This is a genomic window from Flavobacterium sp. 22659 (assembly GCF_052044235.1).
Taxonomy (GTDB): Bacteria; Bacteroidota; Bacteroidia; order Flavobacteriales; family Flavobacteriaceae; genus Flavobacterium; species Flavobacterium johnsoniae.
Map to the genome: position 1 here is coordinate 1 of NZ_JBQEMU010000009.1, position 57,671 is coordinate 57,671.

Consider the following 57,671-nt stretch of genomic DNA (forward strand, 5'->3'; position numbering starts at 1 on the left):
TAGACTGCACCCAAAAGTTTAGACAAATTAATAATTAAGTTTTATAATAATGAGCTCGATATTGTATCGGGCTCATTCCTTTTAGATTAAGTTTAATCCTGTCATTATTATAATAATTTATATACTCGATAATCTCTTGTTTCAATTGATTAATGGAAGTGTATTTTTTTAGATAAAACAACTCTGATTTTAATATTCCAAAGAAGTTTTCAATTATCGCATTATCAAGACAATTGCCTTTTCTGGACATGCTTTGCATAATTCCTTTTTTCTTTAATAAATGCTGATATTGTATCATTTGATACTGCCATCCTTGGTCAGAATGCAGAGTCAGATTAGTATTATCGGGTATTTTTTTAAATGCTTTTTCAAGCATATTTAAAACTTGATTAAACACTGGTCTTTGCGATAATTCATAGCTAATTATCTCTCCATTAAACAGATCGATTATCGGCGATAAGTACAATTTATTGCCAGAAACATTAAATTCAGTCACATCGGTTGCCCATTTTTGATTAGGTATATCAGCCTTAAAATTGCGCTGCAGTAGATTAGGGGCTATTTTTCCCTGCTCTCCTTTATACGATCTGTACTTCTTGATTCTGATTAGACTTTTTAATCCTAAAAATTTCATTAATCGAAGCACTGTTTTGTGATTAATTAAAATCCCCTCTTTTTTGAGTAATAGAGTAATACGTCTATATCCTAACCTGCCCTTATGATAATTGTAAATCTGTTTAATTAAATCTTTTATCTCTTGATATTTATCGATTACCTGACCTTTCTTTTCATAGTAATAATACGTACTTCTAACCATGTTCATACAATTTAGCAAAAGATCTAAATCATACTTATGCCTTAATTCCATTATGGTTTGAGCTTTTTGTTTTGATTGGCTTGCTCGGCTTGAACTAAGGCGTTGAACTTTTTTAGAATTTCGTTCTCAGCGCGCAGGTACTCTAACTCCTTTAAGAGTTCCTCTTCCCTGGTTAAAGGTTTGTCTGTTTTTCGTTGCTTTCTCTTAAAATTCATAACTGCTGGTCTGCCACGTGATTTAAGTTCTAAGCCTGCCAAATCATCTTTTGCATATTTTCTTTGCCAGCTAATTATGGTTGACTGCGCTGGAATTTTGAAAATCAAGCAGGCTTCATCCAAAGATAAAGACTTATTTTCAATGGTTTGTATTACTTTTAATTTAAAGTCTGCAGTATAAACTTTATTTTTCTGCCTTGGTAAAAGACCTTCAATTCCAAATTCATTATAGCGGCTAATCCAGCATGTAAGGTTGCTTTCAGCTATCTTGTTTGCTCTAGCTGTGCCTTTAACCGAGTTATGCCTTTTCATAACTTCTTCTACACAACGAAGTTTAAATTCACAATTGTACTTGACTTTTCTTTCCATAAAAATGCCCCCAAATAGTGTCTAACTTTTTGGGGGCAGTTCAAAAATTACTCATCCCTTTTTTTATATTTAGCTCAAGACAAAACTTTGTCACTTTGTCTCTCTGAACCTTTGTTCCTTATTTAGTCATTCATAGAAATCAAAAACTCTTCGTTATTCTTTGTTTTCTTGAAACGGTCGTTTACAAAATCCATAGATTCTACCGGGTTCATATCTGATAGATATTTACGCATGATCCACATTCTTTGTAATGTTTTCTCGTCAAGTAATAAATCGTCGCGGCGTGTGCTTGAAGAAGTAAGATCGATTGCAGGGAAAATACGTTTGTTAGCAATTTTACGATCTAACTGAAGTTCCATGTTACCAGTTCCTTTAAATTCTTCAAAGATCACCTCATCCATTTTAGAACCAGTTTCGGTTAATGCAGTTGCAATGATACTTAATGAACCACCGTTTTCTACATTTCTTGCTGCTCCAAAGAAACGTTTTGGTTTTTGTAATGCATTAGCATCAACACCACCGCTTAACACTTTTCCAGATGCCGGCTGAACTGTATTGTAAGCTCTTGCTAAACGTGTAATAGAATCTAATAAAATTACAACATCATGTCCGCATTCAACTAAACGTTTTGATTTCTCCAAAACAATATTAGCAATTTTAACGTGTTCCTGCGGTTCTCTGTCAAAAGTTGACGCGATAACTTCGCCGCGAACACTTCTCTGCATATCGGTAACCTCCTCAGGACGCTCATCAATCAAAAGAACGATTAAATAAACTTCCGGGTGATTAGCAGCAATTGCGTTGGCAATGTCTTTTAAAAGCATTGTTTTACCCGTTTTTGGCTGTGCAACGATCATTCCACGCTGTCCTTTTCCAATAGGAGAAAACAAATCGATAATACGAGTTGATATAGAGCTGCCTTTTTCGGCTAATTTAAATTTTTCAGAAGGGAAAACCGGTGTCAGGTGCTCAAAAGAAACTCGGTCGCGGACAACCTGCGGATCATGTCCGTTAATTTTTAAAACGCGAACAAGAGGGAAAAACTTCTCTCCTTCTTTTGGAGGACGAACCACACCTTTTACGGTATCTCCAGTTTTTAAACCAAATAATCTGATTTGTGAAGTTGATAAATAAATATCATCCGGAGAAGCTAAATAATTATAATCAGAAGAACGTAAAAATCCGTAACCGTCCGGCATCATTTCAAGAACACCTTCGCTTTCGATAATTCCATCGAATTCAAAATCAGAATCTCTGAAATTGTTGTTGTTCTTTTTGTTTTTGTGGTTTTGGTTTTGATTCCCATTGTTACCATTTCCGTTCCCGTTTTGATTTGGGTTTTGGTTTTGATTTTGATTCGGATTTTGATTCTGGTTGGGATTTTGGTTTTTATTCTGATTAGGATTAATCTTTTTAACCGGGGCAGTATTTTCAGTTTTTTCAGCAACTGGTGCTGTTGTGGTATTTTCTGCTGTTTCTTCTGTCGAAATCACTTCTTTTACAGCTTCTTTTTCCTTTTGCTGTGCGACCTTTTTTTCATAAGCCGACTTATTGAATTTGACAACTTTTGGACCTTTTTTCTCTGCTGTTTTATCTTCAGATACTTCTTCGGCTTCTGCCGGCTGTTTTTCATCTACAGCTGCAGGAGTTACAATTTCCTTTGGAGCTTCCTCTACAGCATCAAATTCTAGAACCGGAGCACTTTTACTAACTGTTTTTTTAGCAGGAGCAATTCGGGCTCTTTTTGGTTTTTCAGTGTTTGCTTCCTTTTCTGCAATAGTTTCTGCCGGCGGTGCTGCGGCCGCTTCCTGATGCGCCAATATCTGAGTAATCAGAGTATCTTTTTTTACGCCGTTAATCTTTATTGTTTTAGCTAGCTTAGCTATTTCTTGAAGCTCAGAAAGCTTCATTTCTTTTAATGCAGAAATATCAAACATGAATGTTCTATGAATTTAATTATTTTAAAGGAAATACTGTAAAAAGAATAGGTAGATAATTTATTTCAATTGACCGCAGTATGAAGTGCTTACGGTATTTTGATGCAATAATACGAATAAAATTTAATCATACAATAGTATTTTAAAAAAAGAAAATATATTTTTGTAAAACAATTTCAAGTTATGTTACAACGAATTCAAACCGTATATTTAATTCTAACCTTTGTAGTTACTGGGGTTTTAATGTTTTTTATGCCGCTTTGGACATTAAATACAGGTAAAGCTTTTTATTTCATGCAAAGCCAGCTTTACACTGTAATTTTAGGTTTAAGCACAATGCTTACTATCATTAGCATTATTTCATACAAAAAAAGACAAAATCAGTTTGTCATGGGCAGACTGAACATAATATTAAATTTAATTTTATTAGGATTGTTTGTATATCGTTCTCTAAATTTATCTGGAGAAACAGCAGAAGCTGTTTCTGAGAAAGGTATTGGGATGTTTCTTCCTATTGCTGCTATCGTGTTATTAGTTTTAGCTAATAAGGCCATCAAGAAGGACGAAGATCTTGTAAAATCTGTAGACCGTTTGAGATAAACCTATAAACTTAATTTTTTGTGCGAAGAGAACCCGAATTTATATTCGGGTTTTTTTGTGCCTTATTTTTCTCTTAAACAGAATATCCCAAATCATTTCCAAATATCATTTTTGTAAGATATTTTATTCATAAATTTGCATTTTGCGCAAAGAAGCATTTTATGAGTAAAATAAAAATACATCTTGCCGATGATCATCAGGTACTGATCGACGGACTGACCAATTTATTACAAACGGTTTCAAACTTTGAAATTGTGGGCAGTTCATTGAATGGCGTAACTGTATATGATGATGTAATTCAAGACGAAGCTGATATTCTTGTTTTAGATATTAGTATGCCTCAAAAAGACGGGATTGAAGTTTTAAAAGAATTCAATCAAAAAGGTCTGCCTTGCAAAGTCATTATTTTATCGAGTTATGACGACCTGAAAATCATTAAAGAAGTAATGAAACTGGGTGCTAAAGGTTATTTGACAAAAAAATGTGCCGGAGAAAATATGATTGAAGCTATAGAAGCTGTTTATGAAGGGCAGGAATATTTTTCGGATGCAGTGAGAGAAAAAATATTCAGCATGTTTTCTCAAAACAACCCAAAACTGAATAAGAATGTTTATATCGAAAATCCTATTTTAAGTCCGAGAGAAATTGAAATCGTAACCTTAATTTGTCTGGAATACAGTGGAAAAGAAATAAGCGAAAAGCTATTCATTAGTGTAAACACTGTCGAAACACACCGAAAAAACATTATGAAAAAGCTCAACATAAAAAATACTATCGGACTTGTAAAATATGCTTTAAAAAACAATTTAATTAACGAGTAATTCAATTGAGAAACATTCAAAATCAAATAAAATCTATGTCTTTTATTAGAGTTTTCATATTAGTATTTTTCTTTGTTCCAATTGAAAATAAAGCTTTTAGCCAGGATACTATTTCTTCTGAAAAGTCAAAAACGACAATTTCTGAAAGTTCAAATAAAACCAACGTTTTCAAACAAATCAAACTGGAACAATTACGAAATAAAAAAGTCGTAAGCTTATCTATTGTTCTTATTATTATATTGTTTTTTCTTTTCTATTTTGTGTATCAAAACAACCGATTAAAACAAAAGATAAAGCGAAAAGACACCAAGCAGAAAATCCTCTTAAATGTAATAAATGCCGGAATTGACAGTCAGGAAACTGAACAAAAAAAAATTGCTTCTTTTTTACATGATAATATAAATTCGCTTTTATCTTCGGCCGGACTGCATTTAAATGTTTTTACAACAAAAACCAATATTCAGTCTGAAGAAATTCAAAAAGCAAAAGCCATTCTGGCACAAGCTCATGATCTTTTACGCGACATTTCACATGACCTCGTTCCTACCCTATTGGTTCGCTTTGGACTGATTTATGCTTTAGAAGATTTATGCGAAAGAAATTCTAATTCAAGTATTGAGTTTGCATTTTCAAGCTCAGTTGCGTCAGAAACCAGATATTCTGAAAAATTCGAAACGAAGCTTTATTTTATTGTTTCAGAATTGGTAAGCAATATAATTAATCACAGTGAAGCGAAGAAAGCTCAAATTTCACTGCATGAAAATAAGAATCAGTTAATTATTATTATTCACGACAACGGAAAAGGTTTTGATTCTGAAAAACTCAACGAAATTGAAGGTTTTGGTTTAAACCGAATCAGGGTTAGAATAAAAAAATTAAAAGGATCATTTTCTATTATATCGCGGGCAAATGAAAACACAGGAACTTCTATAAAAATAAAAGTTCCCATTTCGTAATTTTTATTTCTTACCGATTTCGATAATTTCCAGATCTTTTATTTTATCATCGTCTATTACAAAACGAAGCATAGTACGCATTTGATGGAATCCGCTTTTTCCTGCTGCGCCGGGATTCATGTGCAATAGATTATTTTTTTTATCAAACATCACTTTTAAAATATGCGAATGTCCGCAAATAAATAATTTAGGCGGATTTGAAGCCATTTCATCTCTAATGGCTGGATTGTATTTTCCGGGATAACCCCCAATGTGCGTAATCCAAACCGAGACATTTTCACACATAAACCTATTATGCAATGGGAACTCTAATCTCGCTTTTGCATCATCAATATTTCCATATACACAACGAAGCGGTTTCAGCTTTTTGATAGTATCTGTAACGTGCAAATCTCCAATATCACCCGCATGCCAGACTTCATCGGCCTGAGCGACATATTTTAAAATGGTATCATCAATATGAGAGTGTGTATCTGAAAGGAGAAGGATTTTTTTCAATTTTTTATTAAGGTGCAAAGGTTCATAGATGCAAAGGTACAAAGGTTTTTTCTGTATAAAAACATTAATAACTATGTGTAAATTCTGTTTTTATTTACTTATTAGACATTATGTGCCTGCTTTGAATCTCTACAAATGAGACGTTTTTACAACATCCCTAAAAATAAAACTTTGAACCTCTGTCCCTTTGAACCTTTGAACCTCAAAAAGAAAAAATCTTTGTACCTTTGCACCTCAAAACCTCTGTACCTCACAATGAGATATTTTATTCATTTTGCTTATAACGGAACTCATTATCATGGCTGGCAGTTTCAGCCAAATGCTTCTTCAGTTCAGGAAACTTTAAATAAAGCGCTTTCGGTTTTATTAAATTCAACCATAAATGTTATGGGTGCCGGAAGAACAGATACTGGGGTGCATGCCGAGGAAATGTACGGACATTTTGATTTAGAAAAATCAGTTGATATTCTGGTTTTGGTTCATAAGCTCAATTCGTATTTACCAAAAGATATTGCAGTTTACAACCTGATTCCGGTTCACGATGATGCGCACTGTAGATTTGACGCAACAAAAAGAACATACGAATATCATATCAATACAGTTAAAAATCCGTTTTTAGAAGAACTGAGCTGGTACGTGACTCAAAAGCTCGACGTTAATTTAATGAATGAGGCTGCAAAGATATTATTGAAGCATACCGATTTTCAATGTTTCTCAAAAGTAAATACTGATGTTAATACTTTTGACTGCACGATTTTTGAGGCATATTGGAAACAGGAAAATAATAAACTGGTTTTTACAATTTCGGCAAACCGTTTTTTACGAAACATGGTTCGGGCAATTGTGGGAACTTTAATTAATATCGGATTACACAAAATCACGCTGGCAGATTTTGAAAATATTATTGCCAGCAAAAACAGAGAAAAAGCCGGATTTTCGGTTCCGGCGCATGGTTTGTATTTAACCAAAATTTATTACGATTATTTATAAGCTTTAAGCTTTAGATAATAGGCTTCAGGCTTATTTCTTACTGCTTACTGCTAATAGCTTACAGCCTAAAGCCTAAAGCTTAAAGCATCAGAAAAATGAAAGCAAAAGCATTTGATACCGGTTTATTTAAACGGATTTTAAAATATACGAAACCTTATAAATGGCGTTACTACGGCGTTATTGTTTTTGCGGTTTCGCTCTCTATTTTCGCAGCACTAAGACCCTATTTATTAAAACAAACGGTCGACGGCTATATCAAAACGCACGACAAGACTGGCTTACTGTTATACATTATTTTAATGGGAGCGGTTTTGCTGATGGAGGTTTTCTCCCAGTTCTATTTTGTGTATTGGGCAAACTGGCTCGGACAGGATATTGTAAAAGATATTCGTAACAAACTTTTCAAACACATTTTAAGTTTTAGAATGAAATATTTTGATTTGGTTCCGGTTGGGCAGCTGGTTACCAGATCTGTTTCGGATATTGAATCTATAGCCCGTATTTTCAGTCAGGGATTGTTTATGATTATAAGTGATTTGATGAAAATGCTGGTGGTTTTGATTTTTATGTTTTATATGAACTGGAAACTTACCTGGATTGTAGTGGTTGCCATGCCAATTCTGGTTTACATTACCCGAATTTTCCAGCGTAAAATGCAGGTGGCTTTTGAGGAAGTACGTACGCAGATTGCCAACATGAATTCGTTTGTTCAGGAACGTGTTACGGGAATGAAAATCGTACAGCTTTTTAACCGCGAAAAAATCGAAGCCGAAAATTTCAGAGTCATTAACGACAAACACAGAGTTGCGTGGATTAAAACCATTTTATACAACTCGATCTTCTTCCCTATTGCCGATATTATTTCGTCGATTACTTTAGGTTTAGTTGTAGTTTTTGGAGGATTCAAAATTTTGAACGGTGATAATTTTACAACATTTGGAGATTTGTTTTCTTATACGATGTTTATCGGGATGCTTTTTAATCCGTTAAGACAGATTGCTGATAAATTTAACGAGATGCAGTTAGGAATGATTGCAGCCAATCGTGTTTTTGACATTATCGATACTCAGGATCATATTCAGGATACAGGAACAATTGAAGCTCCGGTTTTTAACGGAAGTATCGATTTTAAACAAGTTCGTTTTAGTTATATTCCCGAAGAAGAAGTTATAAAGGGCATCGATTTATCTGTAAATGCCGGACAAACCGTTGCTATTGTAGGTTCAACCGGAGCAGGAAAATCGACTATTATCAATCTGCTGAATCGTTTTTATGAAATCAACAGCGGTACGATTTGTATTGATGGAGAAAATATTGAGAATTACACTTTGGCTTCGCTTCGAAAACAAATCGCTGTGGTTTTACAAGATGTATTTTTGTTTGCCGATACGATTTACAATAATATTACGCTTCATAATCCTGAAATTACACGCGAAAAGGTTTTAGATGCTGCAAAGAAAATTGGTGTTCACGACTTTATTATGAGTCTCCCAGATAATTATGATTTTGATGTTAAGGAACGCGGCGTTATGCTTTCGTCTGGTCAAAGACAATTGATTGCTTTTTTACGTTCGTATGTGAGCAACCCAAGTATTTTGATTTTGGATGAGGCTACTTCGTCTATTGATACCTATTCTGAAGAATTGATTCAGCGTGCTACGGAAACAATTACAAAAGGAAGAACTTCAATTATTATTGCACACCGTTTGGCAACAATTGTAAATGCTGATAAAATTGTAGTAATGGATAAAGGTTTGATTGTGGAACAAGGAACTCATCAGGAATTATTAATGAAAACTGATGGATATTATAAAAACTTATACGATTCTCAATTCTCGGTTGCGAATTAAATTACTGATACTTCTTTGAAATTTAGATTAAAAAAAATAACATCCCGACGTGCATTTTTAATTTACATAGCCGTCTCTATTCTTATTACGGTTTCTTCTGTATATATATTGAGTAATTTGATTACTGATCTTACCGAAAAAGCAAATGAAGAGTCAGCACAGCGTAACTTTATTAAAAAGCAGGAATTTTTGTCGCAGGAATTCTCAAAATTTCTGGAACAGGAAAACAGAATAAAGCACGTTTTAAAAATAAGTAAACCAGAAGAACTGGCTTCTAACTTACATGTTTTGTCTTCGGTTCAAAACACCAATTTATTGGTGGCCGATAATTGGTTTCAAATAAATGATAATAAAATTCAGTTTGGAACTGATTCAATTTCGGATGATCTAAAAAAAGATGCAGAAAATTTTATCAAAAAAAATAAAGATCAGGATCACATAAGTGTTATTATTCCGCAGGGAGAAGAATGGGTTTGGAGAATTTATTTTAAACTTACTTCAAAAAACACAGTTGTTCGTTATGGCTACGATATCAACTTAAAAAAACTTGTTGATTATTTTTCCAGTATAGACATTAAATCGACTAACAATTATGCTTTTATTTTTGATAAGTCAGGAAGATGTATTTATCATCCTGAATTGAATTTTATAGGAAAAAATATTTATGAGGTTTCTTCTACCCGTGCCATTGACACTATATTTCCTAAAAAGCAGGATTATGTAAAAAGAGTTACCATGTCTGAATATTTAGGACTGGATGTTATTCGATTTACAAAAAAATTAGACCTTAGAAACACACATTGGTTTATATGTGTCAATTTTCCAAAAAATGTCAGCGACGAAAATGTAGCGTTGATTAATAAATATTCGACCTGGATATATTCGATTACAACAGTAATGCTTCTGCTGATTTTCTATTTATTCTCGTATGCCAACAGACGTGCTTATAAAGAGAAAGGAATTGCGATTAAAGAAAAAAACAGACTTTTGGTTGAGAATGAAAAAATCATCAAAGAAAAAGCACTTATTCAGCTGCAGCATTTAAAGGAACAGATTAATCCGCACTTTTTATTTAATTCGCTCAACTCACTCTATATGTTAGTAGGAAGCGATGTAAAAACGGCACAAAAATTTACACTGAACTTATCCCGCATTTACCGTTATTTAATTGATCCGCCTGTAAAAAATATTGTACCGCTTAAGGATGAATTATTATTTATAGAAAAATATATCTTTTTACAGCAGACTCGTTTTAAGGAAGAATTATTCTTTTCTATTAAAATTGAAAACGAAGAAGCGCTCGAAAAGTTCATTCCTTATCTGGGATTTCAGGTAGTGGTTGAGAATGCTATTAAGCATAATATGGCAACACAGGAAAATCCGTTAACGACTGAAATTCTAATTCAAAAAGATCAGGTCATAATCACTAATAATCTTCAAAAAAAGACTCACAGCGAGCCTGGCACAAATTTTGGCTTAAAATACTTGTTAAGTATCTATAACTTCTACTCCAGAACCAATTTAATAACTTCAGAAAATGACGGCAAATTCGTATGTATTCTGCCATTAATATCCATTCACTCCTAAAAAAAAGCCATTCACTCCGTTTTGTTTTTTTTCTGAGCTAAAATCGAATAGTTTCGACGAAAATTAACTTAAACTTAACATCAAAATGAAGGAAAAGGCATTCCTGCATAATGTAAAATTATTCTGCTTACTAATTTTATTATTATTCATTCCTGTTACAGTTCTTGCCCAAAAGAAAAAGAAAAAAGAAACTGAGAGTGAAATTGTAAAAAAAGATTCTACTGACGCCAAAAAAGGCAAAAAATATAGCGACCTTATAAAAAAGGGAACTGTTAAAAAAGGACTATTCAATATCATTCAGGTTAAAACCGATGTATATTTTGAAATTCAGGATAGTTTGTTTAAAAGAGAATTTCTAATTGTAAACAAATTATCTCAGGTTCCTTATGATCTTAACGAAGCCGGATTAAATAAAGGAATGAATTATGAAAATAAAGTTATTTCCTTTTATAAAGATACTATTGCAAAGAAAGTCTGGGTAAAAACCTATCAGCCTAAAGTTTCTTCTCCTAAAGATGATGCCATCACAGCATCTGTAATTAATAATTTTGCCGAATCTATTATTGAAGTTTTTGATATTGAAACCAAAAACAACGATTCGAGCGCTGTTGTAATTAAAGTAAACAAGATTTTTGATGGAAAACAAAAAAGCTTCAATGATGTTATGGGCAACATTGGCTTAAACGGTTCTGTAAAATCTGATTTATCCTATATAGAAGGATTAAAATCTTTTCCTAAAAACATTGTTGTAAAATCACAAATGACAACTTCACTAAGCGATGGAGGTGCAACAGTACCCATTACGCTTGGTGTGACAACTAATATTATTTTATTGGATAAAACTCCAATGAAACCTCGTTTTTCTGACAAACGAATTGGTTTTTTTACTGAAAAGCATTGGTACTTTGCCGATGCACAGCAGGCAATGCTTGAAAAAGAATTGATTACCCGCTGGCGTTTAGAACCAAAGAAAGAAGATGAAGAACGTTATATGAAAGGTGAATTAGTAGAGCCGAAAAAACCAATCGTTTATTACATCGATCCATCGACTCCAAAACAATGGAGAAAAAACATCATTGATGGGGTACACGATTGGCAGGCAGCTTTTGAAAAAGCCGGATTTAAAAATGCCGTTATTGCAAAAGAACCTACTGAAGAAGATTTAGATTTTGACATTGATGATGTGCGTTATTCTGTTATTACGTATGCTGCATCGCCAAAATCAAACGCAATGGGACCATCTGTGGTTGATCCAAGAAGCGGTGAAATTATTGAGGCCGATATTATCTGGTGGCATAATGTAATGACTTCGCTTCAAAGCTGGATGCGTATTCAGACTGGACCAATTGACCCGAAAGCAAGAGGAAACAAATTCAGTGATGAACATATGGGAGAAGCAATTCGTTTTGTTTCGTCTCATGAAGTAGGACACACATTTGGTTTAAAACATAATATGGGCGCTTCTTTCGCTTATGATGTAGAATCTTTAAGATCTAAAGAATTTACAGCAAAAATGGGAGGCACTGCTCCTTCTATCATGGATTATGCCCGATACAATTATGTGGCACAGCCGGAAGACAATGTTACAGTTATTACTCCAAAAATTGGAGAATATGATAAATATGCAATAGAATGGGGTTACAGATGGTATTCGCCTAACGAAAACGAAACAGCAAAACTAAACGCCTTACTTACAAAACATCAAAATGACCCCATTTATTTTTACGGTGAGCAGCAATCAGGCGTTCCGATTGATCCTCGTTCACAGTCTGAAGATTTAGGAAACGATGCTGTAAAAGCAAGTGAATATGGTTTAAAAAACTTAAAGCGTGTTGTAGACAATATTATAAACTGGACGTATGATAAAGATCAGTCTTACTACGAAACTGGTAAACTATATGTTGGAACTATCGGACAATGGCAAACATACAATGATCATGTATTAACCAATATTGGCGGTGTTTACTTAAACACGACAGTACACGGCGACAACAAACAAAGTTACGTTCCGGTTCCTGCAGCAATGCAGAAAAGAGCAGCCGATTATTTAATTAAAAATGTAATTACGATTCCACAGTGGTTGTTTTTCAATGACATTTTAGACAAAACAAATCCGCTGAAAGATTCTCCTCTTGGACCTTATGAGTACACACCATACACAATGGCAAGAGCATTACAGTACGAGGTTATGTATAGTTTATTATTTGATGAACGTTTGCTTCGAATGACAGAAAATGAATTATATCAGCGAAATAAAACCAATGAGAAGGTTTTTACCGTAAATGATTTGTTTAAAAAATTACACCAAAGTGTATTTGCAGGAACTATCCAAAACAAATCACTTACTATTCTGGAGCGTATGACGCAAAAGAATTATGTAGATGTTTTAATTATTTCGACAAATAAATTATTTGAAAAAACAGATGCTAAAAAAACAATTCAACTTAAAGAAACATTACAAATGCCTCATTTATGTTCTGTAGATGATGAACATACGGCAAGAAACATTAATAACTATTTTTTGAAAAGAGTTACAGAAGTAACCTCAGATAAAAAAGGAGAATTATCAAAAGTGCTTCAGTTATTAAAACTAAAAAAGAGCACCGGAGATCAATCGACCCAAAACCATTACCGCGATTTAATACAACGAATCGAGAAAGCCCTGAATAATACAACCTTTTAATAATTACAAACCCAAAACATGAAAAAAATTCTACATGCCTTACTGCTGTTCCTGGCCATCGCAGGATACTCGCAGGAAACCCGAACTATTACGGGGATCATTCAAGATGAAGCAGACTTGTCGCCAATTCCTGGTGCGTCTATCTTTGTTGAGAATAATTCCATTTCAAACAAAACTGCTATGGCAGGTATTATTCAAAGTGAAGCTATTGGAACTACTACAGATTTCGATGGTAAATTCACCTTGAAAATTGCAAAAAATGTTACTTCTTTGAGAGTTGTTTTCATGGGATATAAATCGTATACTCTTGAATTAGACGGTCAAAAAAACTATACAGTTAACTTAAAATCTGAAACTGCAAAACTTCAGGAGGTTGTAGTAACTGGTTACCAAAAAATCGAGAAAAGAAAACTTACTGCTGCGGTTACAAAAATCGACATGGCTGCAATCCAGCAGACTGGGGTTTCGAGCATTGACCAATTATTAGTTGGACAAATTGCCGGAGTTGCTGTAAGTACACCTTCTGGAGCACCTGGAGCACCTGCTAAAATCAGAATCAGGGGTACAGCTTCTTTAAATGGTACACAAGATCCTTTATGGGTATTAGATGGTTTACCATTAGAAGGAAATGACGTTCCAAAAAACTTCGATAAAGACAACATCGACGTATTAAACAACTACTCTATTGCTGGTTTAAATCCAGATGACATTAAAGATATTACAATCTTAAAAGATGCTGCTGCAACAGCTATTTACGGTGCTCGTGCTGCAAATGGTGTAATCGTAGTAACTACTAAAAAAGGACGCGCTGGTAAAATGGTTGTAAGTTTTAACACTAATACCTTTATTACACAAAGACCTGAGTTTTCTAAATTAAACTTAATGAACTCAAACGAAAAAGTTGATTTCGAACTTGGTCTTGCTTCCCGCGAGGATTTAACTTACAGAGATACATCTGGTGATATTGCCCGTATCTTAAACGGAGCAAATGAATTAAATGCATACAGAGCCGGAGGATTCTCTGCTTTAAGCGGTGCAACACAAGAATCAATCAATGCTTTAAGAAACAACAATACAAACTGGGGTAACTTATTGTACCAAACTGCTATCAATACACAGCACGGTTTAAGTTTATCTGGAGGTGGTGAAAAATCAGATTACTATTTCTCTTTAGGATACTATGATGAAAAAGGAACAACTGTAGGAACAGGTTTCAAACGCTACAACGTAACCTTAAAAAACAACTACGAAATTACAGATAAATTCAAAGTTGGTGTTAGTCTTTTTGGTTCAGAGAACAAAACTTCATCTTACTTAACAGATACTAATGCATATACAAATCCTGCAAATTATTCTAGAAACGTAAACCCATATTTAACTCCTTTTAATGAAGATGGAAGTTATAAATATGATAAAGATGTTGTAGGACTTGTTGGCGGTGATTATATTCCATTTAACTTTTTAGAAGAAAGAGAAAATACTTCTTACGATTTAAAAACAAGATCTATAAAAGCATTATTAGATGCTGAATATAAAGTTACTAAAGATTTAAGAGTAACTTCTCAGTTAGGTTTACAGTTAGATAATACATCTACTGAAAAATATGCTGGTGAAAACAGCTACTACACAAGAGTACAAAGAGAAAGATCAAGCTACTTTAGCGGTGGAAAAAAATATTTCCTTCCAGTTGGAGGTATTATCCAAAATTCTAATGCTGACTTTTTTCAGTACAACCTAAAAACAATGGTGAACTACTCTAAAACTTTAGGAGAGAAACACGAAATTGAAGCAATGGTTGGTAATGAGTTAAGACGTAATGACGCAACATCAATTTCTACTAAAGGTTTTGGTTATAATGCTCAGAATTTAACAACGCAGCCAATCTTATTCCCAAATGCATCTTTCGCAACAGGAGCAACTTGGAGAACGTATGCTAAAACTAAAAATGAAAATGCATTTGCATCATTCTTTGCAACAGCATCATATACTTATGATAGAAAATATAGTGTATTTGGAAGTGTTAGATACGACGGTTCTGATTTATTTGGTGTAGATCCAAAATACAAATACCTGCCGCTTTATTCAACTTCTGCTTCATGGGCAGTGTCTGAAGAAAATTTCTTAAAAGATAATTTAACACTTTCTAATTTAAGACTTCGTGCTTCTTACGGTTTACAAGGTAATATTGACAAAGGTACTTCTCCTTATGTAGTAGGTGCAAACAGTACAGGTACAATACTTCCTGGTAATACAGAACAAACTGTTGTTGTTATAAGCCCGCCTAATGAAAAATTACGTTGGGAAAAAACTACAAACACGAATATTGGAGCAGACATTGGTTTATTCAACAACCGTATCAGCATTGTAACTGATATTTATGGAAGAAAAAGTACTGACTTAATTGGTCTTAGATCACTTCCATTAGAAAATGGTTTTGAATTTACAAATATGAACTGGGCACAAGTAAGTAACAAAGGTTATGAGATTACTTTGTCTACAAAAAACATCGACCGTCCTAACTTTAAGTGGAATACAAGTATTAACTTTTCTCACAATAAAAGTAACGTAGACCGTTTACAAATTAGAGATAACAGTTACTTACCAAATCAGGAAGGTTACGCTGTAAATGCAGTATTTGGATTTAAAACTAATGGTGTTGACGAAAATGGATATCCATTATTTGTAAACAAAAATGGAGAAACTGTAAACGCTCAAACATTCTTTAAACTGGTAGATGGTTTCCCAGATTTTCCAGGAATTATCTCTGACTCAGGATTAACTCCAGCAGAATTTAGAGATTTATTTGTTTACTTAGGAGATAGAGATCCAAAGTTCACAGGAGGTATCACTAATACATTCAAGGTAAGTAATTTTGATCTTACAGTTGCAGCTTCTTTCAACATTAAGCAGACTGTTACAAGAACTCCTCCTTATAACGGAACATTAGTAGACAGAGGACAAAACTACAGTAGAGATATATTAAATGCTTGGTCTCCAACAAATACATCTTCTACTTTACCTGGAATTACAAGTGAAACAGGCGGAACTGGAGATTCTTGGATGGCAAATCAATTTTTTGCAGGAAGAAATCAAGTAGAAACATTAAATTACTTAGACATTTATGCAAGTGAAATGAGCTACATGAGATTAAGCAGTGTGCGTTTAGGCTATACATTCCCTAAAACGTTTACAGATCACATCAATATAGCAAGTATCAGATTAAATGTTGAGGCAAGAAACTTATTCGTAGTAAGCTCTGATTACAAAGGTTACTTTGATCCTGAAACTTTTGGAAACATTTATGCACAACCAGTTCCTAAGTCATTCACTTTAGGATGTAATGTAACTTTCTAATAAAATTAAAGATGAAAAAAATCTCAAAATATATTTTACTTTTTGTTGCTGCAATTGCTGTAACAAGCTGCGATGACTATTTAGACATCCAACCTCTCGGAAAAGTAATTCCTGAAACATTACAAGATTATCGTGGTGTCCTTACAACAGGGTATGTAGCTTATCCTGATCACAAATCGATAACAGCAGTTCGTACTGATGAATTAATACTAGATGGTGACGGCGATAGCGAAATTCCATTATACCAGGATATCTACGCTTGGAAAGATGCTGGTACAGATCGTCGAACAATGACTTTTCCATACCAAAATTTATATACGGTAATTTTTTATACGAATGTACTAATTAATGATGCTCAAGGAAAATTATCAAATTCTCCTGAAAAAGATCAACTAATTGGAGAAGCTTATGCTTTAAGAGCAATGGCTTATTTTGATTTGATTAACTTATTTAGTAAACCTTTCAATCCTGCAACGTCAGGATCTGACAAAGGTGTTCCATTAGCATTAAAAGTAGATTTAGAGCAGACTTATCCTTCTCAAACTGTTGAAGCAATTTACAATCAAATTATTTCTGACACTCAAGAAGCAGAAAGTTTACTTAATTTAAACACGCAGCCAAAAGGATTTAACTATCGTTTTTCTAAAGCCGCTTTGTATAGTTTAGAAAGCCGTATTTATCTATACATGCAGCAATGGCAGAAATCTCAGGATGCAGCTAATAAAGCCTTAGCTATAAACAATGCTTTAGTTGATTTAAAAGCAACTCCGGTATTAGCAACCAAATTTGATTCAAAAGAATCTATTTTAGCGCTTGAAGAAAATTATGATAATGGTCTTAAATTATTATCATATGCATCAGATGATTTACTTGCTGCTTATAACAGAACTACAGATTTACGTTTTCCAATTTACTTTGCAGCAAACGGAAGTAATTTCAGAATTCAAAAAGGAGCTAATGATGATCAAAAATGCTCTTTCAGAACATCTGAATTGTATTTAATTAAAGCTGAGACTTCATTAAAATTGAATAATCTGGCTGATGCTAAAACAACAGTTTTAACTTTCATCAAAAACAGATATACAGCATCTGGATTTACAAAGCTTGAAAGTGAAATCGCAGCAATGAATGCAGCTGATTTAACAACTTTTATTTTAGCAGAAAGACAACGTGAATTTGCTGTAGAAGGACAGCGTTGGTATGATTTAAGAAGAACAACTCAAAAACAAATTGTTCACACTTTCTTAAGTCAAACCTATACTTTGACACAAAACGATCCGCGATATACTATTCCAGTACCAGCAAACGCGAGATTAAACAATCCCAATCTATAAGTTACCTATTGTTTTTTTTGAAAAAGGTCCAGTTGCAAAACTGGGCCTTTTTTGCTTTTTAGCCAGAAAATAAATTTTAATCACAACAAAAAACAAAAACAACATTAAAAACATATTGTAAAAAATCCAGAGACAATTATATTTGCACAACCATTAAGAACTTCATTTTATTGAATGAAACTTTTTAACATCAGCCAAGAATAATGAGAATTGCCATTGTTGAAGACGAATATCTTGCTTCCAGTTATCTAAAATCGATTTTAGAGCAGCAGGAAATTTTACAGATTGCAGAAATTACAGTTTTAAAATCTGTAAAAGAAGCCGTCGACTTTTTTAAACATAACAATGTCGATCTCGCTTTTATGGACATTCACCTTGGTGATGGAAAAAGTCTTGAGATTTTTGAAAAAACCACAATCTCCTGCCCTGTTATTTTTGTTACGGCTTATGATTCTTACGCTATTTCGGTTTTCAAACACTTTACCATAGATTATCTTTTAAAACCTTTTGAAGAACAGGAATTATTAGAAGCCTTATTCAAATTCAAAAAAATAAAAGAAAGTTTTAATACCGATGCTGCAGTGCGGTCATTAGTCGCATTAGAAAATCCCGAAACAAACAAAATACAGCGTCATTTTTTAGTAAACCACGGCTATAAGCTAATTTCGGTAAACGAGTCTGAAATCAACTATTTTGCAGCATCCGGAAAGCATTTGTTTATCTATGTAAAATCTGGTAACAGTTACTTATACAACAATACACTTACAGACATCATAAACAGCCTCGATCCGTTTATTTTTTTTAAAGTAAACAGAAAATATATCGTAAGCCGAAATATTATAAAAGAAGTCGTAAAACATTCAAATCAAAAAATCGAATTAATTCTTACGGTTCCACCAGTCGAAGATGACCCTATTATGATTAGCAAAAAAGAAATAAATAATTTCAAAAACTGGCTTGATCAATAATTTTCAGCTTCAATTTCTCTTAAATTTTGGCTTTTGCCCAAAATCAAAAAACTGAATTATTCATAATTTAGGAATCAAAATCTGCCTAAAAACTGTCAAAACCATTTTAAAACGTTAAAATAGCGTTATAAGAATCATAAAATTGATAGTTCATTACCAGCACAATAGCATTCTTCATTTCGGAATTCTTTATCTTTGAGAGACAAAATTTAAATGAAAAAGAAAAATGCCACATAATAGATTTTACCCTAACGAAGTATTCAAAGAAATAGAAATAAACGCCTCATTACAACTTAAATATGCCATTTCAAACAGAGGAAGACTAATAAGCTTTACTGATGAAATTGAAAACGGCCGCATCCTTAAAGGCGGTTTGAGTGACGGATATCCAACTTTTAGATTTAAAGTCAAAAAAGACGACAAAATCATTAACAAATACTTATTTCTTTACAAATTAGTAGCCCAATATTTTATTCCAAAAGATTCTGAAGATCAAACTTATGTTCTGCATCTGGATTATAACCGAAGCAACGATGATGTAAGCAATTTACGCTGGGCAACAAAACAAGAAATGATGGCGCACAGCCGCAAGAGTCCGCGTGTAATTCAGGCCAAGAAAAACCTGATAGAACACAATTTAAAAGCCGACGGAAGAAAACTGACTACAACAAAAGTCATGTTAATTAAAAAAATACTGGCAAGACCAGAACAAAAAACCCGTTTAAAAATGATCGCCAAACAATTTGGTGTAAGCGAAATGCAGATCCGCAGAATTGCCAGCGGTGAAAACTGGGGACACGTTAAAGTTTAAAACTAAAAAAATACATTTTATCACTCAACACTAAGGAGCTTTCATTACTGAAAGCTCTTTTTTTTTAAACAAATTCCTACAAAGAATAACTAAAGCTATAAATTTTAACTTATGAATTAATTTTCTTTCAAAATATTAAAAAAATAAAAATAAAAAAGGCAGAATATTATGATAAAACAATTTTATTAATTGTAAACTTGCATACCAAATCCAAAGATAATTTTATGAAGAGAAAATTACTTATTTTACTATGCCTGTTTAGTTTATCTGCTTTCGCACAAAACACTTTAATTCCTGACCAAAATTTCGAACAAAAACTAATTTCCTTAGGATTAGATACGGTCATTGATGGAAAAGTACCAACTTCGAATATTTCATCTATAACCTCCTTAGATGTCAGCTCTAGTTCGATTAAAGATCTTACTGGAATTCAGGATTTCGTTAACCTTCAAACCTTAAAATGTGCGTACAATCAATTAACTGCATTAGATGTTAGACAAAATACGAAACTGACTCTTTTATCTTGTTACGCCAATCAAATAAAAAATCTTGATGTTAGACAAAATGAACTCCTCCAGACATTAGATTGTTACACCAATCAATTAAGCTCATTAGATGTTACTCAAAACACTGCTTTAACAGATTTATATTGTTTTGAAAATCAACTAACTTCTTTAAACACCTCAAAAAACACAAAACTTAATAGACTTTATTGTTCTGACAACTTAATTGGTTCATTAAACCTAACCAACAACCCATTACTTTTTTTTCTTAATTGCACTAACAATAAGATAAAAAATCTTGATATCACTAAGAATAATGGTTTAATGCATTTATTTTGCTCAAATAACCAAATCTCTTTAATTGATGCTTCAAAAGTAACAGAACTTCGAAATATTGATGTATCCTCTAACAAACTTGTGAGCTTAAATCTAAAAAGCGGAAAAAATACATTAATAAATCTTGGTCAAAACCTCTTTGCAAACAATCCAAACCTGGCTTGTATACAGGTAGATGATGTAAGTTATTCTAATTCAAAATGGGCTGGTGCTAAAGATGCAACGGCAATTTATTCTCTTGATTGTCCTCGTTACACTGCTATCCCGGACATTAATTTTGAAAACAAGCTTATTTCTTTAGGAATTGATTCTGGAGCCCCAGACGGAGTAGTATTGACTTCAAAAATTTCTAAAGTTACAACATTAGACTTGGGAACCAATACAACAATTACGGATCTAACCGGAATACAAGACTTTACAGCTCTGCAAAGATTGTACTGCCAAGGAAATACTGGGCGTGCAGGTGACGGCGGAAACGGAAAACTAACAACTCTTGATGTGTCTAAAAATGTTAATTTGACAGTACTGCATTGTGGATATAACCAAATTACAAGTTTAGATGTCAGCAATAATCCACTACTGATTTCTTTAAACTGTAATGTCAATAAATTAACAGCTATTGATGTTTCTAAAAACACTAAACTCGATAATTTAGACATAAGCAGTAATTATATTACTGAGCTCAACGTTTCTAAAATTCCAACTTTACGTTATTTAAGTGCTTATTCTACAAAAATTACATCACTGGATATTTCAGCCAATCCGATACTGGTTGGACTATTTTGTAACAATTCGGCTTTGACCAGTTTAAACTTAAAAAACGGTCACAATGATTTAATTGCTCCTCAAAGTATAAGCTTCAAGGCAAATCCGGAGTTAACTTGTATTCAGGTTGATAATGCGGTAAATTCAAACACAAATTGGGCAAATGCAAAAGATGCATCTGCAAGTTATTTAACAAATTGCCAGCCATACACTTTAATTCCTGATATTAATTTCGAAAACAAACTTATTGCCTTAGGAATTGATTCTGGAACTCCAGACGGAAAAGTTTTAACCGCAGATATTTCTACAGTAACAACATTGGATTTAGGAACCGATACAATGATTACCGACCTAACCGGAATACAGAATTTTACAGCTCTGGAAAGATTATACTGTCAAGGAAATAGCGGGCGTGCAGGCGATGGCGGAAACGGAAAACTAACGACTCTTGATGTTTCTAAAAATGCTAATTTAACTGTACTGCATTGCGGTTTCAATCAAATTACAAGCTTAGATGTCAGCAATAATCCATTATTGATTTCTTTCAATTGTAATGTCAATAAATTAACGGCCATTGATGTTTCTAAAAACACTAAACTCGATAATTTAAACATAAGCAGTAATAATATTACTGAACTTAATGTTTCTAAAATTCCAACTTTGCGTTACTTAAGCACTGATTATACAAAACTTACAACGCTCGATATTTCTGCAAATCCGTTAATGGTTGGATTATTCTGCAATAATTCGGCTTTGACCAGTTTAAACTTAAAAAACGGCCACAACGATTTAATTGTTCCTCAAAGTATAAGCTTCAAGGCAAATCCGGGGTTAACTTGTATTCAGGTTGACAATGCAGTAAATTCAAACACAAACTGGGCAAATGCAAAAGATGCCTCTGCGAGTTATTCAACAAATTGCCAGCCATACACTTTAATTCCTGATATTAATTTCGAAAACAAACTCATTGCTTTAGGAATTGATTCTGGAACTCCAGACGGAAAAGTTTTGACCGTAAATGTTTCGACAGTAACAACATTGGATTTAGGAACCAATACAACTATCACTGACCTAACCGGAATTCAGGATTTTACAGCTCTGCAAAAATTATTCTGTCATGGGAATTCAGGACATATTGAAACAGGAGGAAATGGAAAACTGACTACTATTGATGTTTCTAAAAACACAAAACTTACTGTTCTTGACGTTTCATACAATCAAATTGCAAATTTAGATGTCAGCAATAATCCATTATTAATTTCTTTAAATTGTAACGTTAATAGATTGACTTCAATAGATGTTTCTAAAAACATTAAACTGGACAATTTAAATGTAAGCACCAATAAAATTACAGAAATAAATGTATCTACAATTCCAACCTTGCGTTATCTTTTCTGCGATTACACTACACTAAGGAGTTTAGATATCTCAAATAATCCTGCTATAGTTGGTTTAACTTGTAACAATAGTTCTTTAACAAATTTAAATTTAAAAAATGGTTACAATCAATTAATTGCTGCTCAAAGTATAAACTTTAAAGCAAATCCGGCTTTAACTTGTATTCAGGTTGATAATGAAACAAACTCTACTGCAAACTGGTCTGCTGCAAAAGACGCATCAGCAAGTTATTCAAATGATTGTCAGTACGGTTTATATACACTTATCCCTGACAGTAATTTCGAAAAGAAACTAATTACATTAGGAATCGATACAGGAACGCCAGACGGGAAAGTTTTAACCTCAAACGTTAATAATGTTACCTCTTTAGACGTTTCATACAGTAATATTACAAATCTAAGCGGTCTTGAAGCTTTTACGTCTTTAACATCTCTAAAATGTTATGGAAACTATACTTTAACGGCTTTAGATGTTAGAAAAAATACCAAATTAACAACATTGGATTGTAATAATAATTATCTGGTAACAACCTTAGATGTATCACAAAATACTGCTTTGACTTACTTAAATTGTTACAGCAATAAACTCACTACTTTAGATGTAAGCAATAATAAAAACTTAACAACTTTACAATGTGCATCAAACAAATTAACAAGTTTAAATGTAGCAAACAATAAAGCCTTAACGAAATTAGATCTTGGCTATAATTTAATTTCAAGTTTAGATGTATCGCAAAATAAAGAATTAACATCATTAACCTGTACCTCAAATCAAATTTCGAATTTAGACATCAGTTTAAATACAAAATTAATTGAATTATGGGCTGGAAATAACCTGTATACTACTTTAGATGTTTCAAACAACACTGCTTTGACATCATTAATATGCAATACAAATCAATTAACAACATTAGACGTTTCCAGAAATACTGCATTAACTAGATTGTTGATTTATAAAAACAAAATAACAAACATAGACGTTTCAAGTAATACTTTATTGAGTTCTTTTGATTGTAATTCAAACTTAATTACCAATCTTAATGTTTCAAAAAATATAAATCTGGATTATCTATATTGTGATAATAATAAATTAACAGCCTTAGATGTTTCTAATAACACTAAACTAGGCACTTTAAATTGCGGCAACAACAAACTTACAAGTCTGGACATATCTAACAATAAAAATTTAAGTTGGTTAGAATGTGAATCTAACCAATTGGTAAATCTGAACTTAAAAAATGGAAAAAATACGCTATTTGACAGTTTTCCAAACCCAGACCCAAATTATACTATTTATCAAATCGATTTCAGAAATAATCCTGATTTAACTTGTATTCAAGTTGATAATGCAGAATATTCAAACGAAAAATGGTCAACCAGAAAAGATGCATCTGCAGAATTCAGCAACGATTGTAACAATACCACATTGATAACCGATTCTAATTTTGAAGATTTCCTAATTAGCGCCGGTATAGATACTGACGGAAAAAACGGCCGAGTTTCTACTTCCAGCATTAGTAATATTAAGTTTTTAGATATTTCAAATTCAAACATATCAGATTTAACCGGACTTGAAAACTTTACCGCTTTAGAGAAATTTATCTGCGCAGGAAATTCTATTACAACAATTAATATGTCTGCTAATACTCAGTTAACTTATCTTGATATTTCAAATAATCCCCTAACGAGCGTTAATGTTTCTAATAACAAATTATTGAAAGAGTTTTATTGTAACGGAATGCAGATTATTATTAGAAAATCTTCTTCAAGCCCAAGTAAATTAACAACTCTGGATTTATCAAACAATACTTTGCTTACAAATCTTGATTGCTCAAATAATCAGTTAACAAGCCTTGATTTATCCAAGAATACAAATCTAATCGAAATAAACTGTTCTAATAATGATTTAAACGATTTGAATTTACAAAACGGAAATAACAGCATTTTGGTTAATTTAAATCTAAAAAACAATGCAAAATTGTCTTGTATAAAAGTTGACAATCCTTCTTTTTCAACTGGTAATTGGACTGATTCAAAAGATCAAACAGCAGAATACTCGTCTACCTGTAAAACTTTAGGGACAAATGATCAAATTTTTAATAAAATAAATATTTATCCAAACCCGTCTAATGGAGATTTATATATAACAAATGCTGTATTAACTAAAGCAGCTGTATATGACAGCTTAGGAAAACTTGTAAAAACTGTAACTATAAATTCTGACAGTCTTGAAAATTATATTGATTTAAAAGGAATAGCATCAGGAGTTTATTATATATTCATAGAAAACACTGAAGCACAAATAGTTAAAAAAGTTATAATTAAATAAGCTTTCCTATTTTACAATAAAAAAAGACACATTTAAAAAGTAAAAATGTGTCTTTTTTTTATTTGAAAATTAAACATAGATCTTCCTTGCTTTTTTACTAAAAAAAGAATCAATACAACTTATATTTTATTCTTTTGTATAACTTTTACCTCAATCTCTGTGAAAAGACCAAAATCTCACTCGGTAAAAACAAATTTAAAGGCGTTCATTTAAAATAAATCCTTAAATTCGCAAGCACAAATAACAAAGAATCATCGAAAAATGAGTTTCGGAAAATTATAAACTTCATTTTCGATAGTTAATATTAAAAACCAAAAAAATGAAATACGACGTTATTGTTTTAGGAAGTGGTCCTGGTGGATATGTAACAGCGATTAGAGCTTCACAATTAGGCTTTAAAGTAGCTGTAGTTGAAAAAGAAAATCTTGGTGGTGTATGTTTAAACTGGGGATGTATCCCAACAAAAGCATTACTAAAATCTGCTCAGGTTTTTGATTACTTAAAACACGCTTCTGATTACGGATTAAAAGTTTCTGAATTCGATAAAGATTTCCCAGCAGTTATTCAGCGCAGCCGTGGTGTTGCAGAAGGAATGAGCAAAGGAGTTCAATTCTTAATGAAAAAAAACAAAATTGACGTTATCGAAGGTTTTGGAAAATTAAAACCAGGAAAAAAACTTGACGTTACAGATAAAGACAATAAAGTTACAGAATACAGCGCTGATCACATTATCATCGCAACTGGAGCTCGTTCTCGTGAGCTTCCAAACTTACCTCAAGACGGTGTAAAAGTAATTGGTTACCGTCAGGCAATGACATTACCAACTCAGCCAAAATCTATGATTATCGTAGGTTCTGGAGCAATTGGAGTAGAATTTGCTCATTTCTACAACTCAATGGGAACAGACGTTACTATTGTAGAATTTATGCCAAACATCGTTCCTGTAGAAGACGAAGACGTTTCTAAACAAATGGAGCGTTCTATGAAAAAAGCAGGTGTAAAAATCATGACAAACTCTTCTGTAGAAAAAATTGACACTACAGGAAACGGAGTTAGAGCAACTGTAAAAACTGCAAAAGGAGAAGAAATTCTTGAAGCAGACATCGTACTTTCGGCAGTTGGAATCAAAACAAACATCGAAAATATTGGTTTAGAAGAAGTTGGAATCGCTGTTGACAGAGATAAAATCTTAGTAAACGCTTACAACGAAACTAACATTCCTGGATACTACGCAATTGGAGACGTTACTCCTGGCCAGGCTTTAGCTCACGTAGCTTCTGCAGAAGGAATTAACTGTGTAGAAAAAATCAAAGGTTTACACGTAGACCCAATCGATTACGGAAATATTCCGGGTTGTACTTATGCAACTCCAGAAATCGCTTCTGTAGGTTTAACAGAAAAACAAGCAAGAGATAAAGGTTACGAATTAAAAATTGGTAAATTCCCATTCTCAGCTTCTGGAAAAGCAAAAGCTGCAGGAGCTGCAGACGGATTCGTAAAAGTAATCTTCGATGCAAAATACGGAGAGTGGTTAGGATGCCACATGATTGGTGCTGGTGTTACAGATATGATTGCTGAGGCAGTTGTAGCTCGTAAACTAGAAACTACAGGTCACGAAGTCCTTAAATCTATCCACCCTCACCCAACAATGAGCGAGGCTGTTATGGAAGCTGTAGCAGATGCTTACGGCGAAGTAATTCACTTGTAAAAATATACCGTTTTACGGTTATATATAATTCTCAATTAATTAAATCCGATTTGTGAAAACAGATCGGATTTTTTTGTTTGTCATTTCGACCGAAGAGAGAAATCGCACAAGAAATTCCACAAAGAAACTCTACAAAGTAAATCCCCCAATCTTGTCATTTCGACGAAGGAGAAATCTTCGCGAGAAACTCCGTATAGAATATCCTCAATCTTTGTCGAGTTACTTGCGAAGATTTCTCCTTCGTCGAAATGACAATACTTTGTCTTAAAATCAGATTTGTCATATTTTAAGTTGATAACATTCTCAACTATTCGTTAGACATTTGGTCATTACAAAACTTTGTCTTAAAACAACAACAATGAACAACGAGAGAAAACTTAAAATTCATTCTAAATATCAGAAAAGAACTTACAAAAACATTACCGTTCCATCAATTAAACTAGAAGGCAAATGGCTTGAAAAGCTTGGATTCAAAAAAGGAGACGTTGTAATTGTCGAGCAAAAGAAAAACAGACTTATTATTACCACCCAAAAATAATGAACCATCTTTTATCCAAACACAAATTCAAAACCGCAATACAAGTCTTAAAATTTAACAAACAAAAAGTTGTTAAAAACTTGATATAAAAAAACATTACAGATGTCTTATAATTCTTATTTTTAGCTCTTCTAAATAAGAATTCATGAAACTACCTTTTATAGAAATAATCGAAGCCGCAACGAGTGATCCTAATTTACTGATGTGGAAATTTTATGATGAAGATAAAGAAATCAAAAACGGAGCAAAACTAACCGTTCGTGAAAGTCAGCACGTTATGCTTTTAAATGAAGGCCAGCTTGCAGATGTTTTTTCTCCGGGACTTCATACTTTATCTACAGAAAACATTCCTATTTTAAGTAAATTAAAAGGCTGGAAATACGGTTTCGAAAGTCCGTTTAAAGTCGACGTTTACTTTTTTAACACACACCAATTCATCAATAATAAATGGGGAACTCCTGCTCCTATTTTGATGAACGACCCGCAGTTTGGGCAAATCAGAATCCGCGCTTTCGGTAGTTTTGATATTAAAATTGCCGATCCTGCTAAATTCTTCCGTCAATATGCCGGAACTTACAAACAGCTTACCATTTTCGAATTGCAAAATCAGTTACGAGATTTTGTGGCACCAAAATTTGGAGAAGTTTTGGCAAACGAAAATATTACCGTTACTGATGTTGCTGGAAATATTACACAATTAGGAAAAAAAATCGAGCCTTATCTTAAACCCTATTTTGAGCAGTTAGGTATCGAGTTAACCCAATTTGTAATTACAAGCGTAACCTTGCCGGAAGAAGTTACAGCACATTACGATAAAATCACCAATATGAATATGGTAACCGATATGGATAAATTTACCAAATTCAATACCGCAACGGCAATTGGCGACAAAGGAACCGCGCTTCACGATGCAACACAAAATGCCGTGACCATGGGAATTCTTTTAAACCAGTTACAGCAGAATAAAGAAACACCAAAGCAGGAAACAGCAGACGATTTAACGTCTAAACTTCAAAAACTGAAATCTTTATTTGACGCTGGTTTAATTGACGAAGATGAATTCAAAAACAAGAAAACTGAACTATTAAGCCAATTGTAATGGAAGAAAAAAAAGTCAATTCGTTTTTGAGCAGACTCAAAGAAAATGCACAGAAACAAACCAATTATGGAGGTGAAATGGAAATTACCGAAGCCAAAATGAATGCAAAAGACTGCCCAAACTGCGGTGCAGGAAGAGCAAAACAAGACGGTTTAACCCATTGCGCCTATTGCGGATTTGAGTTTTTAAACGTAAAACTTACAGACGGGGTTTATATTAAAAAAGAAGATAATTCAATTTAAAAATTAGATAACGTGTTCGGACTATTTAACAAATCAAAAAACAAAGAAAACCAAGCAAACCAAACAAATCAAGTAAGCAGAGAATCATACCCGGAATGGTATGCAGAACTTCAGGAATCACAACAAAGATGGTTCGCTTTCTTAGAAAAACTCGAAGCAAAAATGGAAGAACTGGCTGTAGCCGCAATTCCGGAGTTAAAACAGCTTTTGCAGGATGATGAAGATATGTACAAGAGGACTTTTCAAAGAGTTTATTCAGGCATAAACGGTCAGTTAAACAATATTAGGGAAAAAGCCAGAGATACACACGAAGAAAAAATCGACAGTATTTATTACGACCTCGATTCAAGAGTTTCTGTTTTAGACAAAAATCATGATTTATTATCTGATTTTAGAAGTGCGTGTTCAGATCGTTACAATGATTTTGACGATAAATACGACTATTGGAGAAAACAAATCGAAAAAACTCAGGAACGCGATCTGGAAATCGAGTACAAAAAAATTCTGGACGAATACGAAACCATCAAAAGCAAATTTAACTGCACGCAGTGCGGCGGCAATATAGAAATCGAGAAAATATTTTTAATCGAAACCTATATCACATGCCCATACTGCCAGACACAAAATACATTTGCTCCAAGTACACTGGGAAGAAACCTTCAGAATATTGCCAAAGAACTTGCAGAACAGCGAACAGCTCATTTGTATGACGCTTATGAAAGTGAAAAAGACAAAGAGCGTGATTTGTACCATAAACGTCATGAATTAAGCCTGAGCACCATTCACGAATCTGATAAAAAAGTTTTGGCAGAAATTCAGGCAAAAATGGACGATCTTGAAGAACAAAGACAAGTTGCTATTAAAAATGCTCCAAAATTGTATCAGGTTTATTTAAGAGCCATGTATGACGAGTGGAATAAAATTACGCCCGATTTAAAAGAGCACAACGAAAAAATGTATCAAAATCAATTACAATACCTATAAATTATTAACCCTAAAATTTGAAAAATGTTTAAAAAACTTTTTGGAGCTCTAACTGGAGACAATAAGCAGGAAAACCAAAACTATGAAGCGCAGACTTCAAATGATAATTATGAAAATGATTATGAAGATGAATATCAGGAAGTAGAATACGATCCGGAAACTTTACACGGAACACATTATACTGTAGAAGATTTTGATGCAGAAGTAGCTGAAAGAGCCGAAGCATGGATTGCAGACGAACGTGCAAGCGGAGAAAACCTTGAAGATAAAGATATTAAAAACATCTATTTTAATTATAGAAGAACAGTTTATACAGAATGGAACAACTGCGATTCAGACCAAATGATTCGTTTTGAACACGCTAATTCTTTAAAATACAGCGGAGTTCAAACTTCGGGTTTTGTAAAAGTAGACGATAATAATCCGTTTTTAGAACCAGTTCACGGTGTAGATTTAAGAACTTACACGGCAATGTGTCTTAAAATAAGTGCAGGAGTAGATTATCTAGAAGTTTGCAAAGCAATGGGATTTGAACCAGCAGTTTGGGAAGAATTAAACACAATCTGGCCGCAGCGTATGGGCGAAGATACTTCATTTACCGTTACAACTTTATTTGGCCAGTATTATGCCGAAAATGTAACAGTTCCTCAATTAGAAAACCTGAAAGCTGAAATTTCAGAAGAAGGCGCAGCAAATCTTGAAAGAATAAAAACTGATCGTTATTTCTACGAAGAACTAGCAGGTGCAAGACAAGCGGCTTACGAATACGGAATTGACGGCGCTCAATGGATTTTAGATACTTTTGGAATCAACCTTGCCGATTTTCAGTCTGTCGCAATGCAATGGATGACAGAGCAAAACCAAAACTGGAATTCAGCAGACATTACAGAATTTCACGATTATCAACAAGCAAAACAAAAAGAATATGCAGCCAAATTTGCTGCTGAACAAGGCGGAAATATCGCAGACGATGTAAATTTCTAAATTCCACTTCTTTTGATGATTAAAAAACCGATTTGCAAAACAAATCGGTTTTTTATTCGTTAAAATAGCACAATCACAAAAGTTACTTTATAAAAAAATATACAATGGAAAACACACCAATATTCTTTGCCGATGGAGAAAATCCAAAAATGATCGAAGCCTACAAAAAAGCACAAGAAACCTTTAAATATTTCTGGAGAGAATTATCGTGGGAATACCGCAGAATAATTCCCGGACTAGACGTTGCCTGCGTAAAACTGGCATTTACTCAGGAAATAGACGGTGAAACTGTTTTAGAACACATGTGGATTAACGACGTAAATTTTGACGGCGATACTATTTATGGAACTTTGGTAAACCAGCCAAACGAATTAACGAATGTAAATAATGGAGACGAAATTGAAATTCCGGTAAACCAAATCAGCGACTGGTTATTTGCAAGCCAGAGAAAAACTTACGGAGCATTTACCATACACGCCATGCGATCTGAAATGAGCGAAGATGAAAGAAATGAACATGACGAAGCCTGGGGATTAGATTTTGGAGATTACAACGATATTTTGGTAGTGTCTGACCAAAAAGAAAAACCAGAAAATCTTATAGAACATCCTATGAGCAAAAACATGAAAGAGAGCCTTATCGATTTTGTAAAAAACAATCCGGAAGAACTTACTTCGCAAGATGAATTGGGTTATACTTTTTTACATCGCGAAACTATTGCAGGAAATAGTACATCAGTCGAAGTTTTGCTAGAATCTGGCGCAGACAAAAATGCTAAAAATCATCTGGGCAAAACAGCTTTAGATTATGCTGAAAAACTAAAATGGAATCACTTGATACCATTATTTCAATAAAATAAAAAATCCGATTTAGCAGAAGATAAATCGGATTTTTTATTTTTAAAAAGCCAGTAAGGCACTATTGCCAAAATATCAAAACAAGCAGAATTAAAATACGGGTTTTAAAAAATTATTTTTCATTTTAAAACAAAAAACTAATCTTTTTTTCGTCTGTTTAAAATAAAGAATATGCTACTTTTGCAGCACCAAATCTAATCTGCAAGTGTGATGAAAAAAATATTCTTCATTATTTTAATTATCTTGTTTTCACCAAGTATAGTATTTTCTCAGGCAAAAAAAGAAAAGAATGTAAATACCGATCCAAAAAACGTTTTTTCAAGACCTTATGACTATGTAAACGACTTCGAAAAAATCATGAATGCCGATCAAATTACAACACTTACCAATACACTGAAAGCATTCGAAAAAAAACATCTTTATAAAATTACCGTAGTAACCACATCTACGATAGAGCCTTATACCTCTTTTCCTGATTATGCTCTTGAGTTAGACAAATATCTGGCAGTCGATCCTAAACTAGACCCTACTATTTTAATCGTTGTAAGCAAACAATTAAGACAAATTCAGGTTCAAAGCATTGATCTTATTCGTTATAAATTAAGTGATAATGACACCCAGAATATTATAACCACTTATGCAGTACCAGAATTTAAAAAAGGAGACTACTCTAAAGGTTTGGAACTTGCTGTCGAACAAATAATGAATAAATTAAAAGTTTATTAATTAAAAGAAGTTTCTTCTTAATATCAAAAAGTCATATATTGTATCTCGTTAAAATCACAAAAAGAGATATATGACTTTAGAAGAATATAAAAAAGAATTTTCAGAAGACGACTCTGTTGGATGGTTAGAAATTGACAAAGTATTTGATCAGCTTTATCCAGAACAAGAACCCAAACATTTTGCACCGGCAATCAGCTATATGTTAGGCGGAGAAAGTCCGCTTGACGGTGTCAGTATTTACGAAAGTAAAAAGCAAGAAGATCATTTTCATTTTGTAACCTATGGCTTTTCAGAATTGTACTATAATGAAGAAAAAGTCAACGGAGAATTCAGTAAATGGGGATTTGAACTTACTTTCAGGCTTAAACCTTTTGAAGCCGATAACGGAAACCCAAGCTGGGCGGTTGCACTTTTGCAGAATATTGCCAAATATGTTTTTAGTACAGGTAACTGGTTTGAAGAATTTCATTATATGCCGGCCAATGGTCCTATAAGACTTGACACCGAAACCGATATTACTGCGCTGGTTTTTGTAAACGATCCCGAAATAGAAAAAATACAAACCCATCACGGCGAAGTTTCTTTTCTGCAAATCGTTGGAATTACTTCTGCAGAATATGAACATATCAAAGAAAACCCCGAAACTGTTGAAGAACTGGTAAATAAATTAAAAGAAAACAATCCTTTATTAATAACCGATTTAAACCGAAAATAAATGGCAAATTCTTTTTATTCCTATTCAGCTTATATATCACCGTCTTCAAATGCAGATATTAAGGTTTTAAAAGAGTTTCTAGATGCCTTTTATCAAGAATCTGATAATAAAATCACATTAAGTGATAATCAAATTACTATAACTTTTGATGACGAATATAACTTCTATATTTATTTAGCAGAAGAAGAACATGTAAATCAAGAAGCACTCGAAATTGCCGATTATTTAGAAGAAGACTGGAATGAAACCCCTTATGATAAAGAAAAATTAAAAGCATCAAAAAAGCGTTTTGAAATTTGGGGAGATCAAGATTTTGATATGGATTACTTCAATGACAGTCTTTTCATAATAGAGCAAGTGGAAAAGTTTAATGACATTATTATTTTTCAAAATCAATAAACAGTATTTATAGAATATCAAAATCCGATTTGCAATAAAACAGATCGGATTTTTATTTTGGACTGTTAAAAAAACTTCCACAGCCATATATTTTAATAACTTTAGGTTCAAAAAAAAGCATTATGAAAGAAATAACTATTGTCGAATTCACTTCTAATTTGGGCTTAAAAGAACCTCAAACCGGAAAAGAACCAGGCGTAAACCGTCTGCCCGATTGGTTATGGAAACACAATCTTCATAAAGCCATTACACCAAAAAATATCGTAAGACTTGATCCGCCCAGATATTCAAACATAAAAGATCCTCAAACCACTATTTTAAATGCAGACTCATTAGTTACTTATGCCAGAGAACAGGCTTATTTGATAAACAATTTAATCAGCGCCAATAAATTTCCGTTTGTACTTGGCGGCGACTGCAGTATACTTTTAGGAACCGCAATGGCTTTAAAGCAAAAAGGAAATTACGGTCTATTCTATCTCGACGGTCATACTGATTTTATGGATGTTTCTTTATCTGAAACCGGCGGTACAGGCGGCATGATTGCGTCTATTGTTACTGGAAACGGACACGAAAAATTAACCAATATTCTTAACTTGTCTCCATACATAAAAGAAGAAAACATTTGGTGTGTGGGCAATCGCGAATATGATGACGAATACGAAAATGAAATCAGAAAATCTTCTGCAGTATATTTAAGTTTAAAAGAATTACGAAAACAAGGTATTAAAAACTCTGTACAGTCTTTTCTTTTAGAAGTTGAAAGTAAAAAGCTAGACGGTTTCTGGCTGCACATCGATGTCGATGTTTTAAACGACTCTGTTATGCCCTGCGTAGACAGCCGAACTCCAGACGGACTGACTTACGACGAATTTAATGAACTTACCTCCTATTTGTTTCAAAGTCAAAAACTAAGCGGACTCGAAATTACAATTCTCGATCCGGATTTAGACCAAACCGGAGAATACACTAAAGAATTTGTCGCTAATATAACCTCAACTTTTAATCAGAACTTCAACAATTAGCATTTAAAACTTAAAAAAGCTCCTTTTAAAAGAATAGAGCAGCAAATCATTTCATGGAAATAACCGAAATTAGAAATAAAGATTACGAAACACTGAAAAACCTATTTTTAAAAGAAAGACAAAGAACTTTTTCATGGCTTGACACCTCAGAATTTCAATTAGATGATTTTGAAAAACATACACAGGGAGAACATATTCTCGTTGCATTATTAGACGACATTCCTGTAGGTTTTATTTCGATCTGGATGCCTGCTAATTTTATTCATCATTTGTATGTCGATCAAAAACACCAAGGCCGGAAAATTGGAACGGCATTATTAAAAGCTGCAATTAATAAATTTAAGCTTCCGCTGACTTTAAAATGCCTCGAAAACAATAGCAAGGCAGTAGAATTTTATATAAAAACAGGATTTACGGCAAAAGAAAAAGGCCAGTCCGGCAACGGAACTTATATTCTTTTTGAGCTTTCAAAAAATATTGATTAACCTCAAAAATCAAGAACTTATGAATAACAATTAAAAATCGTTGAAAAATTAAAATTTATCTGATCTGAAACTCAAAAATGGATAAAATTTCAACATAGAATAATCCCCAGATTTTACTTATATTGCAAGGAACAAAAATTACAAGCATGTCAAAAAATATTGAAAGTCTTATTCCGCACAGAGCACCATTTCTTTTCGTAGATGAAGTTATATCCTATACTAAAGAAGAAATAATTGGCTTTAAAACATTTGGCGAAAAAGACAACTGGTTAAAAAGTACTTTTAAAATATTCGATTTTATACCCGGAGCCATTTTAATAGAAGCTATGGCGCAATGCGGCGGTGCAGGCGTAAAACTTTTGGGAATAACAGATGGAATATTTGGTTTAGTAAGCATTGAAAATGCAGAATTTTACGGCAAAGCCAAATTTGGAGACAAAATAAAACTTGCAATTGAAAATATTCGTTTAGGCGAAAAAATAATAAAACAACAAGGGACTGCATACATCAACGACAAACCCATCGTTAAAGCCGGCTGGATGTGTGTAAAAATTTCATAGAGGCAAATTCAATATCAACATCAAATTCAATATCAATATCAAATCTAAAATCTAAAATCTAAAATCTAAAATCTAAATTAATCTTTGTCCGAAATCCCCCTTACAATTGTCTTTTAAAAACCCAACTTACTGATTTTTAAGCAATAAATTTGATATTCAATTTTAAAAACCATAAAAATGAATACAGCAGATTTTACTACAACAATACTTGTGAGCCAGTCACCAGAAGATGTTTTTAATGCCGTTACCAATGTTCGAGGCTGGTGGTCTGAAGAAATAGAAGGAAATACAGCCGCACAAAATGATGAATTTGATTATCATTACGAAGACGTTCATCGCTGTAAAATTGAACTTATTGAAGTGATTCCGAATCAAAAAGTGGTTTGGTTAGTTAAAGAAAATTATTTCAATTTTACAGAAGACAAAACAGAATGGACAGGAACAAAACCTACTTTTGAAATTACAGTAAAAGACGGAAAAACAGAACTTCGTTTTACCCATTTTGGTTTAACTTCAGAATATGAATGTTTTGAAATCTGCCGAGGTGCCTGGACAAATTATATTCAAAATAGTTTAAAAAAACTTATTGAAACCGGAAAAGGCGAACCAAACGCAACCGGAAAACCACAAACAGAAAACGAAAAAAGATTATCTAAAAGCTAAAAAACTCAGCAGCTTAGAAACTTAGAAGCTCAGAATCTTATTTAGACTACAACATTCGTAGATTTGGCTACAGCTGTTTATTTGATGCATTGCAACTTTGTAACATCAAAAATTAGAACAGATGAAAATTACTATTACAGGTTCTCTAGGGAACATCAGCAAGCCTCTGGCAAAAGAATTAATACAAAAAGGACATACTGTTACCATAATTGCCAGCAATACAGAAAGACAATCCGAAATCGAAAAATTAGGCGCAAAAGCAGCTATTGGATCTGTAGAAGATTTAGCATTTTTAACTAAAACTTTTACAGATTCAGATGCTGTATATTGTATGATTCCGCGTGCCAATTATTTCGATCCAAATCTTGATTTAGATGCTTTTACCCGTAAAATTGGAAACAATTATGCCGAAGCAATCAAACAATCTGGTGTAAAACGTGTCGTTTTTCTGAGCAGTATTGGAGCGCATTTAAAAGAAAAATCAGGAATTATTCAGCGTTACAACGAAATCGAAGCCGTTTTAAATACATTATCAGATGTTTCGATAACATTTATGCGCCCAACTTCGTTCTATTACAATTTACTGGCTTACATTCCAATGATCAAAAATCTGGGCTTCATTGCGGCCAATTATGGAGCAGATTCTATGATTCCGTGGGTTTCACCAAATGATATTGCAGCGGCAATTGCGGAAGAAATCACAACTTCGTCTCAAGGAAAAAAAGTCCGTTATGTGGCAAGCGAGGAACTAACCGGACACGAAACCGCAAAAATATTAGGCGAAGCAATAGGCAGACCAGACTTAAAATGGGAATTAATTAGTGATGAAGAAACCTTAAATGGCTTAATTTCTGCTGGTATGCAGCCAAAAATCGCCAACGGTCTGGTTGAAATGTATGCCGCGCTTTATAATGGTACACTGGCTCAGGATTATTTGAAAAACAAACCAGCAGTTTTAGGAAAAACAAAACTGACAGATTATGCAGAAGAATTTGCTGCAATTTATAATTAAAAATAAGTAATTTAGGTTATGGCAAATCAACACCCGCATCGAGTAAAAAGCATAAGCGAATTTCATGAGTTTCGAGATTTGCCAAAACCTGAACACCCTTTAGTGAGTGTTTATAATTTTGAGGATTTAAAATACCTCAACAAAGAAGAACCCAAAAGTCTTATTCTTGATTTTTATTCCATTGCATTAAAAAGAAATGCAAATGCCAAAATGCGCTACGGCCAGCAGGAATACGATTTTAAAGAAGGCGTTTTATTATTTATTGCTCCGGGTCAGGTTTTTTCTATTGAAGGCAATTCAGAACTGCAGCATACAGGATATTCTCTTTTAATTCATCCTGATTTTTTATGGAATACACCGCTTGCCCAGAAAATAAAACAATATGAATATTTTGGATATGCAGTTCATGAAGCTCTGCATCTTTCTGATAAAGAAGAAAAAATGATTATTGATATCATGAAAAATATTCAGCAGGAATACCAGTCTAACATTGACAAATTCAGTCAGGACGTAATTATTGCGCAAATCGAATTATTGCTTACCTATTCTGAACGCTTTTACAACCGCCAGTTTATAACCAGAAAAATAAACAATCATGAAATTCTGGCTCGTTTAGAAAAACTGCTCGAAGAATATTTCAACAATGATTCGATTATAAAAAAAGGAATTCCTACGGTACAGTACATTGCAGAAAATCTAAATGTTTCGCCCAATTATTTAAGCGGACTTTTAAAACATCTGACAGGACAGAGCACCCAGCAGCACATTCATAATAAACTTATAGAAAAAGCAAAAGAAAAACTTTCTACAACAAATTTATCTGTAAGTGAAATTGCTTTCGAATTAGGTTTCGAGCATCAGCAATCGTTTAGTAAATTATTTAAAACCAAGACAAACGTTTCTCCTTTAGAGTTCAGGCAGTCTTTCAATTAAAAAATATTTTAAGTAAATGCAATTCATAATTTTCATAAATTCGTAAGAACAAAATAAAAATTATGAACCCCTTTTTAAGAAATACTCTGGCCGTTACTGTCGGAATTATCATTGGAAGTTTAATAAACATGAGCATAATTTTAATCAGCAGTTCAATAATCCCTCTTCCGGAAGGAGCTGATAACACAACAATACAAGGACTTCAAAAAACAATTCACTTATTTGAGGCAAAACATTTTCTCTTTCCTTTTCTTGCCCATGCGGCAGGAACATTTGCCGGAGCCGTTACAACTGCATTACTTGCTGTAAATCATAAAAAGAAACTGGCATTAGCCATTGGCGCTTTTTTCTTATTTGGCGGTATTATTAGTGTCAGCTCTCTCCCATCACCAACCTGGTTTACACTTATCGATTTAGTTTTTGCTTATATTCCGATGGCATACCTCGCGTTAAAATTAGTCTGCAGAAAACAATTGAAATTTGAATATTAAATCCATAACATGAAAAACGAATCAGCTAAACAAAAACCGGCAAAAATTTGTTACGAACATATTGGCGGAAAACTCGGGCAGTTACTTGCCGTTTCTTTTGTCGAAAAAGGCTGGATTGCAAAGAAAAACAATTCAGACAAACACTTTTATATTACAGATTTAGGCGAAAAAGAATTTACAAAATTAGGCATCGATATTTCTGAAATTAAATCAGAAAATTTATAAAATTTAATTCTTAAAAAATAATAAAAATACTATATTTTTGATTTAATTTTAAATTTTACAATAATGTCTTATTTTGGAGGATTAGGTTCTGGAAAAGGATGGAATACATTTAATTTTATAGTAACACCACAAGAATTTAAATCAATTTTCGAAAAACAAACCTATGATTTTGTTGTAACAAATTCAAGAGTTGAAATTGATTACGAAAAAACAGAAAAACATCTTCTATTTGATAACTATGAAAATTTCTTTTATAAAATATTAATTAACAAAGAGAAGCTTGATAGAAAAGAACAATGGCCTTTTGAAAGTAAAATTAGAATATCAATAATAGACGATATTAATAAAATACAATTCGAAAGTATTACTAACAAAAAAGGACTGATTTCAAATGAATTTAAATCAGTTCAACCTACAGAACCAGTAATAAATATAAGACCTTTCTACCTTACCTATTTTAAGATTAAAGAAAGTTTAAGTGTTGCATATATGAATGAAGAAGGAACGATTGGATTAGAATTAACATATCCAAAATTAGTAAGCTTCTCAAATGATAATTTTAGAAATTTCATCGACGCACATACTTTTACAACTTATAATTTGTTTGAGAATTTGATAAAAAACATAAAAGCAATATCAAATAAAGCAAAATTACAAAGCAATACAAAATTGTTTCGTCCTAATTTCTGGATTAGTCCAGAAGCAAAAAAGGTTATTAATAACAACCATTATTTAAAATCTAATGGCTTAAATATTATTTAATTTCTACATAGTTATTTCATAACTTAGTTTCGATTTATATCTTAAAATTATGACTAAGAAAGAAATTGCACAAAACTTCTTAAAACTAGCTGCAAGCGGACACTCGCATGAAGGATTCAAACTTTATGTGCATGAAAATTTCAAACATCACAATGCTTATTTTAAAGGCGATGCCGAGACTTTAATGCTCGCAATGGAAGAATCTGCAAGGAAAAATCCAAATAAGATATTTACAATTCATCACATCATCGAAGAAGAAAATCTCGTTGCTGTGCATTCGCATTTAAAACAAACGCCAGCTGATATTGGATTTGCCGTTGTACACATTTTAAAATTCAAAGAAGATAAAATAATAGAACTTTGGGATTTAGGACAGCAGATTCCAAATGAAACAGTTAACGAAAACGGAATGTTTTAAATTAATTATTAATTGTGAATTGTTAATTATAAATTATTCATCAGAATTAAATCAGTAAAACAAACCATAAACAACAAACTATAAACAATCAACCAACAACCAACAACCAACAACCATCATCCAAAATAAATGAAATTTTCTTCTTTTACATTTCTATTGTTTATCCTTTGCAGCTGTCATTCATCGGCACAAAAAAAAGACAATTACGCTTCAAAAATTGACAGCATTATTCAAAACAGCACTTCTTCAGATTTTAATGGTGTGGTTTTAATTTCAAAAAACGGAAAAACGTTATATTCAAAAGTAAAAGGATCTGCCAATTTTGAAACCCAAAAACCTTTAACAATCGATACTCAATTTGAGATCATGTCAAACAGCAAGCAGATTGCTGCGGTTTTAGTTTTACTCGAAGTCGAAAAAGGCAGAGTCGATTTAAATTCACCCATAAAAAAATACCTTCCTGAATTAACCCAAACCTGGGCAGACACGGTTACAGTACACCAGCTTTTAAATCATTCGCACGGAATTGTCGATTTGCAGAAACCTTTGGCATTTAAACCCGGAACTCAATTTAAATACGGAAATTTAAGTTTTAATTTAATTGGTAAAATTGTTGAATTCAGTACAAAGAAAAGTTACAACGAAACTGCCGATGCACTTTTTAAGAAATTAAAAATGAACCAGACTTTTTGTTATTCTAAAGACAAAGCACAGAATCTGGCAACAGGATATTTCTCTTCAAAAAATAAAATAGAACCTGTAACTGGTTCACAAATTACACCTGAAAGCTTTGGTGCCGATGGCATAATTTCAACTGTTTCAGATTTGGCAATCTGGGATAATAATCTTCATAAAGGAAAAATACTAAAACCAGAATCGTATAAACTGCTGACAAAAAATACAATTTTATCACAGCATAATTTCTTTGGAAAAGAAAAAGAACCTTATGGATACGGAATACGAATTATTGAAAAAGAAACCGTAAAATATTTAGGGCATACCGGGTTAGGCGACGGGTTTTCTTCTGTAAATTTGTATTTTCCTCAAAGTGATGTGAGTTTAATTGTTTTAGAAAATCAAATGCCCGAAGATTCCAGTTTGTTTTATGCTGCAGGATTTAAAATCAAAAACATTTTACTCAAAAGCGATTTATTAAATAAAAAATAAATGCAATGGCTAAAAATAAAACAACCGAAACTGAATACAGTGTAATTGATTTTATCAATGCGGTTCCAGACGAAAACAAACGAAATGACGCTTTTGAACTACTTAAAATAGTACAGGAAATAACTGGTTTTGAACCCAAAATGTGGGGACCAAGCATTATAGGTTTTGGAAGTTATCATTACAAATATGACAGCGGACATGAAGGCGATGCTCCTCTGGCCGGCTTTTCTCCAAGAAAAACAGCCATGACCGTTTATTTTTATCTGCCTGAAAAAGAAAGAGAAGAACTTTTACCTAAACTTGGCAGACATATTTCTTCTAAAGCTTGTATTTACATTAAAAAATTAGCTGATATTGATATTGACATCTTAAAAAAGGTAATTTTACTTTCGATTGATTACACTCAAAAACTATATCCCCAAAAATAAAAATGATTACATTTCTAATTCTTATAATCCTAATAGGTTTTATTGTTTACAATTTCTTGCAGCATCCAAAATTTGGAAAAGCACCTTCCGGCGAAAGATTCACTTTAATTCAGAACTCACCTCAATATAAAAACGGGAAATTCGAGAATCAGAGCTTTACGCCAGATTTAGCTGAAGGTACAAGTATGGCTGGAGTTTTGCTTGAATTTTTCTTCAAAAAAGTAGAACGAAAAATTCCAACCGATTTAATTCCGTCTGTAAAAACCAATCTGCATGTACTTCCCATAGACCAGGATGTTTTGGTTTGGTTTGGACATTCTTCTTATTTTATTCAGCTTGAAGGAAAACGTTTTTTAATCGACCCTGTTTTTAGCGGCAATGCCTCACCTATTTCGGGAACTACAAAGTCATTTAAAGGTTCAGATATCTATACTGTTGATGATCTTCCGGAAATTGATTATTTATTGATTACACACGATCATTATGATCATTTGGATTATGAAACCATTCTTAAATTAAAACCCAAAACAAAAAAAGTAATTACCGCTCTTGGTGTAGGTTCACATTTTGAATTTTGGGGATTTCCAACAGAAAATGTAATTGAAAAAGACTGGTTTGAAAAAATTGAATTAGATGAAAATCTAACATTACATACAACTCCTTCAAGACATTTTTCCGGCAGAAGTTTTAAACGCTGTAACACACTTTGGACTTCTTTTGTTTTAGAAACCAAAGACTTTAAAATGTATTTGGGCGGAGACAGCGGTTATGACAAGCATTTTGCTGAAATTGGAGAGAAATACGGCCCGTTTGATATTGCTTTGATCGACAACGGCCAATACAACGAAAAATGGAAATACATTCATAACATGCCCGAAGATGTTATAAAAGCGATGAAAGACTTACATGCAAAAAGAGTTTTTCCAGTTCATTCTTCAAAATTTGCTTTATCGCTTCATTCCTGGGACGAACCTTTGATAAGAGTAACAGAATTAAATAGTTTGAGCGAAAAACCAATTCCGTTAATTACACCAATGATTGGCGAATTAGTCGAATTAAAAAATGAAAATCAACAATTTAAACAATGGTGGAAAGGGGTTAATTAATTGTGAATTGTGAATGGTTAATTATGAATTATAATTGGAACCTGAAAACTTGAAACCTGAAACTTGAAACCTGAAACTTGAAACTTGAAACCTGAAACTTGAAACCTGAAACTTGAAACCTGAAAACCAAAAATGAAAACCAAAAATGAAAACCAAAATAAACTTCTTATTACTAACCTTTTTACTAACATTTAATGCTTTCTCACAAAATACGTATGTCTTTTTAGGATCGTATAACCGCGATAAAACTGCAGAAGCGATCCAGATATATCAATTGGATACATTAAACGGAAAGCTTACAAAAGTAACGGCTGCAAAAAACATTATAAATCCGTCCTACTTAACGATTTCTCCAAACGGAAAATACGTGTATGCCTGTACAGATACTAAAACACCTAATGCAGGAAGCGTGAGCAGTTTTGAGTTTAATCCCGAAAATAAAACGCTGACATTTTTAAACAGCCAGAGAAGCGGCGGAGAAAATCCGGTATATGTAAGCGTTCACAAAAGCGGTAAATGGCTGGCAAATGCAAATTATACAGAAGGAAGCGTTTCGGTTTATCCTCTTTTAGAAAATGGAAAAATCGATTCAATTGCGCAGAACTTTCAATATACAGACGGAAGTGTAAACAAAGACAGGCAGACAAGATCTCACGTACATTCGGCAGTATTTTCTCCGCAATGCGATTATTTGTTTTTACCCGATTTAGGTGCAGATAAAATTCGTTGTTATGCTTTTGATGCTTCTCAGAAAAAACCTTTAATCGAAACCCAAAACCCATTTACAAAAACAGATTTAGAAGCCGGACCAAGACATTTTACTTTTCATCCTAATCAAAAATGGGGTTATTGTATTGAAGAAATGGCTGGGCAGATAAGTGTGTATAATTATGATAATGGCGTTTTAAATAAAATACAGCGTATTGCTTCACATCCAGATAAAATAAAAGAAGGTTTTGAAAGTTCTGACATTCATATTTCTCCAGACGGAAAATTTCTGTATGCCACAAATCGTGGGAAAGAAAACAATATTGCTATTTTCTCTATTGACGAAAATGGACTGCTTAAAAACATTGGTTACCAGTCTACTTTAGGAAAACATCCTAGAATTTTTGCAATAGACGAAAGCGGAAAATTTTTGATTGCATCGAATGTTTTAACCGGAAATGTAATTGTTTTTAAGAGAGATTCGAAAACAGGTTTATTGAAAAAAACAGGAAAACAGATTAAAATGGAGAATGTTTCATGCGTTCAGATCAAAAAGATTTAAAGACCCTAAATTCATTAATCTGCAGACAAAAAACTAACAGAAAAACCAAAAATCATGATATCAAATTTCAATTTACAGCCTGATGTTTTAGAAAATGAACTCACAAAACTAATCCCGTTAAAGGAAAAAGATTTTGAAGCATTATTTGAAGCTGCTTCTGATCCGCTGATTTGGGAACAGAATCCTGTAAAAAACCGACATGAAAGAGAGGCTTTCAAAACTTTTTTTGATATCATAATTACAAAAGGTTCGTTCTTAATTCTCGATAAACAAACCAATGAGATAATGGGAACAACCAGTTTTTACGATTACAATCCCGAAAAATCAAGTGTTGCAATTGGCTATACTTTTATAACCAGAAAATATTGGGGCGGACCATATAACAAAGCAAACAAAAAAATAATGATTGATTATGCTTTTCAACACGTTAATTCGGTGCTTTTTCATGTTGGGGCAGAAAATTTCCGTTCACAGAAAGCCGTTTTAAAACTTGGAGCAGAAAAAATTAATGATATCCTATTTAAGGTAAATGGTGTTGATACTCCGTATTTTGAATATGAATTGAAGAAATAATGAGACTTGAAATAAGAAGCAAGAGGAAAGATTTTGACCTTCTAAATTATCTTACCTCTTGCTTCTTACTTCTCAAAATAATAAAAAAAACAAAAATGAAAAGAATAACCGTTTTTTGTGCTTCAAGTTTTGGCACTGAAAAAATTTATGAAGAACAGGCAATAGCTTTAGGAAAAACGCTTGCCGAACAAAATATAGAATTGGTTTACGGAGGCGCAAACGTAGGCTTAATGGGCGCTGTTGCAGACGGAGCTTTAAATGCAGGAGGAAAAGTAATTGGTGTGCTTCCTAATTTTTTAAGATCAAAAGAAATAGCACATTTAGGTTTAACCGAATTAATTTTGGTTGAAAGCATGCACGAACGCAAAACCAAAATGAATGATTTATGTGACGGTGTAATTGCACTTCCCGGAGGTTTTGGAACTCTAGAAGAGCTTTTTGAAATGCTTACATGGGCACAATTAGGACTTCATAAAAAACCTATTGCTATTTTAAACATCGACGGATTTTATGATGCACTTATTGAACTTCTTAAAGTTATGGTTGAAAAAGGTTTATTGAAAGACGTAAACGCTTCAATGGTTTTAGTAAGCGATAACATTGATGATTTATTGAATAAAATGAGAAATTATATTCCGCCAACGGTTGGAAAATGGATTGACAAAGAAAAATCATAACTTACAATTCTGTAAATCAAAAGTTAAAGTAAAAATTTAGAATTATCTTTACATTTCCTTCTTTCTACAAATAATATTTAATTATAAAAAAATGAAAACAGAAAACAACAAATATGCAAAGGCCGAAATGCTGATAAGAAAACCTGTTTCAGAAGTTTTTCAGGCTTTTATAAATCCCGAAATCACTCGTAAATTTTGGTTTACAAAAGGTTCGGGTAAATTAGAAGAAAATCAAAAAACCGAATGGACTTGGGAAATGTATGGTTTTTCGCTGTCGGTTACAACATTGGTTTTGCAGGAAAATAAAAAAATTGTCATAGAATGGGGAAATCCAGATGAAACTACTTTGGTAGAATGGGTTTTTACTCCCTTAGACGAAAACGAAACTTTTGTAAGCATAACCAATTCAGGCTTTCATGGCGATTCAGATAAAATCATCGATCAGGTTCGTAACTCTACAGAAGGTTTTACATTAGTTTTAGCCGGAGCAAAAGCGTATTTAGAACATCAATTGCTGTTAAATTTAGTTCTGGATCGTTTTCCGAAAGGATTGGCTTAAAAAAAGTTTCAGGTTTCAAGTTTTTTAGTTTCAACTTAAAATCTGAAACCGAAACAAAAAAACAAAACTCATGGAAACGAAAAAACCCGAAAATATCGACGAATACATTGGAGGATTTCCAAATGATGTTCAGGAAATTTTAGAGAAAGTTCGAATGACAATCCAAAAAGCTGCGCCAGAAGCCAAAGAGAAAATAAGTTATTCGATGCCGGCTTTTGACCAAAATGGAATTGTAGTCTATTTTGCCGCTTTTAAAAATCATATTGGTTTATATGCACTGCCAAGCGGTCACGAGGCTTTTGCGGCAGAACTTTCAAAATACAAATCAGGAAAAGGTTCTGTTCAGTTTCCTTTAAATCAGCCTATGCCTTACGATTTAATTACAAAAATTGTAAAATTTAGAGTTCAGGAAAATCTTCAAAAAGCAAAAAAGAAATAATCATAAATGAATTTAACTGAACATTATAATCAATTATATACAACTTCTTCAAAAAGTATTTTGACAGGAAAATATTCGATTGATTCTGAAATTAAAAACGAATCTGATTCCCGATTTGGCATAACTCTGCTCATTCGCCCAAGCGATGAAATAAAGGCTAATATTCAGGTCTTATTAAATGAATTAAAACAAGTTGAACCAGAACAGTATTATTATCCTGATTCTGATATTCATATTACTGTAATGTCGATTATTTCCTGTTCAGAAAATTTTAATTTAAGCCATATTTCTCCAAACGATTATATTCAGCTTATCTGTAAAAGTCTGGTTGATGTAGATAAAATTACAATTCAGTTTAAAGGAATTACCGCTTCGCCTTCTGCAATTATGATTCAGGGTTTTCCAACTGATGAAACCTTAAATAATTTACGAAATAAACTTCGCGAGGATTTTAAAAACTCTCAATTGCAGCAAAGCATCGACAGCCGATATACAATATCTACTGCTCATGCTACAGTAATGCGTTTTCAGGAAAAACTTCTTGATCCAGAAAAATTAATACAAATCGCAGAAAAATATCGTGATTACGATTTTGGGGAATTTAATGTAAAAAGCTTAGAATTGGTTTACAATGACTGGTACCAGCGTAAAAGCAATACAAAAGTTCTGGGCGAATTTTGTTTGAGATAATTTATAATCGGGGTTCTTTTAATTCAATTAAATCTGCCCTTTATTTTTTAAACACTCCAAAATGCCATAAAACACCAGAAGGATCGTGCAGAAAACATTCGCTTCCCCAGTCTAAATATCGTATTGGAGTTAACTTTGCTCCTTTATATTTTTCAGGAAGATTTAAAGCCAGAAGTTCATTGTAATAACGTTCAACATCATCAACTTCTACAAAAATCATAGTATTTTCGATCCAGTTTTTATCGTAATAATCCTGAAGATAAAAAGCCGTTTCACCAGATTTAAAAACAGAAAAATTAGATTCTAAAACTATTTCTTCAAACCCTAATTCACGATAAAAACTTCTGGAGATCTCAAAATCCTGAGCTCCAATAAACGGTCGTATTGACTTGATATTATGGTTCATTTTATACCTATTAGAAATTACTTTTCAAACCCAAGCTGTTTTCTTAAATCGATATTCAAGCCGTATTGTTCCTGAACAGGAATTATTTTTCTTGAATTTTTATTAATATCACTTCCTTCGGCTGTCCATAAAAAAGGATAGAAATTAAACACTTCATCGCCTTTTAGTTTCGAAACTTCTTCTCTCCAGCCGTTCCATCTGTTTCCTTCATAAAACTTATCCAGGTCATTATTAAAACAAAAACCTAAAAACTCAGAATACGTAACATCAAGTGGTTCATATTCTAAATTATCCGGAGAAAAATAATAGATTTTACCAATGTCAGTTCCCAATCCGCCGCCATTTAAAAGATAAAAACCGCCAATAGCATCATCTGCAATTAATAAATACGGTGGTGCTTCACCAAATTCAGTAAACGTTTTTCCTTTGTTCCAATCCGGAAGAGTGCGGTCAAATTTCGAATTTCCCGAACCCAAAATCCTAATCCAGCCGTCATCAATCAAAAGTCCGCCGGTATTAAAAACAACCGCTCCCATTGACGAACGGGTTGTAACTTGTGTCTTATACAAAGCCTCTTTTGCTTTTGCAGCATCAGCAGGTAAAATCTCTACTTTATTTTGTGCGGTTTTAATCCAATCTTCAACCAGAGTCCAGCCCGGATCGGCTTTGTCTATAAGTTCTTCAACTTTTTTCATTTTGTTTTGTGCATTCGCTGCGAAGCTTAAAAATGTTAATACTATTAACGGAAACTTTAGTCTCATTTATTAATGCTGATAATTATTTATACTAGCTTTTTTTTAAGATGCTTCCTAAACCACGACCAATCTGCTCAATTGCTTCCAGACTTTTAGTTAACGGCGTAGCCGTAAAATCTTCATAAGCATCCATGGCACTTTCTTTTCGATCGTCGTGAGGATAAACTAGTATAATATTATTATCGTTGAAGAATTTTTCAAATTTCTGAGGCAGCCTGTCAAAGATTGAATGATAGGAAACTGACCCTTTTCGGGATAAATTAAAAACGATTAAATCTGTTTGGCGGATTTCATCTGAAATAGATTCAAAATCATCCCACTCTATAACGCTCTTAAATCCTAGTTTAGTATTCAGTCGAAGATTATTTGCAATTTGCTGAATTGTTTGATGCGTTTTGTATTCGGCATAAATTACAATAGGAATACTTAATTCCTGAGATAATCGTGAAATTTTCTGTAATAATACCTGAAAACCAACTCCTCTTTCTGAAAATGGCGGACATATAAATACCAGCCTTTTTTCTTCTATAAAAGTTCTCTGGAACCTGCAGATAAATAAACTTTTATCTACATTATTAATGATAGAATCTACATTTTCTCCAAAGATTTTATCGATAAAACCGGTTTTTCTAGGCCAGCCCACAATTACAATATCTGACATAATTTCTTTGGAAGTCCTAGCAATTCCACTTGCAGGATTATGATCGATTCTGGCAATTGTATTTATTTTTACTTCAGAAGCAGAAGCCTGAATTACGAATTTATCAACTGCTTTTTTATATTTTAAAATGTTCTTTTCCGCCTGATCGTTATTGGGCACAATGGTTAAAAGTGTAACTGGATTTGATGATTTTTTATCTTTAATTAAAAGTGCAAAATCTAATAAACTGGCTGTCGCCGAAGTTTTTGCCAGCGGAATTAAAATATGTTCATCTAAAATTTGATTTTTATCGGCATCTTCATGAGAAACTTCTTCTTCACAGATTGCGATTTTTTTTGCCGCCTTTTCCGTTGCAAAAGAAGCTACAATACACGTTATCAGAATTAAAATAATGGTTCCGTTTAATATATTTTCATCTAGAATTTTAGCTTTAAAGCCTACTAAAATTACAGCCAGAGTTGCGGCCGCGTGCGCACTGCTCAACCCAAAAATAAGCTGTCTTTCGGTTTTAGTATATTTAAAAACGACCTGTGTAAAAAATGCTGCAATCCATTTTCCAAAAATAGCCACAACACTCAATGTTCCGGCAACGATTAAAGCTGTAGGCCCGCTTAAAATTACACTGATATCAACCAGCATTCCAACCGAAATCAGGAAAAACGGAATAAACAAAGCGTTTCCAATAAACTCAATTCTATTCATCAAAGCTGATGAATGCGGAATTAAAGGATTTAATGCCAAACCAGCAACGAATGCTCCAATAATAGGTTCTACTCCTGCTACTTCGGCTAAAAATGCCGCAAAGAAAACGACTGAGAGAACAAAAATATAATGGGCGTGTTTTTCACTTTCCAGTTTCTTAAAAAACCATTTGGCAATTCTTGGAATAACCAAAAACATAATGGCTGAGAAAATTGCCAGAGAAACACCTAACTTAATCCAAAATGCCTGATTTAAACTTCCCTGTGCGCTTCCCATAATTACGGCCAGAATAATTAAAACAGCAGTATCAGTTAAAATTGTTCCTCCAACCGTAATAGCTACAGCCTGATTTTTTGCAATTCCTAGTTTACTAACAATAGGGTACGCAACCAAAGTATGCGTTGCAAACATACTTGCTGTTAAAAAACTGGCATTAAAATCGTATTTCAGTAAGTAAAAACAAACGGGAAAACCTATAGAAAGCGGTAAAATGAAAGTAAAAAAACCAAATAATAAACTCTTGTTTCTATTGGCTTTAAATTCATTCATATCCAATTCAAGACCTGCAATAAACATAATGTACAAAAGCCCAATTGTCGAGAATAAATCTACAGCAGAATTTTTTGCCAGTATGTTTAATCCGTGAGGACCTATGATAACACCAGAAATAATTAAACCAATGATTCCGGGAATATTTATTTTTTTAAGTAAAATGGGCGACAGCAGAATAATGAAAAGTATTAACGAAAAAATCAATACCGGGTTGTTGAGAGGGAGTTCGAATTCGTGTAAAAAATGCTTGAAAAATTCTATCATAATGTAATTTTATCTTCTTGTGGTATTCTAAATTTTTCGTAAAAAGACATTTACAGCATTAAAACGAAATCCTTGAAGTTAACACAAACAGATAAGTCTGAAGAATCAAAAGAAATTACAGATTTACCCATTTGAATCCTTACAAAAATACCGAAAAAACACAAACTTTAAACGAAAACCGCATATTAAACAATTAAATTTATTTAGTTGCCGAATTATTAAAATTTAATATTTTTTTTAACAAATATGCAAGATTAACAATCAAAACTAAACTATCATTGCATTATTCAATTATCTTTGTCTTAACAAAAATTGAACAATGGAAGAATGTATCTCTGTTTTTGATATGCTTAAAATTGGCGTTGGCCCTTCAAGCTCACATACTTTGGGTCCGTGGAGAGCTGCCGAACGCTTTCTCGAAGAGTTAAAAAGCGAGTCGATTTTAGACCAGATTAAACGAGTAAAAGTCGATTTATACGGATCACTTTCCTTAACCGGAAAAGGTCATGCTACAGATTTATCGGTTATGCTTGGTTTAAGTGGTCAGGATCCAGAATATATTCCGGTTGAGAATATTGCCGGAATTATCAAAACAATCGAAGACACAAACGAAATCAATCTTGCAAATGAATTTAAAATCCCGTTTTATTTTCTGCAGGATATTGTTTTCAATAAAGATTTTCTTCCTTTCCATGCCAACGGATTAAAATTTACGGCTTATAAAAATGATGATTCAGAATACGAATCAACATTTTACTCTATAGGCGGTGGTTTTGTAGTGAAAGAAGAACGCGAAAATGCCAAAATAAAAGAAGTTATAAAATGTGCATTTCCGTTTCCTATTCAAAATGCGGTTGAACTTTTAAATTATACAGTTTCTGAAAACAAATCGATTTCTGAAATTGTGTATGAAAACGAAAAATCAATGCGTTCTGAAGAAGAAATCCATTCAGAATTAATGCGTATCTGGAATACGATGCTCGAATGTATGTATATTGGCTGTCACTCAGAAGGTATTCTTCCGGGCGGACTGCACGTTCGCAGACGAGCTTTTGATATGCACCAAAATTTAATTGGTTTATCAAATTACAACGATCCTCAATCGTGGCTGGAAGAAATTAGAAAAACCGAAGTTAAATTCCGTCAGATTTTAAAATGGGTAAGCTGTTTTGCTCTTGCCGTAAATGAAGTAAATGCTTCTTTAGGACGAGTTGTTACAGCGCCGACTAACGGAAGCGCAGGCGTTATTCCGGCGGTTTTAATGTATTATATGGTAATTGAAAACCATGATGCCGGAGAAAAAGAAATCAAACAATTTTTGATGGTTGCCGGAGAAATTGGCAGTATCTTTAAAAAAGGATCAACAATCTCTGCAGCAATGGGCGGTTGTCAGGCCGAAATTGGTGTTTCGTCATCTATGGCTGCGGCGGCACTCTGCGAATTAATGGGCGGTACTCCTGCTCAGGTTTTAATGGCTGCCGAAATTGCAATGGAGCATCATTTAGGTTTAACCTGTGATCCTATTGGCGGTTTAGTTCAAATTCCGTGCATCGAAAGAAATACTATGGGTGCCATAAAAGCCATAAATGCAGCTGAACTGGCGCTTGAAACTGATTCTAAAAACGCAAAAGTGCCTTTAGACAAAGTAATCAATACAATGTGGGAAACCGCAAAAGATATGAATTCTAAATACAAAGAAACTTCTGAAGGAGGTCTTGCCGTGGCAGTAAACATGGCAGATTGCTAAAAATAAAGCTGCCACGAATTTCACTAATTTACACTAATTTATCTCCTGTTTCGTAAAAAACAATTTGTGTAAATTCGTGAAATTCGCGGCAAAAAAAACAAACACTTCATGAAAAAAATCTACTTCTTACTTGCATTATTCTGCACCATTTTATTGCATTCTCAGGAACGTTATTTTCTAAATTCAGATACAAGACTTTATACTTCACCCAATACTTCTTCTGCTTTTCTAGGGTATTTTAGATACGGAGCAGAAGTCCGATTGTTATCTGAAAGTCAAAACGGATGGTATAAAGTTCAGGCAGATAATTTTAATGAAGGATATATTCAGGAAAAATTTGCTGCGACCAGATTAAATGCAAAAGATGTAAAAATAAAAGATGCTGAAAATCCTATTTTAGAAGGCGGTGATGCTTATTATGGCGGTAATCATTTGTTTGTTCTTGTCGCTGGACTAAAAGCCAGAGCACTGCCGGATAAAAACTCAAAAATTAAAGAAATTTTATTTGCCGGAGATCCCGTTGCTGTAGATTATGTTCCTGTAAATGAAGATGACTGGGTAAACATAAACGGTAATTTTGACGAAGAATATGCGAGATATACGTTAAGAAAATTTATTGGTCTAAGACCCAATTTCGAAACGCTTATTAAAGATTTTGATAAACTTGATGTAAATGCGGTTTCAGAGCGAAAAACTCTAAGCGAAAGAATTGTAGAACTGGCATGGAACAGCGAATATTCTAAACTGGAACCTGCATACCAAAGATACTACGAAGTAGTTAAACAAATTAACGATCCAAAATTAATCGCTGAAACCGAAATGAATATGGCTCTTGCCAAAGGTTTAGCAAAACATAAATTACCTGAACAAATTATTACTTTTACAAAAAATGCAGAATTCAGCTTAAAAGGAACTAAAACAAAATCTTTGTATTTATCACAGACTGAATTGGTAAAAACATTCGGTAAACCAGCAAAAAAAGCTAATGTTGGCGATGAATGCGGTATTTATTTAAGTGATTTATTTTACTACTATCCAGATTTAGAAGTTTCTGTTGACGAAAAGAAAAACCAAGCCGAAATCGTAAAAGTTTACATCAACGAAAACAATAAATTCATTATAAACCCAAACACAATTTTAGATAATTCGGTGTCCGAAAAAGCTTTCATTGAAAAATATGGGACCTATATCGAAGCTTCGCTTAAATCTCCGCATAATTATTCTATCATAATGGAAGACAGTCAGTTTAGATTAGTTTTTAAAGACGGAAAACTATTTTCTGTCGAAATATTCTTTTATTGCTGATTCCCCTTTTACAATTATTCAATACTTTTACATTATCAAAAAAAATTAAAATGTCAACAGCAAAAAAAGATTATAAAAGAATCACAACAAAGTCATTAATTGAAATGAAAAGCAATGGAGAAAAAATCTCTATGCTTACGGCGTATGATTACACAATGGCTAAAATTGTTGATACCGCAGGAGTCGATGTAATTTTGGTGGGAGATTCTGCTTCAAATGTTATGGCGGGTCACGAAACGACTCTTCCAATTACCTTAGATCAAATGATTTATCACGCTTCTTCTGTAGTCCGCGCTGTAGAAAGAGGTTTGGTTGTGGTTGATCTTCCTTTTGGAAGCTACCAGTCAGATCCTAAAGAGGCTTTGCGTTCTGCTATCAGAATCATGAAAGAAAGCGGCGCTCACGCTGTAAAATTAGAAGGCGGAAAAGAAATTAAAGAATCAATCAAAAAAATATTAAACGCAGGAATTCCGGTTATGGGCCACTTAGGTTTAACGCCTCAGTCTATCTATAAATTTGGAACTTACAGCGTTCGTGCAAAAGAAGAACAAGAAGCTGAAAAACTTATTGAAGATGCTCAAATGCTTGAAAAAGTAGGATGTTTTGGAGTTGTTCTAGAAAAAATCCCAGCTGATTTAGCTAAAAAAGTAGCCGAAAGTATTTCAATCCCAGTTATCGGAATTGGTGCCGGCGGTGCTGTAGACGGACAAGTTTTAGTTATTCACGATATGTTAGGAATGAATAATGAATTCAGTCCGCGTTTCTTACGCCGCTACTTAAACTTATACGAAGAAATGACTAAAGCAATTGGTCAATATGCTGCTGATGTAAAATCAAGCGATTTCCCTAATGCTAGTGAGCAATATTAATTTTTAAAGATGCTAAGGTTCTAAGTTACTAAGGTTCTGAGATTTTTTAGAAACAAAGATCCAAAGTGACAAAGGTTCAAAGGCTTTTTTAAATTGAAAAAACTTAACAGCCCTCAGCTTTAGCTGGGGGTATATTTTTAAGTTCACGAAAGGCTTTAGCCAAACTTTTTTCAACCTACAATCAGAAATCTAAAAATCAAAGCCAGTCTAATTATGAAAATCCTTTCAGATAAAAATAACCTGCAAATACTTCACGAAGACAATCACATTATTGTGGTTAATAAGCGTGTTGGCGATATTGTACAAGGTGATAAAACGGGTGATAAACCTTTATCTGATATTGTAAAGGAATACATAAAAGACAAATACAATAAACCCGGCGATGTTTTTCTGGGTGTAATTCATCGTTTAGATCGTCCTACAACCGGAATTGTGGTTTTTGCGAGAACGAGCAAAGCATTATCAAGAATGAATGAATTGTTCAGCAATCGTGAAACTAAAAAAACATATTGGGCTGTTGTAAAAAATAAACCTGTAGAAGCTGCTGCCAAACTGGTTCATTATTTAAAAAGAAACGAAAAAAACAATACTTCAAAAGCGCATTTAAAAGAAGTTCCAGACAGCAAACTGGCAAGTCTGGATTATAAAATCATCAAAGAACTTCAAAATTATACGGCTCTTGAAATCAATCTTCATACAGGACGTCATCATCAAATTAGAGCACAATTATCGGCAATTGGTTCACCAATAAAAGGCGATTTAAAGTATGGTGCAGACCGAAGCAATCCAGACGGAGGCATTCACCTTCACGCGAGAAAACTAGTTTTTGTTCATCCGGTTTCAAAAGAAAATATCACAATTATTGCCCCGGTTCCAGACGAAACTATTTGGAATGCGGTATGATTTTTATGATTAAATTGTTAATTTTTTAATTTTTATCGATTAACTTGCATATCCTAAAAAACAAGCCGATCACAAAATGGACTTCAAAAACGACATTGGTTACCGAAAAGAAACGCTGAAAAAGTTATTATATAACATTCAGAAAAATGAAGATCTAATTGTAAAAGCTTTATATGATGATTTTAAAAAACCTGAATTTGAAGCTGTTCTAACCGAAACGAATTATGTTATTTCGGAATTAAAAGATACCATTAAAAACATCAATTCCTGGGCAAAACCAAAACGTGTCCTCCCTTCTATTTTAAATTTTCCTTCTTCAGATTATATTTATAAAGAACCTTACGGAAATGTTTTAGTAATTGCTCCCTGGAATTATCCTTTTCAGCTTGCTTTGTGTCCGCTTATTGCAGCCGTTGCTGCAGGAAACCGAGTAGTTTTAAAACCTTCAGAACTTACACCTCACACCTCTTCTATTATTGCCAAATTAATCGAAAAGACATTTCACATCAGTCATGTGGAAGTTTTTGAAGGCGGTATTGAAGTTTCAAATAAATTACTGGCAGAACGCTGGGATTATATTTTCTTTACCGGAAGTGTTTCAGTTGGAAAAATTATAGCTAAAGCCGCTGCTGAAAACCTGACTCCGGTTACCTTAGAATTAGGCGGAAAAAATCCGTGTGTTATTGATGAAACAGCCAATTTAAAATTAGCGGCAAAACGAATCGTTTGGGGAAAATTCATAAATGCAGGCCAGACCTGCATTGCTCCTGATTATATTTTGATTCAGAAGAATATGAAAGTCAATTTCATTTCTTTTCTAATGGAAGAAATTGTAAATGCTTATGGCAAAAAAATAGACAAATCGCCAGATTTTGCCCGAATCATAAACACAAAAAACTGGGTTCGTCTGGATCAGATGATTGAGCGCAAAAAAGTAATTTTTGGCGGAGAAACCAATCACGACAAACTTTATATTTCACCTACCTTAATCGAAGAACCAAGTTTAGACAGTCCGGTTATGAAAGAGGAAATTTTTGGTCCAATTTTACCAATTCTGACCTACGAAACCGAAGCAGAAATTCATAACGTAATCAGCAAGTACGAAAAACCTCTCGCATTTTATATTTTTAGTGAAAATAAATCGTTTACAAAAAAATTAATCTCAAATTACGCTTTTGGAGGCGGATGCATAAACGACACAGTTGTTCATTTTTCTAATAAAAGACTGCCTTTTGGCGGTGTAGGCCACAGCGGAATTGGAGCTTATCACGGGCAAATGAGCTTTGATACTTTTTCGCATCATAAAGCAATTGTAAAAAAAGGCAACTGGCTCGATTTACCAATGAGATATGCACCTTACAAAGATAAATTAACCTCAATTAAACGAATTTTAGACTGGATTTAAAATTCGAAAACAATTTCGTAATGTTTTGTAGATTTTTATACGGAATTGATTAAAAATATTATATTTACGTCAAGCAATTATTATCATAAAACGGAAAATATAAAACAACTTTACCTTTAAAATGAAATCTACACTTGACCAGATTGAAGACATCAAAAAAGATGGCTATTCAATAGACTTTTCTACTGTATTTAATTACGCTGTTGAGAATTACAAAAAAATTGCCTTATACTCCGGACTTATAATTCTTGTGTTTTCGGTAGTGGCTGGTGCTGTAATTATGGGGTTAGCTGTAGCTTTTTACGGCGTGCAGAGTTTGTCTGAAAATTTTATAGAAAATTTTAAAATTGAAAATCTAAGTTATGTACAGCAAATTATTACTGCTGCTTCAATTGCTGCAGTCACCGCCTTATTTGCGCCGCTGGGTGCCGGTTTTTTAAAAATGGCTGATTGTGCAGATAAAGATGAAACTTTTAATGTTTCAACAATATTTACTTATTACAGTTCGCCATATTTTCTTCAATTGTTTTCGGTTGCTTTCATTATTGGAATTGTTACTAACGGAATTTCTTATTTTACAGAAAGTTTAGGCATAGGCTATTTAGGAACTGGAGTTTCATTATTTATTAATTTTTTCACATACTTTACAATTCCGCTGATCATTTTTGGAAATTTAAATGCTGTCGATGCTATAAAATCAAGTTTAGTTTTGGTAAGTAAAAATCCAGTTACCATTTTCCTTCTTTTTATAGTTGGATTTCTTGGATCATTAGTAGGACTTGTGGGCTGCTGTATTGGAGTAATCTTTACGGTAGTTTTTAATTCGTCAGTAACCTATTCTGCTTACTTTTCAATTTTTAATGAAGAAGAACAGCAGGATTCTATTGACTCGATTGGAAGATCGGATTTAGAATAAAACCAAAAAATTCTGAAACAAAGCAAGAGCTTAACCAACTCTTATTCAGAGTTTTTAAAATATAATTTACTAAACCAAAAACATCCCCAAAATCTATGGTAGAAAACTATAGTTTTTTCAATTTCTTGGTTTCAGGTATTGCCGGTTTTGGCAATACCTTAAAATCAATTATGACAAACTGGTACGTTTTCCGCTCAGATATTATTTTTTACAACAATCCTAAACTCATCGTTCTGGGTTTCTCATTACTGGGATTTTTATCTTTATTAGTTTACCAATTCTTTCGGATAAAGGCAAAAATTGGTAATTTCATTGAGAAAAAGAAAGAAGC

Annotated in this window: 54 protein-coding genes (1 of these 54 running past the window's edge); 48 read left to right on the forward strand and 6 right to left on the reverse strand. The window is 33.2% G+C overall.

All coding sequences use genetic code 11. The features are described 5' to 3' along the window. Positions 1-34: 34 nt before the first annotated feature. Both ACTJIW_RS10940 and rho read right to left on the reverse strand, forming a co-directional pair. Positions 35-1,401, reverse strand: a protein-coding gene (locus ACTJIW_RS10940) for an IS3 family transposase (protein WP_440718436.1) whose coding sequence is annotated in 2 segments (ribosomal slippage) — positions 35-933 and positions 933-1,401 — 1,368 coding nt in all. Because the reading frame shifts where the segments join, the coding sequence is not laid out codon by codon here. A 122-nt stretch (positions 1,402-1,523) separates the two neighbouring features. Continuing rightward, entirely contained in the window at positions 1,524-3,338 is a 1,815-nt protein-coding gene (gene rho / locus ACTJIW_RS10945) for a transcription termination factor Rho (protein ID WP_440715034.1), read from the reverse strand. Positions 3,339-3,521: 183 nt separating this feature from the next. On the opposite strand from rho, the gene ACTJIW_RS10950 reads away from it, so the two are divergent. The 3 genes from ACTJIW_RS10950 to ACTJIW_RS10960 all read left to right on the forward strand — a co-directional run bounded on the left by ACTJIW_RS10950 (position 3,522) and on the right by ACTJIW_RS10960 (position 5,715). Continuing rightward, entirely contained in the window at positions 3,522-3,938 is a 417-nt protein-coding gene (locus tag ACTJIW_RS10950) for a DUF4293 domain-containing protein (protein ID WP_073408484.1), read from the forward strand. A gap of 161 nt (positions 3,939-4,099) precedes the next feature. Continuing rightward, positions 4,100-4,759, forward strand: a complete 660-nt coding sequence (locus ACTJIW_RS10955) for a response regulator (protein ID WP_440715035.1) — start codon at positions 4,100-4,102, stop codon at positions 4,757-4,759. A gap of 35 nt (positions 4,760-4,794) precedes the next feature. Beyond that, on the forward strand, positions 4,795-5,715 hold the full coding sequence (locus tag ACTJIW_RS10960) for a sensor histidine kinase (RefSeq protein WP_440715036.1): 921 nt from the start codon (positions 4,795-4,797) through the stop codon (positions 5,713-5,715). 3 nt (positions 5,716-5,718) lie between these two features. Here ACTJIW_RS10960 and ACTJIW_RS10965 read toward each other — a convergent pair whose 3' ends face one another. Next, a complete protein-coding gene (locus ACTJIW_RS10965) occupies positions 5,719-6,213 on the reverse strand; it encodes a metallophosphoesterase family protein (protein WP_073408486.1) in 495 nt (164 codons plus the stop codon). 255 nt (positions 6,214-6,468) lie between these two features. On the opposite strand from ACTJIW_RS10965, the gene truA reads away from it, so the two are divergent. The 38 genes from truA to ACTJIW_RS11155 all read left to right on the forward strand — a co-directional run bounded on the left by truA (position 6,469) and on the right by ACTJIW_RS11155 (position 46,855). Then, positions 6,469-7,203, forward strand: a complete 735-nt coding sequence (truA, locus tag ACTJIW_RS10970) for a tRNA pseudouridine(38-40) synthase TruA (protein ID WP_149206621.1) — start codon at positions 6,469-6,471, stop codon at positions 7,201-7,203. 95 nt (positions 7,204-7,298) lie between these two features. After that, a complete protein-coding gene (locus ACTJIW_RS10975) occupies positions 7,299-9,053 on the forward strand; it encodes an ABC transporter ATP-binding protein (RefSeq protein WP_440715037.1) in 1,755 nt (584 codons plus the stop codon). A gap of 15 nt (positions 9,054-9,068) precedes the next feature. Beyond that, the gene (locus tag ACTJIW_RS10980; RefSeq protein WP_440715038.1) at positions 9,069-10,640 is read left to right on the forward strand and encodes a histidine kinase; all 1,572 of its coding nucleotides are present in this window, start codon (positions 9,069-9,071) and stop codon (positions 10,638-10,640) included. An 85-nt stretch (positions 10,641-10,725) separates the two neighbouring features. Beyond that, the gene (locus tag ACTJIW_RS10985) at positions 10,726-13,323 is read left to right on the forward strand and encodes a zinc-dependent metalloprotease (protein WP_440715039.1); all 2,598 of its coding nucleotides are present in this window, start codon (positions 10,726-10,728) and stop codon (positions 13,321-13,323) included. A gap of 18 nt (positions 13,324-13,341) precedes the next feature. Next, positions 13,342-16,677, forward strand: a complete 3,336-nt coding sequence (locus tag ACTJIW_RS10990; protein ID WP_012026636.1) for a SusC/RagA family TonB-linked outer membrane protein — start codon at positions 13,342-13,344, stop codon at positions 16,675-16,677. An 11-nt stretch (positions 16,678-16,688) separates the two neighbouring features. After that, positions 16,689-18,011 carry a RagB/SusD family nutrient uptake outer membrane protein gene (locus ACTJIW_RS10995; RefSeq protein ID WP_274250898.1) on the forward strand — a complete coding sequence of 441 codons (1,323 nt, stop codon included), beginning with the start codon at positions 16,689-16,691 and terminating at the stop codon, positions 18,009-18,011. 203 nt (positions 18,012-18,214) lie between these two features. Beyond that, entirely contained in the window at positions 18,215-18,979 is a 765-nt protein-coding gene (locus ACTJIW_RS11000; protein ID WP_440715040.1) for a LytR/AlgR family response regulator transcription factor, read from the forward strand. Between the two features lie 226 nt (positions 18,980-19,205). After that, the gene (locus tag ACTJIW_RS11005; RefSeq protein WP_012026640.1) at positions 19,206-19,790 is read left to right on the forward strand and encodes an NUMOD4 domain-containing protein; all 585 of its coding nucleotides are present in this window, start codon (positions 19,206-19,208) and stop codon (positions 19,788-19,790) included. A gap of 224 nt (positions 19,791-20,014) precedes the next feature. Continuing rightward, positions 20,015-25,120, forward strand: coding sequence for a T9SS type A sorting domain-containing protein (locus ACTJIW_RS11010; protein WP_440715041.1), 5,106 nt, complete (start codon positions 20,015-20,017; stop codon positions 25,118-25,120). Positions 25,121-25,439: 319 nt separating this feature from the next. Continuing rightward, a complete protein-coding gene (lpdA, locus tag ACTJIW_RS11015) occupies positions 25,440-26,828 on the forward strand; it encodes a dihydrolipoyl dehydrogenase (RefSeq protein ID WP_440715042.1) in 1,389 nt (462 codons plus the stop codon). A gap of 358 nt (positions 26,829-27,186) precedes the next feature. Beyond that, entirely contained in the window at positions 27,187-27,366 is a 180-nt protein-coding gene (locus ACTJIW_RS11020; RefSeq protein WP_121360553.1) for a SymE family type I addiction module toxin, read from the forward strand. A 145-nt stretch (positions 27,367-27,511) separates the two neighbouring features. Next, positions 27,512-28,465 (forward strand): SPFH domain-containing protein, encoded by a 954-nt coding sequence (locus ACTJIW_RS11025; RefSeq protein ID WP_012026642.1) that lies wholly within the window; start codon positions 27,512-27,514, stop codon positions 28,463-28,465. Further along, a complete protein-coding gene (locus ACTJIW_RS11030) occupies positions 28,465-28,707 on the forward strand; it encodes a hypothetical protein (protein ID WP_012026643.1) in 243 nt (80 codons plus the stop codon). The genes ACTJIW_RS11025 and ACTJIW_RS11030 overlap by 1 nt, the downstream gene beginning before the upstream one ends. 12 nt (positions 28,708-28,719) lie before the next feature. Next, complete coding sequence (locus ACTJIW_RS11035; protein ID WP_440715043.1) at positions 28,720-29,691, forward strand: hypothetical protein; 972 nt, start codon at positions 28,720-28,722, stop codon at positions 29,689-29,691. Positions 29,692-29,715: 24 nt separating this feature from the next. Beyond that, positions 29,716-30,675 (forward strand): DUF6620 family protein, encoded by a 960-nt coding sequence (locus ACTJIW_RS11040; protein ID WP_012026645.1) that lies wholly within the window; start codon positions 29,716-29,718, stop codon positions 30,673-30,675. A 104-nt stretch (positions 30,676-30,779) separates the two neighbouring features. Then, positions 30,780-31,529, forward strand: a complete 750-nt coding sequence (locus tag ACTJIW_RS11045) for a DUF2314 domain-containing protein (RefSeq protein ID WP_440715044.1) — start codon at positions 30,780-30,782, stop codon at positions 31,527-31,529. A 213-nt stretch (positions 31,530-31,742) separates the two neighbouring features. After that, positions 31,743-32,258, forward strand: a complete 516-nt coding sequence (locus ACTJIW_RS11050; protein ID WP_012026648.1) for a TPM domain-containing protein — start codon at positions 31,743-31,745, stop codon at positions 32,256-32,258. Positions 32,259-32,328: 70 nt separating this feature from the next. Beyond that, a complete protein-coding gene (locus ACTJIW_RS11055) occupies positions 32,329-32,973 on the forward strand; it encodes a suppressor of fused domain protein (protein WP_440715045.1) in 645 nt (214 codons plus the stop codon). Beyond that, the gene (locus ACTJIW_RS11060) at positions 32,974-33,372 is read left to right on the forward strand and encodes a hypothetical protein (RefSeq protein WP_440715046.1); all 399 of its coding nucleotides are present in this window, start codon (positions 32,974-32,976) and stop codon (positions 33,370-33,372) included. It begins immediately after the preceding gene. A 122-nt stretch (positions 33,373-33,494) separates the two neighbouring features. Next, positions 33,495-34,397: an arginase family protein gene (locus ACTJIW_RS11065; protein WP_149206613.1), complete on the forward strand. Its 903-nt coding sequence runs from the start codon at positions 33,495-33,497 to the stop codon at positions 34,395-34,397. A gap of 53 nt (positions 34,398-34,450) precedes the next feature. Further along, positions 34,451-34,882 (forward strand): GNAT family N-acetyltransferase, encoded by a 432-nt coding sequence (locus ACTJIW_RS11070; protein WP_012026653.1) that lies wholly within the window; start codon positions 34,451-34,453, stop codon positions 34,880-34,882. 146 nt (positions 34,883-35,028) lie between these two features. Continuing rightward, complete coding sequence (locus tag ACTJIW_RS11075) at positions 35,029-35,442, forward strand: 3-hydroxyacyl-ACP dehydratase FabZ family protein (RefSeq protein ID WP_073408502.1); 414 nt, start codon at positions 35,029-35,031, stop codon at positions 35,440-35,442. A 177-nt stretch (positions 35,443-35,619) separates the two neighbouring features. Then, entirely contained in the window at positions 35,620-36,105 is a 486-nt protein-coding gene (locus ACTJIW_RS11080) for an SRPBCC family protein (RefSeq protein ID WP_440715047.1), read from the forward strand. A 121-nt stretch (positions 36,106-36,226) separates the two neighbouring features. Continuing rightward, complete coding sequence (locus ACTJIW_RS11085; protein WP_440715048.1) at positions 36,227-37,117, forward strand: SDR family oxidoreductase; 891 nt, start codon at positions 36,227-36,229, stop codon at positions 37,115-37,117. Positions 37,118-37,135: 18 nt separating this feature from the next. Continuing rightward, the gene (locus ACTJIW_RS11090; RefSeq protein WP_149206610.1) at positions 37,136-38,050 is read left to right on the forward strand and encodes a helix-turn-helix domain-containing protein; all 915 of its coding nucleotides are present in this window, start codon (positions 37,136-37,138) and stop codon (positions 38,048-38,050) included. Between the two features lie 62 nt (positions 38,051-38,112). After that, positions 38,113-38,541 carry a hypothetical protein gene (locus ACTJIW_RS11095; RefSeq protein WP_073408506.1) on the forward strand — a complete coding sequence of 143 codons (429 nt, stop codon included), beginning with the start codon at positions 38,113-38,115 and terminating at the stop codon, positions 38,539-38,541. A gap of 9 nt (positions 38,542-38,550) precedes the next feature. Further along, on the forward strand, positions 38,551-38,766 hold the full coding sequence (locus ACTJIW_RS11100) for an ArsR family transcriptional regulator (protein ID WP_440715049.1): 216 nt from the start codon (positions 38,551-38,553) through the stop codon (positions 38,764-38,766). Between the two features lie 63 nt (positions 38,767-38,829). Continuing rightward, complete coding sequence (locus ACTJIW_RS11105; protein WP_440715050.1) at positions 38,830-39,528, forward strand: hypothetical protein; 699 nt, start codon at positions 38,830-38,832, stop codon at positions 39,526-39,528. 49 nt (positions 39,529-39,577) lie between these two features. Then, on the forward strand, positions 39,578-39,946 hold the full coding sequence (locus ACTJIW_RS11110; RefSeq protein ID WP_012026661.1) for a nuclear transport factor 2 family protein: 369 nt from the start codon (positions 39,578-39,580) through the stop codon (positions 39,944-39,946). A 129-nt stretch (positions 39,947-40,075) separates the two neighbouring features. Further along, positions 40,076-41,113, forward strand: a complete 1,038-nt coding sequence (locus ACTJIW_RS11115; RefSeq protein WP_440715051.1) for a serine hydrolase domain-containing protein — start codon at positions 40,076-40,078, stop codon at positions 41,111-41,113. A 5-nt stretch (positions 41,114-41,118) separates the two neighbouring features. Continuing rightward, positions 41,119-41,541 (forward strand): DUF1801 domain-containing protein, encoded by a 423-nt coding sequence (locus ACTJIW_RS11120; RefSeq protein WP_440715052.1) that lies wholly within the window; start codon positions 41,119-41,121, stop codon positions 41,539-41,541. A 2-nt stretch (positions 41,542-41,543) separates the two neighbouring features. Next, positions 41,544-42,647 (forward strand): MBL fold metallo-hydrolase, encoded by a 1,104-nt coding sequence (locus ACTJIW_RS11125; protein WP_440715053.1) that lies wholly within the window; start codon positions 41,544-41,546, stop codon positions 42,645-42,647. Positions 42,648-42,792: 145 nt separating this feature from the next. Continuing rightward, on the forward strand, positions 42,793-43,917 hold the full coding sequence (locus tag ACTJIW_RS11130; protein WP_440715054.1) for a lactonase family protein: 1,125 nt from the start codon (positions 42,793-42,795) through the stop codon (positions 43,915-43,917). 54 nt (positions 43,918-43,971) lie between these two features. Next, a complete protein-coding gene (locus tag ACTJIW_RS11135) occupies positions 43,972-44,490 on the forward strand; it encodes a GNAT family N-acetyltransferase (protein WP_440715055.1) in 519 nt (172 codons plus the stop codon). 95 nt (positions 44,491-44,585) lie between these two features. After that, entirely contained in the window at positions 44,586-45,167 is a 582-nt protein-coding gene (locus ACTJIW_RS11140; protein ID WP_121360536.1) for a TIGR00730 family Rossman fold protein, read from the forward strand. 91 nt (positions 45,168-45,258) lie between these two features. After that, positions 45,259-45,726, forward strand: a complete 468-nt coding sequence (locus ACTJIW_RS11145) for an SRPBCC family protein (protein ID WP_440715056.1) — start codon at positions 45,259-45,261, stop codon at positions 45,724-45,726. A gap of 70 nt (positions 45,727-45,796) precedes the next feature. After that, entirely contained in the window at positions 45,797-46,165 is a 369-nt protein-coding gene (locus tag ACTJIW_RS11150; RefSeq protein ID WP_012026669.1) for an iron chaperone, read from the forward strand. 6 nt (positions 46,166-46,171) lie between these two features. Then, positions 46,172-46,855 (forward strand): 2'-5' RNA ligase family protein, encoded by a 684-nt coding sequence (locus ACTJIW_RS11155; RefSeq protein WP_440715057.1) that lies wholly within the window; start codon positions 46,172-46,174, stop codon positions 46,853-46,855. Positions 46,856-46,895: 40 nt separating this feature from the next. Here the strand turns inward: ACTJIW_RS11155 and ACTJIW_RS11160 are convergent, their stop codons facing one another. The 3 genes from ACTJIW_RS11160 to ACTJIW_RS11170 are packed head-to-tail and all read right to left on the reverse strand — an operon-like array spanning position 46,896 to position 50,195. Beyond that, complete coding sequence (locus ACTJIW_RS11160; RefSeq protein WP_073408516.1) at positions 46,896-47,261, reverse strand: VOC family protein; 366 nt, start codon at positions 47,259-47,261, stop codon at positions 46,896-46,898. Between the two features lie 17 nt (positions 47,262-47,278). After that, positions 47,279-48,022, reverse strand: coding sequence for a DUF2625 domain-containing protein (locus ACTJIW_RS11165; protein ID WP_183044564.1), 744 nt, complete (start codon positions 48,020-48,022; stop codon positions 47,279-47,281). 25 nt (positions 48,023-48,047) lie between these two features. Next, positions 48,048-50,195 (reverse strand): cation:proton antiporter, encoded by a 2,148-nt coding sequence (locus tag ACTJIW_RS11170; RefSeq protein WP_073408518.1) that lies wholly within the window; start codon positions 50,193-50,195, stop codon positions 48,048-48,050. Between the two features lie 319 nt (positions 50,196-50,514). Between ACTJIW_RS11170 and ACTJIW_RS11175 the strand changes: the two genes are divergently transcribed. The 7 genes from ACTJIW_RS11175 to ACTJIW_RS11205 all read left to right on the forward strand — a co-directional run. Further along, positions 50,515-51,942: an L-serine ammonia-lyase gene (locus ACTJIW_RS11175; RefSeq protein ID WP_121360531.1), complete on the forward strand. Its 1,428-nt coding sequence runs from the start codon at positions 50,515-50,517 to the stop codon at positions 51,940-51,942. 108 nt (positions 51,943-52,050) lie between these two features. Next, a complete protein-coding gene (locus tag ACTJIW_RS11180) occupies positions 52,051-53,247 on the forward strand; it encodes an SH3 domain-containing protein (protein ID WP_440715058.1) in 1,197 nt (398 codons plus the stop codon). 50 nt (positions 53,248-53,297) lie between these two features. Beyond that, positions 53,298-54,116 carry a 3-methyl-2-oxobutanoate hydroxymethyltransferase gene (gene panB / locus ACTJIW_RS11185; protein WP_121360529.1) on the forward strand — a complete coding sequence of 273 codons (819 nt, stop codon included), beginning with the start codon at positions 53,298-53,300 and terminating at the stop codon, positions 54,114-54,116. 213 nt (positions 54,117-54,329) lie between these two features. Continuing rightward, complete coding sequence (locus ACTJIW_RS11190) at positions 54,330-55,019, forward strand: RluA family pseudouridine synthase (protein ID WP_012026677.1); 690 nt, start codon at positions 54,330-54,332, stop codon at positions 55,017-55,019. Between the two features lie 76 nt (positions 55,020-55,095). Continuing rightward, a complete protein-coding gene (locus tag ACTJIW_RS11195) occupies positions 55,096-56,424 on the forward strand; it encodes an aldehyde dehydrogenase (RefSeq protein ID WP_440715059.1) in 1,329 nt (442 codons plus the stop codon). 121 nt (positions 56,425-56,545) lie between these two features. After that, positions 56,546-57,340 (forward strand): hypothetical protein, encoded by a 795-nt coding sequence (locus ACTJIW_RS11200; protein ID WP_012026679.1) that lies wholly within the window; start codon positions 56,546-56,548, stop codon positions 57,338-57,340. 95 nt (positions 57,341-57,435) lie between these two features. Continuing rightward, positions 57,436-57,671: the start of a PAS domain S-box protein gene (locus tag ACTJIW_RS11205; RefSeq protein ID WP_440715060.1), read on the forward strand. Its footprint extends 3,817 nt past the window's final position; 236 of the gene's 4,053 nt are visible here — the first part of the coding sequence; its start codon is at positions 57,436-57,438; the stop codon falls past the right edge of the window.

Bases quoted from the DNA above. Each gene is read 5' to 3' on its own strand.
- panB (WP_121360529.1), top strand. From the start codon at position 53,298: ATGTCAACAGCAAAAAAAGATTATAAAAGAATCACAACAAAGTCATTA.
- ACTJIW_RS11070 (WP_012026653.1), top strand. From the start codon at position 34,451: ATGGAAATAACCGAAATTAGAAATAAAGATTACGAAACACTGAAAAAC.
- ACTJIW_RS11030 (WP_012026643.1), top strand. From the start codon at position 28,465: ATGGAAGAAAAAAAAGTCAATTCGTTTTTGAGCAGACTCAAAGAAAAT.
- ACTJIW_RS10975 (WP_440715037.1), top strand. From the start codon at position 7,299: ATGAAAGCAAAAGCATTTGATACCGGTTTATTTAAACGGATTTTAAAA.
- ACTJIW_RS11115 (WP_440715051.1), top strand. From the start codon at position 40,076: ATGAAATTTTCTTCTTTTACATTTCTATTGTTTATCCTTTGCAGCTGT.
- ACTJIW_RS11085 (WP_440715048.1), top strand. From the start codon at position 36,227: ATGAAAATTACTATTACAGGTTCTCTAGGGAACATCAGCAAGCCTCTG.
- ACTJIW_RS10950 (WP_073408484.1), top strand. From the start codon at position 3,522: ATGTTACAACGAATTCAAACCGTATATTTAATTCTAACCTTTGTAGTT.
- ACTJIW_RS11095 (WP_073408506.1), top strand. From the start codon at position 38,113: ATGAACCCCTTTTTAAGAAATACTCTGGCCGTTACTGTCGGAATTATC.
- ACTJIW_RS11055 (WP_440715045.1), top strand. From the start codon at position 32,329: ATGACTTTAGAAGAATATAAAAAAGAATTTTCAGAAGACGACTCTGTT.
- ACTJIW_RS11140 (WP_121360536.1), top strand. From the start codon at position 44,586: ATGAAAAGAATAACCGTTTTTTGTGCTTCAAGTTTTGGCACTGAAAAA.
- ACTJIW_RS11005 (WP_012026640.1), top strand. From the start codon at position 19,206: ATGCCACATAATAGATTTTACCCTAACGAAGTATTCAAAGAAATAGAA.
- ACTJIW_RS11110 (WP_012026661.1), top strand. From the start codon at position 39,578: ATGACTAAGAAAGAAATTGCACAAAACTTCTTAAAACTAGCTGCAAGC.
- ACTJIW_RS11130 (WP_440715054.1), top strand. From the start codon at position 42,793: ATGAAAACCAAAATAAACTTCTTATTACTAACCTTTTTACTAACATTT.
- ACTJIW_RS11050 (WP_012026648.1), top strand. From the start codon at position 31,743: ATGAAAAAAATATTCTTCATTATTTTAATTATCTTGTTTTCACCAAGT.
- ACTJIW_RS10960 (WP_440715036.1), top strand. From the start codon at position 4,795: ATGTCTTTTATTAGAGTTTTCATATTAGTATTTTTCTTTGTTCCAATT.
- ACTJIW_RS11145 (WP_440715056.1), top strand. From the start codon at position 45,259: ATGAAAACAGAAAACAACAAATATGCAAAGGCCGAAATGCTGATAAGA.
- ACTJIW_RS11160 (WP_073408516.1), bottom strand. From the start codon at position 47,261: ATGAACCATAATATCAAGTCAATACGACCGTTTATTGGAGCTCAGGAT.
- ACTJIW_RS11065 (WP_149206613.1), top strand. From the start codon at position 33,495: ATGAAAGAAATAACTATTGTCGAATTCACTTCTAATTTGGGCTTAAAA.
- ACTJIW_RS11165 (WP_183044564.1), bottom strand. From the start codon at position 48,022: ATGAGACTAAAGTTTCCGTTAATAGTATTAACATTTTTAAGCTTCGCA.
- ACTJIW_RS11040 (WP_012026645.1), top strand. From the start codon at position 29,716: ATGTTTAAAAAACTTTTTGGAGCTCTAACTGGAGACAATAAGCAGGAA.
- ACTJIW_RS11135 (WP_440715055.1), top strand. From the start codon at position 43,972: ATGATATCAAATTTCAATTTACAGCCTGATGTTTTAGAAAATGAACTC.
- ACTJIW_RS11100 (WP_440715049.1), top strand. From the start codon at position 38,551: ATGAAAAACGAATCAGCTAAACAAAAACCGGCAAAAATTTGTTACGAA.
- ACTJIW_RS10990 (WP_012026636.1), top strand. From the start codon at position 13,342: ATGAAAAAAATTCTACATGCCTTACTGCTGTTCCTGGCCATCGCAGGA.
- lpdA (WP_440715042.1), top strand. From the start codon at position 25,440: ATGAAATACGACGTTATTGTTTTAGGAAGTGGTCCTGGTGGATATGTA.
- ACTJIW_RS11190 (WP_012026677.1), top strand. From the start codon at position 54,330: ATGAAAATCCTTTCAGATAAAAATAACCTGCAAATACTTCACGAAGAC.
- ACTJIW_RS11120 (WP_440715052.1), top strand. From the start codon at position 41,119: ATGGCTAAAAATAAAACAACCGAAACTGAATACAGTGTAATTGATTTT.
- ACTJIW_RS10985 (WP_440715039.1), top strand. From the start codon at position 10,726: ATGAAGGAAAAGGCATTCCTGCATAATGTAAAATTATTCTGCTTACTA.
- ACTJIW_RS11075 (WP_073408502.1), top strand. From the start codon at position 35,029: ATGTCAAAAAATATTGAAAGTCTTATTCCGCACAGAGCACCATTTCTT.
- ACTJIW_RS11105 (WP_440715050.1), top strand. From the start codon at position 38,830: ATGTCTTATTTTGGAGGATTAGGTTCTGGAAAAGGATGGAATACATTT.
- ACTJIW_RS11180 (WP_440715058.1), top strand. From the start codon at position 52,051: ATGAAAAAAATCTACTTCTTACTTGCATTATTCTGCACCATTTTATTG.
- ACTJIW_RS10995 (WP_274250898.1), top strand. From the start codon at position 16,689: ATGAAAAAAATCTCAAAATATATTTTACTTTTTGTTGCTGCAATTGCT.
- ACTJIW_RS11125 (WP_440715053.1), top strand. From the start codon at position 41,544: ATGATTACATTTCTAATTCTTATAATCCTAATAGGTTTTATTGTTTAC.
- ACTJIW_RS11080 (WP_440715047.1), top strand. From the start codon at position 35,620: ATGAATACAGCAGATTTTACTACAACAATACTTGTGAGCCAGTCACCA.
- ACTJIW_RS11195 (WP_440715059.1), top strand. From the start codon at position 55,096: ATGGACTTCAAAAACGACATTGGTTACCGAAAAGAAACGCTGAAAAAG.
- ACTJIW_RS11020 (WP_121360553.1), top strand. From the start codon at position 27,187: ATGAACAACGAGAGAAAACTTAAAATTCATTCTAAATATCAGAAAAGA.
- ACTJIW_RS11170 (WP_073408518.1), bottom strand. From the start codon at position 50,195: ATGATAGAATTTTTCAAGCATTTTTTACACGAATTCGAACTCCCTCTC.
- ACTJIW_RS11150 (WP_012026669.1), top strand. From the start codon at position 45,797: ATGGAAACGAAAAAACCCGAAAATATCGACGAATACATTGGAGGATTT.
- ACTJIW_RS11200 (WP_012026679.1), top strand. From the start codon at position 56,546: ATGAAATCTACACTTGACCAGATTGAAGACATCAAAAAAGATGGCTAT.
- ACTJIW_RS11010 (WP_440715041.1), top strand. From the start codon at position 20,015: ATGAAGAGAAAATTACTTATTTTACTATGCCTGTTTAGTTTATCTGCT.
- ACTJIW_RS11060 (WP_440715046.1), top strand. From the start codon at position 32,974: ATGGCAAATTCTTTTTATTCCTATTCAGCTTATATATCACCGTCTTCA.
- ACTJIW_RS10955 (WP_440715035.1), top strand. From the start codon at position 4,100: ATGAGTAAAATAAAAATACATCTTGCCGATGATCATCAGGTACTGATC.
- rho (WP_440715034.1), bottom strand. From the start codon at position 3,338: ATGTTTGATATTTCTGCATTAAAAGAAATGAAGCTTTCTGAGCTTCAA.
- ACTJIW_RS11000 (WP_440715040.1), top strand. From the start codon at position 18,215: ATGAGAATTGCCATTGTTGAAGACGAATATCTTGCTTCCAGTTATCTA.
- ACTJIW_RS11045 (WP_440715044.1), top strand. From the start codon at position 30,780: ATGGAAAACACACCAATATTCTTTGCCGATGGAGAAAATCCAAAAATG.
- ACTJIW_RS11175 (WP_121360531.1), top strand. From the start codon at position 50,515: ATGGAAGAATGTATCTCTGTTTTTGATATGCTTAAAATTGGCGTTGGC.
- truA (WP_149206621.1), top strand. From the start codon at position 6,469: ATGAGATATTTTATTCATTTTGCTTATAACGGAACTCATTATCATGGC.
- ACTJIW_RS11155 (WP_440715057.1), top strand. From the start codon at position 46,172: ATGAATTTAACTGAACATTATAATCAATTATATACAACTTCTTCAAAA.
- ACTJIW_RS11025 (WP_012026642.1), top strand. From the start codon at position 27,512: ATGAAACTACCTTTTATAGAAATAATCGAAGCCGCAACGAGTGATCCT.
- ACTJIW_RS11090 (WP_149206610.1), top strand. From the start codon at position 37,136: ATGGCAAATCAACACCCGCATCGAGTAAAAAGCATAAGCGAATTTCAT.